The following is a 57,671-nucleotide window of genomic DNA, read 5'->3' as shown; positions in this document are numbered from 1 at the left end:
ATTTTTACATTCAAGATAATATAACAAAATATTTTTCTTCATTATAAAAAATACCCTCTTTATTATTAGAGGGCATTTGGTAAAGACTATTTTAATTTCGTGTTAAAATCATTTCTGTAATAAATCGATCGTAGCGATGGACCGAAATCGAATATTCAAACGCAGCTCCGGTAGCCAAGTATCCGATTTGCTCCGCAACCCCCACCGGATCTCCTTTTTCTAAGAAAAGCTGTTCTGCTTCAAAATCTGTCGCTTTGCGAACGGTAATAGTTCTATGACCACTTTGAATTTTAAGATGCAATTCTTCTTCAATGTATTCATAAATTGAGGCTTCCAGTGTTTCTTTCTTTAATCCGGGAATCACATCGATAGGCATGTGAGTTTCCTCGATTACTGCTGGACTGCCATCCAAGTACCGTACTCGATAAATGTGATAAACAAAATCTCCCTCTGAAATGTTCAATTTACTTTGAATCAACGGTGAAGCTTTAATGACTGAAAAATCGAGGACTTTACTAGTTACTTTTTTGTCCGGATTTTCTGCGGTCTTTCCGCGAAATTGATTGACGATTGCAATTCGATCGATTTCATTCTTCGATAAATCTTTGACAAACGTTCCCGAGCCTCGACGTTTAATGATTAAGCCCTCTGATACCAAAATATCCAACGCCTGCTTGACCGTCATCTTGCTTGCTTCATAAAAAAGCCCCAGTTCTTTTTCTGAAGGTAATTTATCATTGGATTGGTATTCTCCAGCCAAAATTTTATTTCGTAAATCTCCTGAAATATGGATATATTTTTTCACAACTACTCACCTCTTTTGTGAACACACAGTTTCTCCTCTAAATAATAACTTATTTCAGGTGAAAAAGTCTATCTTATTCCTTGTAAAAGAAAAGAACTCAGAACCGTCGCTCTGAGTTCACTTTGCTTATTTCGTTGCCATTTTTTTATAGAGAGCAATGATTTCCTTCGCCAAGTCGGTAAAAGCAATGGCAGTCATCAAATGGTCTTGACTATGGACTGTCAGCAGTGTGACTTCCATGTGATTGCCTTGCGCTTCTTGCGTCAACATATTGGTTTGGGAATGGTGTGCTTCGACCAAAGATTTTTCTGCGTCTTTGATTTTTTCTTCCGCTTCCTCAAAATCGCCGGCTTTGGCAGCTTGGATTGCTTCCATCGCATCGCTTTTTGCATTACCGCCGTACATAATCAAGCCCATGATGGCTTCTAGATTTTTTTCATCCATGTGTCTTACTTCCCTTCAATTAATTTTTCTGCTTGTGCCAAGACCTTTTTACCGTCCATCATGCCATAATCTGCCATATTGATGACATCAAAGGGAATACCTTTTGGCGCTAATTTTTCAGCAAATTGGGTTTTCATGAAGCGTACTTGTGGACCCAACAGTAAAACATCCACCGGTTTTGTTGCCAAATGATTGTCTGCATCTGAGGCAGCAACGGCGAAAATGTCTGCTTCCATCCCTTTTTCTTCTGCGGCTTTTTGCATTTTTGTCACTAATAAACTGGTACTCATGCCTGCCGAACAAACCAGCATAATTGTTTTCTTTGCCATGTTTTCCACCTCAACTAATTTTCAATGATTGTATCTTCCAAAAAGACCTGATTTGTCTCTGCGACATTTTTGATCCAATACCCGGATTTTTTGATGGTTTTTACTTGGGTGTGGATCTCATTTGAAATAAAGCCATATCGATTACGGTACGCATTTTTCCACGACCAGCAATCGATGGGGGTCCATAAGTGATAGCCGAAACAATTCGAGCCTTCCGCCATTGCTTGATTCAACCAATACAGATGTTCTTGGATAAATTGAATACGATAATCGTCTTCAATCAATCCATCTGCATTCAAGTAACGTTCTTCTCGGGAAACACCCATACCGTTTTCCGAAACGAACCAATCGATATTTCCATAATTATCGCGAATATTGATGCCGATATCATACAAGGCTTTGGGGTAGATTTCCCAGCCTTTATCAACATTCATCCGTCGTCCTGGCATTTCATATTCATCAAAATATTTTTCCGGCAGCCAATCCACAGTCAAGCTATTTGGTGAAACTGCCGGTGCTTGTACCCGGTGAGGATGATAGTAGTTGACACCTAAATAATCGATGGTATTTTCTTTGATGATCGCCAATTCTTCGGCAGAAGCTTCCCATAAAACCTTGTCTTTTGCCAACACAGCCACTAATTTTTCGGGAAATTCTCCCAGTGTAGAAGCATTCATAAAGAGTTGATTCAACCATAAATCAGCAAATTCTGAAGCGGCTTGATCCGCAGGTCCGTCGGTTGCTGGATATGGAGGAGTCAGATTCAAAATAATCCCGATCCGTCCATTTGGATTTTGATTCAGCTTTCGAAAACGAGCAATCGTCTTGCTGGATGCTAATTGAATATTGTAGGCTACTTGCACAGCTTTTTTACCGTCTACTATATTTGGATAATGGAATTGATGCAGGTATTCTCCTTCAACAATCACCATCGGTTCATTAAACGTGAACCAATCCACCACACGATCGCTGAATAATTCAAAACATTTTTCCGCAAATTTTACAAAAAGATCCACGACATGTTTTGATTCCCAGCCACCATATTGGTGATACAATTCAACGGGTAAATCAAAGTGATGCAGATTGATCACTGGACGAATACCGTTTTTAATGAATTCATTGATAACATCATTATAAAAACGTACTCCGTCTTCATTAACACTTCCAGTTTCCAGATCATCAATCAATCGACTCCATTGAATAGAGGTGCGGATTGAATTTAAGCCGATTTCTTTCATTAAACGAATATCTTCACGAAAACTATTGTAGAAATTCGATGCAGTGTCTGGTCCTACTTGCTGATAAAATTCTTCTGGGGCAATTTCATACCAGTAATCAAACATGTTGGCATGTTGTTTGTTAAAACGTCCTTCTGACTGAGGACCGGAAGTTGCGGCACCCCACCAGAAATTTTTAGGAAATTCTAGATTCATTTTTCTACTCCTCCAATTTCATTCGCAGAATCAAGTTGTTTCTTTGGTCATGTGATACCGTTGTCATTGAAACGCTTACGAAATTTTTTCTTACTTTTCTTTATCATACAGCGAAAAGGTTAAAATGTCTATACTTTAAAAGGATATAAAATATACTTTTAGTCAAAAATAAAAAAGCCGGATTTCTCCAGCTTTTAACTCCATTATTTACCTCTTAATCATCGATTTCGGTTTCTATGACTTCTCCTGATTGAGCGTTTAATTTTACATTGGTCTCTTGATTTCCATCCACCACGGTCACTTCCCAGTAGGTGATATTCAATTCTTTGTCCAGATCCCAATCCGTCGCTTCTCCAGCGCCCACCGTTGTTTCTGCGATTTCAGCCGCTTTTTCAATACTCAATAAATTGGCAAAATTTAATTTTTCTTCCCGTTTTACCCCGTTTCGATCGTCTGCATCCAACATTTCTTCTCGTTCTTTTTCTACTTTTTTCGTTGCACCATCAATGCGAATTTCAACTTCCTTTTCGTCATTGACTCCTTCGACTTTATAAAAGTAGTTGCCAAAAGAAGTATCTAGTTCTAGTGAAGTAATATCTGCATCAGAATAAGTCTCTTGAAAAATTTTGATTGCTTCATCAACCGATACCTTCAGACCGCTAATTCCTTGCCCACTGCTAGACTGAGTCGTTTCAGTCATGTTGGTGCTGGTAGTTTTTGATTGCGCTGTTGATTGCGCTGTTGTTTGTGCTTGTTCTGTACTTGATTGACTAGACTGATTCGGCGTATCTCCTGTTGAGCAGCCCGCAAGCAAGCCCAAGGTAAGCAGGCTCATTCCTAAAACAAATCCTTTTGTTCTCATGATATCCCCTCCACTCTCCATCTTAGCAGTTTTCTCAGAGAAATCACAAGGCGAATCCGCCAAATAAATCGTATTTTATTCAATTTTACAACGAATTTTAATTTATTTTGACAAAATTCAAAAAATTAGTTGTTTCACAGAAAAGCTCTGTTTTCATGACTTCATCCCCGAATTTATTTTTTGCAGGTAACACTCTTTTAAAAATTCACCCAGATAAGGAAAATCAAAATCGTATTCATTGCTCAGCATCACAAAAATTCGAGCATTTTTTTGTAATGGGTAGTCTTTGACCTGACTTGTCAAAATAACATCGTATTGCTGATTCTTTTGATAGTTAACCAAATCTAATTTGACTGCTTGCGGCATTCGTTCCCGAATCATTTCGATGACAATATCTGCCATCACCCGTTCATAAGGAAAATCACATGCAACTTGTAAACGCAGTTCAACCTCTTTAAAAATTAACTGCAAAATGGAGGCATAGCGCCCAAAAAGTTCAAACTGAGAATTTTTTTTGTCACTTTCAGAGATATCTAAAATACCTAACGACTGCTGCGTCAAACTTTGACAAAGTGCCAGCAATTGTTTTTCCTCAATTTCTGAAAGGCGCTGCTGCAATCCTTGATGTCCAAAGACACTGATCCATCCTCGGAAATAAACCAAACGAAAATGATTTTGCATCACTGTTAGAGCAATTTTTTCCGAAAAATCTTCTGAAAAAGAGTAGAAAGAAAAATGCTCTTGCAGGGTTTCTTTGAATGTTTCATTGAGTTTGTCGACTAATTTGTCCTTATGTTTTTCCTGTATCAAAAATTTTCGCACATAATCATTATGGGTATCTAGGGTAAAGTTGCAGATCATAAACAAATAGAAGATCAAGGTTTCATTTTGATTCCAACCAAAAGCAGATTGAAAGAAATAACGAGACAGAAATTTCTGCAACGAGAGCAGGAAACCGCTTGTCTGCAATAGCTCACTCGGCAATTCAGAATAATCCGGCATACTTTTTTTGCTAGCCCGCAGCCTTTTTTTCATAATATATAACCAAATTTGAAATTTGATTTCTCCATCTTCCGTAAAAGGAAAACTAAATTCATTTTTCATCAATACTAAAAAGCCCTCTGCAGCAGCCTCAGAAAATTCTTTTAGATTTACTAAATAAGGTCGACCAAACCACAACAGTTGAAAATAAAAATAACGAATTTGGATTTCCGAACCATATAAATGACCATTTTTTATCTGTAAATGAAATTCAACCAGCAGCAGATTCAACTCTTTGATACGACGGGTCAAGGTGGCAGTACTAATATTCAACTGTGTTAAAAATTTCTGCCGTTCAAAACTGCCATTTTCTAATAGATACATCAAGATTTGATATTTGATGGATTCCTTTAAGTAGGAATAATACACATCAGAAGTGGATAGATTCCCCAAACGACGTAAGGCTATTTTTCCTTCCCGTTGAGTAAAGGACAATTCATCAAACGCTTTCAAATGTTGCTCTAACAGAACAATATCTTCTTTGAAAGTCGCCCGGTCCACCGATAGCTTCACGAGTATTTCATTGACCGACAGTTCGCTCCGTTCTAATAAAAGCTGAAAAATTTTGATTTGACGCTGCTCGTTTTTTTCAAGCAAACTGAACAGTTCCAAGTCCTTCTCCTCCTAACATCAGTGAATTCATACAGCTGATGCAAGCAGATTTAGAAAAGTACCTTCTCTATTTTTTCAGCTTTTTCAAAACTTTCTGAATTCGTCAAAATAGAAAAAGAACTTCAACTCAAAATAGGCTATTTGAGTTGAAGTAACTATCTAATGTCCCACATTTTTATTCGGTAGGACCTGTTGACAATTCCCAGGTAATGGTTCCTTGATAGGTTTTGTCTACTTGTGCATCTGTGCCGCTGTTCACCTCTAAGAGTAAACCATCGTTAGGAAGAAAGTCAACGGGAATATCTCCCTTTTTTGAACCATCATTTTGATAGATTGGTGTACTCTGATCTTTCGGGATAAGAATATTTTTTCCCTCATGATTAAAATACAAATTAACCTGACTTAATTCTCTTCCTTCTGTATTTTTGAAAGGAGTAGATAGTTTCCCAGTAATCTGCCACGAAGCATCTGAACTTGGTAAACGGGTGTCCCGTACGGCAAATGAAAAATCACCTTTTGCTTTGTAATATGCTGTTTGTGTTGGCAATGGAAGATCACTGCCAAAGGTAAAATCGGCGGGGGCATCTACCAAAGCTAATTCTTGCTTAGGAATCTGGATCAGATTGGTATCTGTCTTGACTTCAGTAAAGGGTAATTTTGTTCCGTCAGATAACGCAATATTTCCTGATAATACAGCCGGTTTGGTCGGCAGATCGATGGCATTTGTCGTTGCAGTAATCGGATTTATTTTATATTTATAGGTGATCGTCACTTTATCTCCAGCTTTTGCTAAATATTGTGCAGGTATACTGATTCCATTTTGGATACCATCATCAGGAATCACCGTCCCATTCAGCGACAAACTACCCTTTTCATAGATAACATTTTCCGGAAGCGCGACGCTTACTTTTTTATCTGCTAAAGAATCCCCCATTTTATCTAAGGTAAACGTACTATTTTCTTGAACAATGTCCCCAGCCAAAGCAATCAAAGGTTTTCCAGTCTCTGGCGTTCGACTAAGATTTTTCAAATAACTTTCTTTAGAAATCGCTGGAAAACCAGCCACCGTGATGGCTTTCAAATTAGAGATACCCGTTTGTTCTGACTGCCATTTATAGGCAAGATTTGGATAAGCTTTTGAAAGGGTATCGTCAATCAATTTGTAGTCAAAATAATATTGACCGGAAGCAAGCGCCGGCAGTGTTGTGTTTGCTGAATTATCACCACCATTATTTGTTGAAATCGTTTGAAATAATTTGTCTTCAAAAGTCCCCACTAATTTTTGTGTTGTTTTATTGTACAGCCGGTAATGAATGGACCCTGCTGTTAAATCGCTCGCTCGCCAGACCGCGTTCACTTGATAGGGGGCACTGGTAAGTAGTTTTCCCCATTGGCTATCTGGTTCCAAGTTTGTTGGTTTGACTGTGCCATCTACAGCATATTTTTCAAGTACCTTTAAGGTGACAGGTGACAACGCAGTTCCCCCGGCATCTTTTCCTGTATATAAAATACTTGTTTGCTGATTCAATCCGAGTGTTTGTGTCGGTGTATGGGTCAATGTTGCCCCAGTCGTTTCATTCTTTCCAGTAAAAAAATTCACCACTCGATTAAAACGATTTGTTGGTTGTTGGGCAAAACTTCCTTCTGAGAGTCCCATCGTCAAGGTTCGGTTGTTGGTTGTTCCAGGAAGATTCAGATTGTTACCATCAACATACTCAGTTGTATCAGCAAAACTATTGTACTTATTCGTCGTATCCCATGGAGAGATGTAGCTGTTCCAAGTTGGTAATTGGAAAGCGGAGGTTTTTGCGTATGCTGCAGGATTCAGTGCATCATTCGTTAGCTTAGGATAAAAACGTCCACCTGCTGGAGCAATACTTGAATCGAACATACGATCTTGCACAACGTTATTCGAATCATAGAAATCTACAGAAAAATCGGCTAGTTTTGTAGTAGAAGGTTGCAGTTTGCCTTTCGTTAATACCTTGCTAGGGCTGGTGTCATATTTGTCGCCGCTTGCAGTCATCTTTGCAACATCGACGGTAATATCAAAAGCAATCGGAATATTCCTAGCATTGAAGCCGGGCTGAGTGATGATATTGAAAATTGAACCTACAATATTTCCATTGTCCCATGAACCCATACCAAACCGTAGTGTATGATTGCCGGCGGACATTAATCCACCAGCATCTAATTTAATATTCGCTCCATTAATTTTTAAATACGCATTGTCCCAGTCGATTGCCTTTAAAACATCCGCACTTAAAACATATTTAGGTAAATTGATGATCGCCACAAAGGCAAACCCTTGCGCAGGAATATTTATGACATCTAAATAGTTCGTCAATTCCACATGACTCTCCCAATGAAACCCAATCTTGCCGCCCTTCCAAGGATCATTGGAGCCATCGTTTGTGTAGGTAACATTTAATTTGGGTAATTGATCGGCTCCAGTCAATTGAACGACCTTGCCGCCATCAATCTTTGGTTGCCCAAAAATATTGGAATTTGTACCATTTGTTGGCGTGATATTTTCATACGTATCTGGTTCATAAACAATAGTTGGTGGTGTTGCACCCACCGCTTCGGCTTGTCTGCCTAATCCAATAGTTCCCACAGTAAGAAGCGCCATCAGAAGAAGAAGTTTAAAAAGATTAATCTCTTGAAGTAATTTGTTCATCCTCTTCTTCCTCCTTTCGCCGTTTCCAGATAAGAATCCATACAAGAAGAATCAATTCGCTCCCGATAATCATGTAAAGAAAGCTAATTGGTTTTTCATTGGTTTTTGGTAATGTTTGATTTGCCGGTTTCTTGATGGGAGGATTTGTTGCTTGTCCTCCCCCATTAGTCGGTGGATTAGGTGTCGGTGTGCGGTCATAAAAAACAATGGACGCATTACTGGCAGCATCTTCGCTTGCATAGGCCGGCTGCCACCCGCTAAACAATAAACCAACGCTCAATCCCCCCAATAAAAGCCATTTTTTCACTACAATCACCTCATTCCTCTGATTCTTTTTCCTTCCGTTTTTTCCAAACAATAAATAGTAAAATAAACAAAAGCACTGCGAGAACGATCAACAGAATGTAAAGCCATGGGAAACTCTTTTCTTTCACTGCAAAGACAGAATTCTTGTTGACTTCTTCGGCTTCTGATTTTTTAATGGTAAAGTTTTGTGTGAAATGCCATTCATATTCCCCAGATTTTGCCACGATATCTGCGCGATATTTTCCTGGTTTTGCCCGATCACCCGCTAAATCCAGATTCAAATGAAAGTTTGAGCTTGGAGCCACTAAAAATTTATTGGAGGTATTTTCAATATACAGTTGATCTTCATAATAAATTTTGCTAGTAAAAATCAAGCTACTGATAATCGTCGGTTGGGGATTTTGGAAAAACAATTGGACGGTTGGGCTGGCATTGACAGCCACTAAATCGCCAGACAAGAGTTTCAAATCCGGTTCTATTTTTTCCTTACTCTCCTGCAATACGATAGCAAGATTATAAGCAATACGATTTTTTATTTGTACGCCATTTTCATCAGAGGATTTTTCTTCATTTTCCTCCTTAGGAATCACGTGGATTCCCGCAAGTACCCGTCCTTTAAATTCATCCGCAGGAATCTTTATTTTGATTGGTACAGTTATTGTGGCTTTTCCTGCCACTTCATATTCTTTTTTCTCAATGGTAACGACTTCCCGTACATCAAACGGAAGGCTCTCATCCAATCGAGGTTTTTCTTGCCCATAATCGATGGTACCACCATCACTTGTAACGGCTGGATTGATCGAAACTTCAAAAGTTCGTGCTTTCTCCGCAGAATTAGTCAGCTCAATTGCTACTGTCTGCTCTTGTTTAGGAGTCACCAACAAATCAAAATAACCGATTGCTTTGTCTAATTGATTCTCTGGAAAAACTGGTTTCACACCAAAATCCCCCGAAGCATCGGCGGCGTGACTGATTATCGGAAACCCGAAAAACATCCCTAAAACAGTAAAAAATACAAAGAGCAATCGTTTTCTTTGATTCACTATTGACCACTATCCTTTCAAAAGGGGAGCGGATTATGCTCCCCACATTTTCAAATTATTACTTTTACAGTGCTGGTCCTGCTGTCAAATCCCAAGTCAGATCAGCCGTAAATGTTCCTGTAGCAGCTTCTGGAACCGTTAGTGTGATATTTGCTGGGTCATAAACAGAAAGCCAGGTTCCAAGACCTTGGTCCTTAGAAGCTGTAAAAATCGCAGAGGCAGAATCAGTACTGTCTAATTTGGAAACAGCTTTATTTGTAGGACTTGTAGCTGCATTTGTAGGAACAGTTTTAATAACAGATGTACCAAAATTCAGTTCTGCACCCTCTAGTTTTTGCTCACCATTTTTAAAATCTGATACTGAAACAGTCACATTCCATCCTTGAGCTTGTCCATCAGTACCAACACCGCGACGATCCGAAACTTGAATGTAGGGGGTATCATTTTGTGTCGCATCAACAGAATAACTTTTTGTTCCACTTTCAATCTCATGTGAGCCAAATGGCAGATTAGGAACAACATCCAAGGTCAATGGTCCCGCTTGACCGGTTCCTGGATTTTCAGGATCAACCGGATCAACTGGCTTTGTCGGGTCGGTTGGATCAACTGGATCAACACTCCCTGTTGGTTCAGTAAATGTGATATCACCTTTTGTTGTCGCTGGTTCTGCAGCAAATGCTGGTGTAGCTGCCAAACCGCTAAGTACTACTGTTGAAAGTAACAATGTGCCAATAATTTTCTTTTTCATGATAATCTCTCCTTTGTTTTTTGTACCTTTAGTATAAATGGAAAGGTTCTCAAAAAATCATCATCTTTTCACAGAGCGACAGGAGTTTTTGAGCAAAAAAAGAAACGACCCACTAAAAAAGCGGGTCGTTTCCATCTTTATTTATTTCAAAAAAAGCTTAGCAAGTAGTATAGCCAAATTTATTCTGGCAAGTGTTTCCGCTTATCCGCAAACCGAGCCTCCACCCGATAGATTCGTTGCCCTCGTGAGGAAAATTTTTCTTCGTATTCGGTCATAATATTTCCTTCATAGGTACTGTGATGCAAATCAAGCCAGACTTGTTGCAGAGTCATACCATATTTTGAAAAGCTGGCTAAGGAGTATTCAAATAAGCCTTGGTTATCTGTTTTAAAATGGATTTCTCCTTTAGGACGGAGAATTTTTTCGTCCACTGCCAAAAAGCCGGCAGAAGTCAAACGGCGTTTTTCGTGGCGGGTTTTTGGCCAAGGATCAGAAAAATTCAAATAGATCTGATCGACTTCACTATCTGCAAAATAATCTGTCAAGGCCGAACCATCAACATGCAAGAGCTGTACATTCGCTAGTTCCTTTTCAAGGACCTTATCCAACGCAAAGGAAACCACGCTGACTTGCATTTCTACACCGATATAATTAATTTGAGGATTGGTTCGTGCCATTTCCGTGATGAACCGTCCTTTTCCCATACCAATCTCAATATGGATCGGGTGATCGTTGCCAAAGCGTTCCTGCCACTTGCCTTTCCATGCAGTCGGTTCAGCAACCACGATTTCTGGATGTGCTGCCAGCATTTCCTCTGCTCCGTTACGTTTTCTTACTCTCATAATTTCCTCGCTTTCTCCAATAGAAAAGCTGAAGGCTTCCCTTCAGCTATCCGCTAAATACTCGTTTTAATTGCAAAATTTCTTCATTCATCGTTTTGTATTCGCCACGATGATAATATTTTTTTATTTCCTGTAAAATCGACATCAACGCGTACCAATACACCCGCTCTAAATTATCTGAAGTCGCTTGTACCCCATAACTGATCAACCAATGGCTCCATGACGAAATCGGCAAATAATGTCCTAAAATCGTACCGATATCCACCGCAGGGTCCGCAAACATAATCGAATCCCAGTCTACAAGATACAAATAGTGCTGACACACCAACCAATTTCGATAATTGACATCTCCATGCACCACGGCTTTTCGTTCAGGATAAAAGGTTGGAATATTTTTTTGCAGATATTCGATGACCAATTTTAAAAAACGATTTTGTAAAATCGCCGACGGTAGATCCGCTTCATAATTTTCCAACATCATCTTTGGGGTAATTACCCGGCTATCGATTCGTTCTAGCATTTGCTTCAATGATTTTGAATGATGTAACTGATACAAGACATCCATTACATCGTTTCGCTGCCCGATTTCTTCCGGATCAAGGATATGCCCTTCCAACCACTCTTGAGCAGTCAGCGTGTCCCCGTTCCCTGTTCGTTTTGTCCAAACTAATTTGGGAGTAATGCCTTCTCTGGATAGAGCAGCCAGCATCGGGGTGGTATTTCGTTTGATAAAGACTTTTTCTTTTTTTCGCAAACCGACATATGCTTTGCCGGTATCCCCTTTGATTGGGCGCATACGCCATTCATGGTCCAACTGAATTTCCATCCGAGTCTTCCTTTCAACATTCTCCACAGTACCATTTATTCTAGCGGCTCAACAGGCACTCGTCAAGCGGATATACGTTCGTTTTTTCAAAGAAACGCTGGATAAATCAAGTTTCTTGCGAAGTTTTTCTACTTTTCATTCATTTTTTTCAAGCGTGACGGCAAATACAAATAAATAAAGCCCCCTACAACAAGTCCATAGCCTAAAATAACGATTCCGCGATCGCCCCATGTCGACAGACGAAAAGCAGCGACACCAGCAAAAACAACAGCGGCAAAAATCAAAAGTACCAGTAACAACCGCTGCAAAGCGATACTCTGCTGTTTGGCAGAAACTGGATACAGATGGGTCAAAACCATATAACGAAATTGCGTGTACAAAGGCATTAATTGAAAACCAATCAGATACAAAAAGAGGCCTCCAATTCCCAAACTAAACCATCGATCGTGAATGAAATATAGCAACAATCCACCGATCAAGACCAAACGCATGTATAAACCGCTGTATTCGGAGCCGCGAACCATTCGGCGGGCATACAGATAAAGATACGTATTTTCCTGTTTTGCAGTGATTTTTTTCAACAAACCGTCCAGATACTTCCGCCGTTTGACACTTGCAGTGATTTCCGGCACATCCGTAAATAAATTAATAAACTGATAGATACGGTGCAAACGATTGGTTTCTGATTGAATCATTTTTTCCCAATGTAAGGTCAAGGTCGGCTGCTGCCACAAGAAATAGTGATATCCCCCTGCCACAAGCAGACTGCCCAGCAGACCAATGATTGGTGAGAGATACAGACTCGTCGCCAACAAAGCACCACTAAGCAGCAACCACGGCCAATAATAGCGATGCGTTTTGCTTTCAAAAAATAAACTGTACCGTTGCCAGTACAAATGAGCAATTTTCAACAGCCAGAGTGTTGGTAGAATCAAAAAAAATTCTCCAAAGGATGCGCCCGTCGCTACCACAGCAAGGGGCATCGTAATTCCGGCAATCAATCCAATCACCACAAAGGGTAAAAAGCAGGAATAGCGCAAACCTTGTTGCAGGTATCCTCGCATCTGTTTTTCCTTTGGCAATAAAAACACCAGATCAGCGGCTTTCGTTAAACTGACAAACTTACCAAAATGCAAAACAATCAGCCAGACAAGTAAGACCAGTAAGCCAAAAATTTTTGACTGTTTTGGCAAAGTTTTCAATAAATCAGAATAATATAACCCTAATCCTCCCAATAAAAAGGTACAGACTAAGACAAAATGATCGTTAAAGACATACCGCAGATACTTCATCATTTGTTTTTGGTGCAACTGCAGCCGTTTTTGAAATAAATCAGACATCGGCAGCCACCTGCTCTTTGGTCAATGCAATATAGATTTCGTCCAGTGATGCATCATAAAGTTGAAATTCATTTCGCAATTCCTCAATCGTTCCTTGCGCACGAATTTTCCCATTGTGCAGTACAACAAACCGGTCACAATATTTTTCAGCGGTCGCCAAAATATGTGTAGACATCAAAATCGATGCGCCTGCTTTCTTCATTTGATCCATCAGTTCCAATAACGCATGGATTGCCAACGGGTCTAAACCTAGAAAAGGTTCATCAATGATATACAGACTTGGTTCAATCAAAAAAGCACATAAAACCATCACCTTTTGCTTCATTCCTTTAGAAAAATTAGCCGGAAACCAATCCAACTTATTTTCTAAACGAAACGTCTTCAACAAACTTTCCGCCCGACGAAAGGCTTCTTCTTGGGGAATATCATAAGCCATCGCCGTAATTTCAATGTGTTCCCGCAACGTCAATTCTTCATATAACGAAGGGGTTTCCGGAATATAACCAATTTGTTTCCGGTAAGCTTCCGGCTCTTTTTTTAACATCAGTCCATTTAAGGTGATTGTACCTTTTTGCGGTTGCAATAAGCCGATAATTTCTTTAATGGTCGTACTTTTCCCAGCACCATTCAAACCAATCAAGCCCACTAATTCCCCATCATTGATGGTAAAATCGATATCTTTTAAAACCGGCAGCTGACTGTAGCCTCCCGTTAAATTTCTCACTTCAAGTGTCATTCATTTTTTCCTCCGATTATTACTGTTCTCATTATACCAAAAATAGCCGGGAATTTTTGTGTTTTTCCTGCTTGTTTTCTTACAATCCTTAAAAGTTATGGTAAAGTAGGGCTAAGGAAAAATTTTGAAAGGATGACTTCCTATGACAGACTGTATTTTTTGTAAATTAATCAATCAAGAAATTCCTAGCTACAAAGTATATGAAGACGACAAAGTGTATGCCTTTTTGGACCTTTCCCAAGTAACGGAAGGCCATACGTTGGTCGTTCCAAAAAAACACGTGACAGATATTTTTGACTATGATGAACCCTTGGCAGCAGAGGTTTTTAGCCGTATTCCGAAAATCGCCAAAGCAATTGAAAAAGCCTTTCCGGAAATCAAAGGAATGAACATTGTCAACAACAACAAGGAACTGGCCTATCAGTCGGTTTTCCATTCCCACTTTCATTTGATTCCCCGTTACAGCAAAGAAGATGATTTCTCGATGCATTTTGGCAATCACATGGATCAATACACACCGGAAGAAATGACGGCTATTGCCGAAAAAATCAAAAAGCAGGTGAAATAAATGCTGAAAAATTTTATTAAAGGGCTTTTATTCGGCTCTTCTGTCGGCGCAGTAGGTGGTTTACTGTTGGCTCCCCGCAGCGGGAATGAAACCCGCAAAAAGCTGGCAAAAGAATTGGAAGAAGCCACCGATTCCACTCTTGAATTAAACGAAAGCCTGCAACATTTTCAACGAGCTGTAGTTGAAACCAAACGAACGGCAATGGAAACTTTACCCGTTTTACAAAATGCGCTGCAAAAGGATATCGAAGCATACAAATTCCAAGCTGAACCGCGAATCAAGCAGATTCAACAGCAGGTAGCCAAGCTGAATGGGCATGTCACCCAATTCACAGAAACCCTGTCGGAACCATCTGAATCAGGCGATAAAAAGTGATGAAAGTGTGAATTTTCTCGGAAACATCATTGGAATTCTACCACTTCAAATTAGAGTGTGTTATAGTTATACTTGTGAAAAATTTAAGTAGATTACAGGAGTGCTAAACGAATGAAGAAAAAAATACTATTGGCTGCTGTTGGCGCGATGAGCGTTTTTGCTTTAGCCGCATGTTCAAGTAAAGGCAACGAAGAAATTGCTTCAATGAAGGGCAGCAAAATCACGGTAGCAGATTTTTATGAGGAAGCGAAAAATGAATCTGCCAACCAAAACCTTGTACGTAATATGATCATTTACAAAGCCTTTGATGATAAATATGGCGACAAAGTAAGTGATAAAGCGGTTGACAAAGAATACAACAAACAAAAAGACAGTATGGGCGACGCTTTCGAACAACAATTAGAAGCTGCAGGCTATACCACAAAGACATTTAAAGAATACTTGCGTCAAAATCTTGTGTTGGAAGCTGGCTTAAAAGCGAATATCAAATTGACAGATGCTGACAAAAAAGCAGCTTGGGAATCTTTCCATCCAGAAGTTGAAGCACAAATCATCGCTTTAGCCAGTGAAGATGAAGCCAAAGACGTTTTAGAAAAAGCGAAAGAAAAAGATGCCGACTTTGCGAAATTGGCAAAAGAAAATTCTACGGACACTGCAACCAGTGAAGACGGTGGCACCATCAAATTCGATTCACAATCAACAACACCACCAGCTGAAGTCAAAACAGCAGCTTTTGAATTAAAGGATGGCGAAGTTTCTGACGTGATCACTGCTACAGATGCTACTACTTACCAAACCAGCTATTATGTAGTGAAAATGGTGAAAAACAAAGACAAAGGCAACGACATGGAACCTTATAAAGATGAAATCAAAGAAATCGCAGAACAAACAAAACTAAGCGATTCTGCCTTTACTTCAAAAATCATCGGTCAAACCTTGAAAGATGCAAATGTGAAAATCAAAGATGATTCCTTCAAAGATATCTTGTCTTCTTATATTGACGCAGCAGATACAAGCAGCTCAACTGCTGAAAGCACAGAAGAAAGCAGCGCAGCCTCTTCTACAGCAGATAGCTCAGCAGCAGAATCCACAACTGAAAGTTCAACTGCTGATTCTGAATAAGCCAATTTAAAAGCTCCCATCGATTTGAATTCTATCAAATCAATGGGAGCTTTTTTGTAGTTTGAATTTTGAGGGACCTACTTATTTCTTACCAAAATTATCTTTTAGCTTGGTGCATTGGATAAGCTCCAAGTTAAGGTAGCTTGGTAGGTGCCGGCTTCTAGGGAAGAGCCGCCGATGTAGAGGGCGGAGTTGTCAGTAACCGTTGCCTCAATTTCTTTGTTGCTTAGTTCTATTGGATTTTTGATTGCAAATTTCCGAGAGGTCTCAGTTAGGTTTTCTCCAAAAAAATTGAATCCTTCATTCGTACCTAGCTGATAATTATTCCCTAAAACTCTAATCGTATTTGTATAAGGTGAAACACCACCATTATTTATGATAGTCAACTCTAGAACGACCGGTACATCGGAGGTAATTATCTTTTTATCATCCATGTTTTTAAAGCTGCCAAGAGATACTTTCAAAGAATAATCTCCATCCGGACGCGTATCTGTCACTCGAATCAACCCTTTGGAATTTCCATCATAGGCTTCCTTTTCATAATTCGAAATGACTGAATCCGTAAGAGAAAGTTTTAAGTAGCTATCTGGTTCTGTTCGTTGACCAAAAGCCTTCTTTGTTAATTCACCAGAATTCAATATTTTAACTTTGTCTTTACTGGAGATTTCCTCATATTTTTCTCCAAAAACTAAATTTGGGACAGCATCCAAGGTCAGAAACCCACTGTCTTGTACCACGATTTCCATAGAATCAGCGATTATCTGTGGACTAGAAGTAATTTCTTTTCCAGTCGTTTTGTCAATCCAACTATTGATCGTTGCAGTAAGCTGATACTTTCCCTTTGTTAAAGAAAGATTTTCTGGAAATCCAACGTTCTTAGGTAATGCCCCACCAAGAATAGATTCAAAAGTTTGTGACCACTCCTTTATCATCGTCTCATCACTTAAGTTTTCAAGTTTAAAATCAATGGTATAAGCCTTCCCTGGACCAGTTACTTTCAGAGTTGCTTTGGGTGTCTCTCCAATATTTGCATAAACTGTTTTTTCCGTAAATTTCAACCCATTAAGAAGTTCCGTCGTATCAGGCAGATTTTCAGAGTCAAAAAAACTCCCAAAAGCCTTTGCTTTTGTAATCGTCGTATCAAGCCTTATATCTCCACCCGAAATCAAGCCTCCCCAGAAACTTGTACCGGAATTCGAGCTTGGAAAATTAATATTACCGTAAGGAACAAGAATCGTGCCGGCAAAAGGATTGGAAGAGCCCGACCTACCAGAAATAGAAGCTGTTGTGCCACTAGGAATATCAGGATAATTGTGCAGAATATGACTACCCATAGTTTGATAAAAAGGACCATCATTTTCACTCACAGCATCAGCCGATTCGCCATTTATTGTAAATGTCAATTCTGCACCGTAGCTGTCAGACCATTCAAAGGTTTTCCAATTTTCCCAGTTAAATATAACGAAGGGTAAATTTTTATTGGCAACACTGGAATCTTCTCCAGAATCAGTCACATAATTTTGGGGATCCTCTCCTTCTGGTAATTCAATATTGATAGTAAGATGATGATAATAATTTTTGTACTCGTTATAATCAAGATTAACTACCACCGTTCCTGTAGTATCTAACGCATCTTTGCTTAACGGAATATCCAACCTTAATGAATTAGCCCCCGTCCAGCCACCATCTTTTTTGACTAGCTTAGCCTCATCTGTTACTGCTTCATTTTTGACAAGGACTGTTTTGCTTGTCAAGTTACTATAATAATTACTTACTGTAGCTAACTGTAATTTCGCTTGATCAAAGTAACTTTCTGTGGCGGATAACGTACCAAAATTATCTTTAAAATCAGCTATGTTTGATAATTTTACCGGTGTGGCTTGCTCTGCGGTATCGGTTGCGTTGACTTGATCAAACAGACGATTTACCCCATCCAATTTGTTTTCTATCAAATAATAATAACGATGCTTGTCACCACTGGCATGAAAATTATTGCTGTCGTCCAAAACCCCTATTGTATTGGCGGCATTGCTTGCCAATACACTTTCTCCCAGCAAGGTTACTTTTTTATTAACTATTTTTTCTTCATTGTTTTCACTCAACGTGTCTGCATAAGTAATCGGATAATCATCATTATCAGGAACAGCATCTTGAAAATAAGTACCGCCCCATTTTGTCTCCATGTTGATTGTTTTTCCACCAAATGTTCCATCGTAGTTTTTTCCAGAAGTTCCAAATGTTAACCCTCCAGCAGCAAAAACGGTAAAATCGGTCGCAATTCCTAGAGGATATTTTTCCAATAATTTTTCCTGAAAAAGCGTTAAATCGGTTGGATCATTGACGACGGCCGGAGTATCTGCAAGTATCCGCGCGCTTTTTTGTGGGGTACTATCTTGTTCTTTTGGGGAAGCAGTGGTTGATTCGACAGTTGGTGTGGCTGATTTCGACTCAGAAGTGCTTGTTTGCATTACTTGTTCCGTGGAAGAAGTCTCACCAGTTGTTCCCTCTGAAGTCTCCTCTTTTGTGCTACTCGTTGCTTCTGTTGTGCTTGTCGCAGTCGTCGTTTCTTCACCAAACGCGGCTATTCCATTGACACTCGATGAAATCAGCAGAAAGAGTGCCATAAAGGCAACAATTTTTTTATTTTTCACAAAAATTCACTTTCCTTCCTTGTAGCTGATTCGCGTCTCCGGTTTCTTTCAAAGTATAAGATAATTCCTGCTAAAAGCAAACATTCGCTACCAATAACTACCTCTAAAAAAGTTTTCGCTTCTGCCGTTTTTGGTAATTTTTTCGCTTTTGTTTTCTGGGTACTTACATAGGTTTGTGACGGACTTTCTGGTAAAGAAAGCCCGTCACCGTTTCTTGTAGGAACAACAGTAAATTCTGCTGTTGAGGTTTTTGACGTTGCTTTGGCAATGTCCGGTACAAGAAACAAACCTTGTCCCAATGCTAAAAGAGCAACCAGTAAAAAATAAAATCCGCTTTTTTTCATTCTCAATCACCTTGATTAGTTTGCGAATTCTCTTTTTCTTCCTCTTTCCGTTTTCTTCTTCCCAATAAAAAGGCCAACAATAATAGTAAAATCAACAGCAGCACAGCAATCAAAATATACAACCATAAATAATTTGGCTCTGGCAAAGCACTTGCTTCTTTATTGATTTCGTTGGCATCCGAGGAAACAATTGAAAAATCCTTTTCAAATTTCCAAGTTTTCTTTCCTGATTTTGCCACCAGCGAAAGATGATAGTCACCGGCTTCCAAATTATTTTTTCCCCAACTGATAGGAAAATCATAATTGGAATTTGGTGCCATTTCCTGCTTATCGGCTTTTGCTTCCATGAAGACTTCTTTGCTGCCAGACTTGTAAATCTTCGCATCCACGCTCATGTTCCCGAACGCCTGCCCTTTGATATTTTGCAAATTGGCAAAAACAGCGGGTAAGCTTTGATAAACAGCAGGTTTTACTTGGTTCAATTTTAATTCAGGAGTTATATAATCTAAGCTCTCCCGCAAAGCAATGCCGAAAGAAAGCTGATAGCGATTGGTAATGCCCGTTTGTTTTTCTTCCTCTTTGTCAGCCTCCTGCTCGGCAAAAAAGGCACCTAAAATCATTCCCTCAAATTTTTCTTTTGGTACCTTCAGTTGGAAAGTTACCGGCTTGGTTTCTCCCGCCTTTAAGGTGATTGTCTGAGGTTTGCTGATTAATTCAGGAATTGTATATTTCGCTGAACTATCTTTAGGAAAATCTGCCTGACTGTAATCGATCACCCCTAATTGATTGGTGAAAGACGGATTTGGCGAGATTTTTACTTTAATATCTTTGTCACTTTCAGAAATAATATTCATTGTTACGTCTTGTTGGGTGTCTGGTTTCACCAGTAAATCAAAAAATGTCGAATCTGCTTGTTGATTTTCTGGGAAAACACCTTCTATCGTAAAGCCCGCCCCAGTGGCAGCGGATGCTTTCATAGGAAAAAAGGAGAAAATAAGAAGAGCCATCCCCAACAGGATGAATTTCAGTCGTTTATGCATCAGGAACCTCCATTTCATTTGTTGTCAGGGATAGCCCTGTCCTATTAAATTCGTGGTGCGATTTTTTGATTAGATTTTATTATTCGATGCCAGCACCATCAGGAGTAGCGATTGAGTTAACTAATTGCCAGTTTAGTTCAGCATGGTATGTGCCTTTTTCTAATTTTGACCCCGTCCCTAAAGTTAAACTTGTTCCATTTTCTCCAGAAGCTACTGAGTATTCTTTAGCACCATCGCTTTCAACGTTGTCAGCAGTCACTGTAGTATAATCTCCACCAGCAGCAATTGAAGCACTAGTAGTTGGCAAAACTAAGTTTAAAGTTGCAGATGTGATAGAAGAATCTTTTGAACCAGTGAATTCTCCTAGTTTAGCAGTTAATGTCCATTCATCATGCGTTGTTCGATAATCGCTCACAACAATTTTACCCTTTTCTGAGCTAGTTGTCCCATCATAAGTGTTTGCTTCAGAAACAACAAAAGGATTTTCAGTATCTAGATGCAAAACCTTATCTGTTTTCAAAACTTCACGTTCCGTTTTCTCAAAATTCAAATCTGGAACAGCATCTAAAGTAAGAAAACCATCTTCAACCGTAAATTCAGCAGTTGAGTTAGCTTTTGCAGAAGAAGTATCGTCAGACACATACCCTTCCCCATCAGTTCCTGCTGAGATATTGTTTTCCGATGTTCCAGCACCATTTCCTGTTGCCGCCAATGCTGTTCCCCCACTAGCGAATGTCAACAAAGCTAATCCTGATACGGTAATTGCTGCAAAAATTTTTTTCATTTTAATTTCCCCCTAAAGTTCTTTTTTTATTTTTGGTTGTTTGTTTCTTGAGCGAGTAAAGAACGAGTCCAATCAACAAAAGCAGCACGGCGACTGCGAGTAATAGCCAACCAACATAATCCCGCTGGACATTACCAGCTTGCTGATTGATTTTTTCAGCAGTTTTTTTGTCGAGTGTTAGGCTTTGGTCAATCGTTTGAACCTTACCATCAACTGTCATTGTTCCAGTCACACGATAGCTTCCCGCTAAAAGCGGTTTTCCCTGCAAACTGATTATTGGCGTCATTACTTGATTCGGTGCAAAACTGATTGCTTGTTGCCGCAAAAGATACGTTGTTTTTCTCAAACCGAAAAATTGCTTATGAATCAGCGTCAAATCCATTGAAACAGGACTCAACAAAGCAGTGTTGGGATTGCCGATTTCAACGCTGATTGCCGGCATATCCGACACAACGCTGCCCGTCACACCTGACAATTCGATGGGCTGTTTTTCCGTCATCACGCTTCCTTGAAAAATCAGCGGAACAAAAGTTGTCTCCTCCTTCACAGAAATGGCGACGGCGCCCATTACCTGTCCAGAAAAATCGGTTGTAGGCATTGTCAAATCCAGATCAATTGTTTGGCTTCCACTTGCCGGCAAATTTAGAGAGTGCGTAGGAATGAGTTCCTCTGTCAAAAAAGGTGCTGTCCCAAAGGCTGTATGACCGCCCATTTGGTAAAACAGTTTACCTTCCTCATTCGTAGCAGCCGATGCACCGCTAATCTGCACCTGCATTGGCTGTGTTGAAAAGTTGGTGACAGAAAAACTCAACTTGTGCTTTTTACTGTTTGCACGAAGTTGAATTTTTCCGCTGATATTCTGCTGATCCAAAGTCAATGGTGTAACAGTTAAATTTGGCACATCTGCCCAAACTAGTTTCGGTTGTAAAACAAGAACAAAGAATAAGAGAGATAACAGTAAAAAAAGTTTTCGATCTTTTCTGATTCGAATCCCTCCTTATCCCTTTTCGTAGGTGATTATAGCCGCTTTCATATTAAATATCAACGCATATTTTATCAAAAATGAAGGAAATTTATTTTTTTTGGTGACGTGTCAATGCACATTCAATTTTCAAAAATTTTTTTAGATTATTTGATTAAAATAACTAAATGATTTTTTATAGGTTAATTTTTTCTTAAGAGCTTTCATAAAAGTTTTTTTGCTGTCCCTTTTCTCTTTTAATTAAAGTTGATTATAAAATAACGAGAAATAGATTATTTTTTTACATTAATCCCACCGAATAAAAGAAAGACCGCATTCATTCCTAGATTTTCTGGTCATTCCTCCGTATAATAACTAAGTGACACGGGAAAGGAAGTGCTTGTCATTATAAAAAGAATTGTCCCATTTTTATTTTTATTGTTTCTTTTTCCCCAGACAGCTTTTGCGGAAGGTGCTGATTTTGGTGTCTCGGCAGTTTTGCCAGAAAATCAAGTGAGTACAGCGTCCTATTTTGACCTCGCCGTAGATCAAGGTTCTACTCAGGAACTGACAATAAAGCTGAAAAATCAATCTTCACAAGCAAAAAAAATCCTGCTGACCCCAGTAGACGGCGAAACCGATAATCAAGGTGCAATCATCTATCAAAAAACCTTGTCTGACAGTAAATCTGCTTTGTCTTCATGGGTGAGTTCAAAACAATCCATTGACCTTGCAGCGAAAGAAACCAATTTTGCAGTTTTCACTTTAACGATTCCCAAAAATGCCACAAATGGAACCTATCTTGCTGCCTTTCAAATCAAGGAGCAATCTTCCTCAGATTCTTCTGCCGGAATCAGCAATAAATTTGCATATATTTTAGGCTTAAAGGTTACGGTGGGCAAAGCACCAGAACCCAGCTGGCAGTTGACCAAGGTACAGCAAGAAAGTAATCAATTATTGCTTTCCTTGAAAAATGCCAGTCAATCTCTTGCAAGTCAGAATCAATTGCAGGTATCTTTAAAAAAAATCGGAACAAATCAAAAAATCTCCCACACACAAGCGATTTCTGGTGCTCCTTTTGGCCCGTTTCAAATCGCTGTTGAAAATCCTGAGTTGACCGATGGAACGTATCAGCTGACGCTAAATATAACTGGTACAACGACGACAAAAGTCAACAAAACCTATTCCGTCAGAAAAATCCACGGAACTTTTGTCTTTCGTGAAATTGATTTGCATCAACAACGGCGAGTAGGACTGATTGCTTTGAGTGTTTTCTTCCTGCTGATCGGGTTGTACTTTTTCATTTGGCACAAAAAAAATCAACTGCTGGACTCCTAAGAGCCCCCAGTTGATTTTCTTATTTCTTAAATATCCTTTGGTACATAAAAACTGCGGTTATCCATTCCAAAGATTCGATCGGTATATTCTCCGGGTGTCGTTTGCCGAACAGACGTCAGCATCATCTGCATCGATGCATCCAACAAGTCGATTTGATGCAGAATCTCCGCTTCCATAATCCGTGGACGAACGGGAGAACCATATTCTAACAAGCCGTGGTGTGCCAATACCATGTGACGTAAAATCACGATGTCTTCTTCCTGTTCATCAAATTTCAACGCGATGCATGCCTTAGTGATTTCTTCATCCACCAAAACTAAATGTCCCACAAGGTTTCCCACCAACGTGTATTCTGTGGACATCGGCCCCGATAGTTCGATGACCTTTCCTAAATCATGCAAAATAATTCCGGCATACAATAACGATGCGTTCAATTCCGGGTATTCTTTCACAATTGCTTTACCTAGTCGCAGCATCGAAACCGTATGATAAGCCAAACCGCTGGCAAAGGCATGGTGATTGCGTTTTGCCGCTGGAAATTCAAAAAATTCTTTTTGATATTTGTTCAATAAAAAGCGCACGATTCGGTTCCAATGGGGATTGGTGATCTCAAACAGGGTTTGATTGATTTCTTCTTCCATTGCTTCTTTTTTTAATGGCGCCCGCTCCATGAATTGTGAAGGCTCATTGGGTTCTTCTGGTTTTGCCAAACGCAGATGCATGATTTTCACCTGTGGATTGCCATTATATAATTCTCGTTTGCCTTGGAGAGCGACAACTTTCCCCGGTTCAAAACGAGTAATTTCCTCTTCAGATGCATCCCAAAATTTGCCATCAATCGTCCCAGAAGTATCCTGAAAGGTAAAGGCAATAAATTTTTTCCCATTTTTTGCGAGACGAACGTCGGCATTTTTGATCAAAACAAAGGCCTGAAATTCTTCATCGACTGTTAATTCTTTGATTTTCTTCATTTTCTTTCCCTCATTTCCATCACTGGTTGCTGGTATTCCTGATACAAGCTTACCATTTCTGCATCAGAAGACAAACAAATCACTTGATATTTTTTTGAAAATTCCTTTAAAAGCTGTGCAAATTGTCGTTTTCGTTGACTGTCATAGTGCAGCCAGCCATCATCGATCATTACCGGACAAAGGGGATGATTTTGTTGCAGTGCTAAATAGCCGAAACGAACCGCCATGATTACTTGATCCTTGGTTCCTGTCGATAATTCATAGATAGACAAAGGTTGCCCGCTAGTAGTATTTTTCACTGCCAAGTTTCCAGATGAGATGGTTATTTGTTGGTACCGATTATTGGTCAATAGAGAAAAATAATGACTAGCTTTTGCTAATAACTGGGGTAGCTGCTGCTCTGAAAGCTCTGTTGTTAAATCACTCAAAAAAGCTGCAACTTGTTTTTTAATCCCCCATGAAAGAGCCAAGGATTGGATTTCAGCAGTCAACTTACTGCTTTCTTGATACAATTCATCCAACGTCCCATCCACTTGTAATTGTTGAATAATCAGTTGCAATCGCTGACTTTCCTGAGAAGCACTGCGCAAGTGATGGCGCCCTTCATTTAGCTGCTGACTTAGCTGAGTGAAACGCCCGTCCAATTCTTCAGCCGAAAGTTCTTCTGGATATACTTTATGCAAAAGTTCTTCCAATTCTTTTTTTCTTTGCCAAGCTTTTGCCTGTTCCCGCATGCGTTCCAACCACCATGGAATCTCGGAGGGCTGATTGATTCCTGCATGAGTAAGCAAGGGCTGATTTTTAGCAATCAACTGACTTTGCTGTTCCTTCTTCTCCTCTAGCTGTCGAGTCAATAAAACGCTGGATTGATGCGTCTGCTGTAACTTCAGTTCATTCATCTCATCAGCAAATTGTTGAAGCTGTGCCATTCGCTGAAGAATATCTCCCTTTGCCAAGGGCAGCCAATCTTCAAGAAAGTGAAAACGCCCCAGCATTCCTTGATAATTTTGATCAAGGGAAGCCAGTTGTTGATCAATTTCTTCCAAGGCTTTAGTGGTTTCTAAATACCCCGTCACGTCTTGTTGGTACCAAACTAAGCCTCTCTTTTGCTCCTCTGACCACTGACGATAGTCGGGTACACTTTCTTCGATTGCTTGAAGAAGTGTCCCCTGTTGCGTTTTAAGTGCTGTGATTTTTTCTTGAATCAAAAAAAGCTGCTCTGACTTCTCCTTTTTGACTGTTTGCTCATCCGCAGAGGGTTGCTTTCTGAAAAAGAACAAGCCCACTCCAGCGAACAAAACAGCCAGCAGAATCAAAAGGAGTTGATTGCCGATAAAAAAGCTGCTGATAAAAAGTAATCCTGCGACCGCTGCACAACTCCACCCCCAAACAGACTGCGCCATAGCAGGTTTGGTTTGAACAGTTGGTTTTTCTTCTGCCAACCATTCTTTTTTCAGTATCAGCTCTTGAATTTGTCGCTCCAGCTGTTCGCTTTCTTTTACCTTTTCAAAAAAAGACGCGGTCAATGGTACCGGCAAATGACTTGGGTCCCACGGATATGTCCGCTCCCATTCATCCAATCGCTCAATGGCTTGGCTTTGCTGTTGCAGTTTTTGTTGAAACTCATCTGTCAGACGTGCGGCCGCGACTTTTTCTTGAAGCAGAGCCGTGATCTTTCCTTCATTGGTGAGATAAAAGGTGTACCGGTCAGAATTTTGCGTTTGTGAAAGTGCCTTGTCTAGGGCCGCTTGTGTCTCGATTATTTGCTGATTTAATTGCTGATAAGTTTGGTAAAAAGTTGCCAATGCTTTTTCATCAACCGGAGCTCCGGGGCGCAATTTCTTTTTCAAACGTTGCAGCTCTTCATACTGAGACCAATACAATTGCTGCTGCTTTAATGCAGTTAATTGTTCTTCGGTCTTCTCGATTTTTTCTTCAAGAGCTGTTTGCTGTTTAGCCGCGGTTGCTAATGCGCCGTAATAATTTTGTATGTCTGATTCCTGTTGCTCTTTTTCGTGAATCTTTTGCCGCAATTCCTGCCATTCCGCCAATTTTTGATTCAACGGTAGTTTTTGCCCTTTGTGTTTAAATAATTTTTGGGCATCATTCAGGTATTCCTGCCGTTTTTCTAAAAGCTGTTTGCTTCCGGAAATGCCTAAAGAAATCAAGGCATCATGCAGTTCTCTTTCTTGAAGTTTTTCCAGTTGAGACAACTGCTCCTGTTGAAAGGTAAATACTTCTTGGAATAATTGCTGATTCAAAGGAGCAATCAAGGAAGCTAACAGACGGTCATCTCCGGTCTGTTCTCCTAGTGTCACCTTTGCTCGTCCACGATTGATCTGCTTGTAGCGTTCAACACAGATCTCACCTTCAGGAAAGGAGAGCCATAATTTCCCACCAAAACTTGCACCGTCTTTTGGAGTATAATCTTTCTTATTGCCGCGTTTTGTTGGGAAACCGAAAAGCATGGCTTGAATAAATTGATATAAAGTAGATTTTCCCGCTTCATTGGCCCCAAAAAATAATTGATTACCGGAAACAAAATCAAACGTTGCCTGCCGGTATTTGCCAAAGCCGGTGATTTCTGCCCGCAACAGTTTCATTTACTTTCCTCCCAATAAAAATCGTCTTTCAGTTCTTTTGCAACAGCAGTCAAAATCTCTTCCTGATACTGAGCAGGATTCAATACCGTTGCCGCCAGTTGATGGGTCAATAATTCTTCGTGAATCATTTCAAAGGTGGTTGTTTCTTGATAATTCGTAAGTAAAGCAGTTACCAGCTCCGTACTTGCCGGCAACGTCAGCCGATTTTTTTCTTCCTGCTGCTGAATCTCATAGACCCAAGTCAACTGGTTACGTCTGGCAAAAAGCTCATTCATGTAATCCATCAGTTCGAGAAGCTGATTTTCTGTTAGAAAATTCCCCTTGGCTGACTTAGTCGTCAGTCTGAGGGAAAGAAGGGCTTGATAATCAATGGGTTGCAACTGCGCAATAAGCTGTTGCAACACCGCTTGCGGATGATTCGTCTCAATCGGAATAGCCACTTGCTGCCAGCTTATTTCAGCGACCTGCACCATTTGTCGACGGCTTTTTCCTGCGGTAATCTCTACCAATTGACTACCGGTTGTCGTTTCCTTTTTTGTATGCCCCTGTGTGGTTCCCGGATATACAATCGGTGGTTGTTCATTCAATACAGTGGGAACATGGATGTGACCCAATGCCCAGTAATCATAATTTTTCGCCTTCATTTGGCTTAACAGAAACGGGGCATAACGTTCCCCTTGGCTGTCCCCGTGATACAGACCGATATGAACATCTACCTCACTACGATTGGGAAACTCGGTAGCTTTTGCCGCTTTGATCCATGGTTGAGTATAGCTAAAACCGCTGATGGCGTATGTTTCTCCGGCTTTCGTTTTTCCTTTGAAGGTGGTGACTGTTTCGCTGGTGAATAACGTGACATTTTTGGGAAACTCAAACCAATACCTTTGTGGATCATAATAATCGTGGTTGCCAAAAATCATGTACACCGGAATTTGCGCTTCTGCCAAACGCTGCATCTCCTCAAAAAAGAAATGCTGGGTTTTAAGTGAAGGCTTATTCTGATGGAAGGTATCCCCTGCCAGCAGCAGAAAATCCACTTCATTGGCTAACGCTGCCGACACTAAATTCGTCAGCACTTGCTGATTAAGTTTTGTAAAAGCTTTGACCGCCTGTTTTGAAAGATTTGCCAAGCCTTCAAATGCTCGGTCCATATGTAAATCTGCCGCATGAATAAAGCGTACCACGCACGTTTCCTCCCGTATTTCTTTTTCAATATCATACCATTTTTACGGCTATTCGTCAGCAAAATACGAAAACTTGTTCGCATTTTAAAAAAAGAAAAGGTACATTCCCAAAATAGGAAATGTACCTCGGATATTTTTCTTCTAAATTGCTTAGTTGCCGTATAATTCCCGAACAGGACCCATGATAATCCGATTCAAATCATTGACTACGGTACTGAAGGCTTGTTCTTTTTGCATCAATTGATTGATCAATTCTTCTTTTTGTACACGTTCTGCCATTGCTTGCGCTCTTTGGGCGTCTTCTTCTGACACTTCTTCTCCTGCCATCATTTTCGTTTGTAATTCTTGTTGCAGGGTTTGAAATTCTTTAAATAGTGCAAAGGCTTCTTCATTTTCTTTCAAACGGTCAAAAGAAGCTCTTAGTTCGCCAAAATGTTCAGATTCACGAATTTCTTTTTCTAATTGGTTTGCTGTGTCATAAATATTTGCCATGCTTGTCCCTCGCTTTATCTTATTTTCTCTATTGTAACATAAAGCGTCTAGTTACCAGAAATTTTTCCCCAGATTCCCTTGAAAAGATCTTTGGCTCCTTCTTTGACCCGGCCACCAAATTCTACCAGACCATTTTTGGCTTTTTCAGTGAAATCATCCACTGATTTATCCCAATCACTTTCTTCGTCAGAATCCACTTCGTCAGCCGCTACAACTTTGCCGCCAGTTTGATAAGCATCGGCGACCGTAAAGCTGCTTTCTGCTGTGTAAGGTAAAATATTTTGTGCCATGGAACGAAAAACCTGTCCTACAACATCTCCACTAGTTCCACTTAAATAATGATCTTTACTGGTTTTTTCATACCCTAACCAAGTGGAAATGACTACATCCGGCGTGTATCCCACGATCCATTGATCGTTTGCTTTGGAGGAATCAAAATTGGTTTCTGTGGTTCCTGTTTTTCCCGCCACAGTATATCCATAAGGCTGTGCCTGCATTGCGGTCCCGTTTGAAAAAGTCCCCAACAACATACTGGTCATTTCTTTTGCAGTTTCTTTTGAAACAACTTGTTCGGCTTTCGGATCGCTATTATCTACAATCACTGTACCTTGGGAATCCACAATTTTCGTGATCAGATGCGGATCGTACCGTTTCCCGTCATTGGCAAATGCACCGTATGCACTAGCCATTGTTAGCGGAGATTCTCCTTTTTCCAATCCACCCAAAGCCACTCCGCCCCAGTATTTATCTTTTTCAGAAAGAGTCAAGCCAAATTCCGCTGCCTTGTTGTAGCCTTTTTCCATTCCAATTTCGTGCAGCAGCCAAACCGCCGGTGCATTCAAGCTCCAAGCAACGGCTTGGTACATTGGAACTTCCCCAGAATACGTACCATCATAATTGTTCACATCATAAAAAGACAACGCTTCATCTTTTAAAATGCTGTCGGGTTTGTAGCCCGCTTCTAAAGCCGGTGCAAATACGCTCAAGGGTTTGATTGTCGAACCTGGTGAACGTTTCATTTGTGTTGCAAAATTAAAGCCCCGAAAAACATGTTCTCCTCGGCGTCCTACTAGTGCCCGAACACCGCCAGAGTTAGGATCTAAGGCTACCGAACCAGATTGAACCATCGCCCCATCTGCTGCATTTGCTGGAAAAACAGAATCATCCTTGTAAGTTGCTTCCATTTGCGCTTGATAATTTTGATCCAGCGCTGTGTAGATTTTATAGCCTTTATTCATAATATCTGTTTCATTAATATCATATTTTTCCACTGCTTCATCAATAATCGCATCGAAATAATAAGGATACTTGTAGCCGGATTCTGATTGTGAATAGGTATCATTGACAAATTCTGCAATATCCACTGCGGAAGCCTCTTGTTCTTGGGCTGCCGTAATTTTTTCGTTTTCCTTCATGACTGCCAGCACTGTATCCCGCCGTTTGTTGGCATTTTCCGGATATTCAATAGGATTGTAAATGGAAGGACCCTTTAGCATACCTACAAGGGTTGCTGCTTCTCCCAAAGTAACTTCATTGGCATTTACTCCGAAATATTTTCTTGCGGCATCCTGCACACCCCAAACCCCATTACCGAAATAAGAGTTGTTTAAGTACATCGCCAAAATATCTTCTTTACTGTATTTTTTTTCAATTTCAATGGCTAAAAATAATTCTTTGGCTTTTCGGCTGAAGGTTTGATCCAAAGTCAGATAAGCATTTTTTGCCAACTGCTGCGTGATGGTACTTCCCCCACCACCTGACGTATTGCGGTTGATAACTGTCCGTACTGCTGCCCGAGCAATTCCCTTGATGTCAAAGCCATGATGCTGATAAAAATTACGGTCCTCGGTAGAGATAACGGCATCCTGAATAAAAGGTGAAATCTGCTCTAAATCAATGTAGGTTCCTTTTTGTGCATAGAGCTTTCCGGCTTCATCGCCGTCTTTGTCATACACAATCGTGGATTCCTTCAAATCTGATTCTAAACGATCCACGTTGACCTGCTTGGCTAAATAAAACAAATACACACTTGTGACCAAAACCACGACAAGTCCCAACAAAATAATGACTTTATTGACATGGTATTTTTTCCATATGCGCTTGCGCCAATGATGGAACTGAACCAGATAAGGTTTGAGCCAGCGCCAGAACGCTGCCAGCCCTGCTTTGAATTTTGCTAGTATTTTCTGAAAATCCATTAAGTTAGACTCCTTGTTTCGTTTGTCTTGAGTGTATCACAGCGACTTCTTCCTGAAATGCGACCTAAGTCGGAGTGTCTGCCGATTTTCACCCATATGCTAGTAATCATATCATTTAATTCTCGGGAAAAAGTTGTTTTTTTCTTAAATATCTTTAAAAAATGCTATACTAATCTGGAAAACAACAAGGAGATAGACATGAGATACGAGATAATTTTACCAAAAGATCAGGAAGAACAAACTTTGCGCCAACTACTGGAAACCGAATGGCTGGTTCCCCGCAAGGTCCGCCATTTCTTACGAGTACGTAAAACCGTTTGGGTTAATGGAGACGTTGCAACTTTTCAACAGATGTTACAAGCAGGAGATCGGATAACCGTAGAATTAGCTGAAGAAGATTACAGCTACCAAGAGGTTGTATTAGGGGACAAAAAAGCAATCCATGTTTTGTACGAAGACGAACATCTGATTGTCGTCAACAAAGGGGCCGGTCTCAAGACCCATCCGAATCAGCCGCAAGAAACCGGAACATTGCTCAATGATTTGGCTGCCTATTTGGCTGATAAAGAACAGCGACCTTATGTGGTTCATCGTTTAGACAAAGAGACCAGCGGTGCCATTCTTTTTGCAAAAAATCCGCTAGTTTTGCCAATTCTCGGTCGGCTGTTGGAGCAAAAAAAAATCTACCGCCGCTATCAAGCCGTTGTTTCAGGAAAAATCGACCATGATTTGACGATTACCAAAAAAATCGGGCGGGACCGTCATGATCGCCGCAAGCGAGTCATCGACGAACGTAATGGTCAAACAGCTATCACCCATGTTTCAAGCCAGCAGGCAACAGCAAAACAAAGTCGAATTTTTTGTGTGCTAGAAACTGGGCGCACTCATCAAATCCGCATCCATTTAAAAAGTATCGGTCATCCGATTCTCGGTGATCCTCTCTATGGAAAAGCTGATGAGCGGCTGCAGCTGCATGCGTATGAGCTGTTTTTGACTCATCCTTTTACTAAGGAACACTTGCAGATCACCGCTGAACCGGGATTGTGGTGAAGGAAGATTTCGAAAAAAAAGCGTTGTTCAGGAAAATTCCTAAACAACGCTTTTTGACTAGTTTCTTCTGTATTCCATCAAAGTCCTAAAAAGGAAGAAGGATCAACAAAACCGCTCCAGACAGATGTGCTTAAACCAAAATGCAAATGAACACCGGTTGAATTTCCGGTAGAGCCCATTTGACCTACGGATTGCCCAACTTTGATACTTTGACCAACTGTCGCATTGATTTTACTTAAATGCATGTAATAAGAATAGTAGCCGTTATCATGTTTGATGATCACATAATTGCCGGCGCTAGGATCAGTGCCTGCCATTTCCACCACACCATCTCGTGCTGCCATCACATTTTGACCGTAAGAGCCGGTAAAGTCGATTCCATCATGTTGAGTGCCGGAAGCGCCTGTAGGATCTTCTCTACCGCCAAAACCACTGCTGACAGATAGTTTCGTTGCTAACGGCGAAGCAAAGCCGGTAGCAGCAGTCTTAGCTTTTTCTTCTTCTGCTTTTTGAGCTTTTTGCAATTTCGTTACCGCCGTTTGCTGTTTCTTGATCGTTTCGTTGGTTGTTTGAATCTGGGCGTTTATTTCTGCCTCTTGATTCTCCAACTCTGTGGTTTGATCAGTGAAAGCGGCGATTTTTCCTTGTAGTGTAGCGAAGGAAATATGTACATCGGATTGTTCTGCAGTGACCGTTTTTTTCTTTTCAGTCAGTTCATTCAATTCACGGTAGACATCCATCACTCGTGAGGAATAGTTGACGGTCGACGATTGGACAGCGGGATGATACACCATAGATTCCATAAGCGCTTGTTTTTCTTTTTCAGCCGTCGTGACTTCTTGAAGTTCTGCCTGCAGGTCATTCAATTCTGCAGCAGTTTTTTCTGCCGTAGTTTCTGCCGTTGCTTTTTCTGCAGCAATCTCTGTTTTTTCTGAAGCTAATTCTTTTAATTGTTGTTGTAAAGCAGCAACTGTTTTTTGACTAGCAGTCAATGTTTTTTGGGTTGCTGCGAGTTGATCAGTGGTTTCTGAAGCAAAAGCGGTGGAAGAAATTCCCATGCTCATTACTAATGCGGCTAAAGCAATTGTCTTTCTGATTTTCAATAAAAGACCCCTTTTCATATTTTTTTTACCTTGCATAATTTAGCATGGATTTTTATGAAATGGGTAACAATGCCGTTACGTTTTCTTGTCGCTCCCTTCATCAGATTGCAACAAAACCACTTTTTATTACGAAAAAGTTTCAAAATCTAGGATATGTTACAAAAGAACAAACTATTTTTTAAGTTGTTTGATTATTTCTTAAGCTTTTTTCTTCATTGGTTACTTGTAGCTGAGCAATTTCATCTGCCGTCAATGGTCGATATGTCCCTAGTTTCAAACTATCCTCCAAGACCAGACTACCCATTCGAAGACGTTTCAAATAGGTCACTTTCTTTCCAACCGCTTTGACCATCCGTTTAACTTGATGGAATTTGCCTTCATGTAGAATCAAGCGAATCTCGGAGGTTTGCGTGGTTTCATCCTGCGTTAAAAGCGTTAACTCTGCCGGCATCGTTTCTTCTCCACCATCGATGGTTACTCCCTGCGCAAAAGCAGCCACATCCTCTTTTGTCATGATGCCGTCGATTTTTGCGAAATATTCTTTTTCTACATGTTTTTTTGGCGAAAGAAGCCGATGGGCAAGCTCGCCATCATTGGTAATCAACAGTAAGCCTTCCGTGTCCTTATCCAAACGTCCCACCGGGAACAAATCTTCCCGGGCATCCTCCTTCAACAAAGACAATACAGTCGGGTCTCGTCGATCTGTCGTAGCTGAAACCACTCCCTGAGGCTTATGGAGTAAGTAATAAAAATATTTCTGGTAGATCACCGGTTGTCCATCAAACAAAATTTGATCTTCTTCAGTCACTTGGGTTTTATCTGAGGTGACTACTTGTCCATTAACCCGAACCAATCGACCTTTGATATATTTTTTGACTTCTTTGCGGCTGCCAATCTGCATGTCCGCTAAAAATTTATCCAAACGCATGGTCGTTCCCTCCATTAAAAATGCGGCATCAACCAAAGTCAATACCGCCATTGTGCTATTTTATGTGCAATTTCCCTCGCATTTTCTTCGCTGTTGCTCCCAGCAATTTATCTGCCAAACGAATTTTCAGCGCCATATATACGTAACTGCCGCCGCCGACACCAGCCACCAGCAAGACCATGATAAAGGATTGAAATTTGCTCTCAGTATTTAAGAATAAATCACTGATTTGTCGAGTGATAACAGCCAAAACCAACATTATCAGTGTCATCAGAAAAATGAGAACGGTTCGCCGAAAGGTCAGTGTAAAATTAAAGCGGGAAATCTTGTGCATTTTCCGCATATTCAAGTAACAGGTCAAACCAAAACCAAACATGGTCGCGATCATCGGTCCGTATACTTCAAATAAACGAATCATTGGGTATTGCAAAATTAGTTTAACCAATAAACCCAAGGCAAAATATTTGATAGCTGCGCCATTTTCGTACATTCCCTGCAACATGCTGGCAGTCATCATGAACAAGCCCAAGAATAAACCTGCGATACAGGCTTGGATCAACACTTTGGCGCCCAGAGCATCTGGTTCATAAAACAACGTATTTAAAGGATAGGCCAACAGCATCATCCCAAAACTAGCCGGCAACATCACGAAAGAGAACAGTTGCAGATTGTTGCTGATTAGTTTTGCCAGGCCCCGGTGATCTCCCACGGTTCGTGCTTCGGTGATCAAGGGCAACCCAGTAGAAGAAATTGACGTTGCCAAACCGATTACCACCATCGTCAGTTTATCTGGATTGGCACTAAAAATTGAAAAAAGATCCTTCAACTGGTCACTGGAATATTCGGTAAATCGTTGCATGCTGCGAATAAAAGTAAATTGATCGACTAATTTAAACAATGTGATTCCGGAACCAATGATAATAAACGGAATGGCTTCTTTTACAGTTTCGATCAGCAATTCTTTTGTATGGATCGTTGCTTCCTGTCCGCTATACTCCACCAACGTATCCATACGAACTTTTTCTTTTTTGAGAAAATAACCCAATACGGCAAAACTTGCCAGTACTCCGATAAACGCAGCAAAAGTTGATTGCGTCACCGCTTCAGTATATTCCCCATTCAATGTTTTCATGATGATGAAAGTCGCCAACAACATATACGCCACACGGGCAATTTGTTCAACGATTTGTGAAATCGCAAAGGGCCGCATGTCTTTAAAACCTTGGAAATACCCTCGAATGACACTCATACAAGGAAAGACCAAAATTGCGACACTCAAGGAACGCATCGTTGGCACCAACTCTGCGCCACCACCAGATGCCTCCGCTAAAAAAGGAGCCAGCAAATACATGATACCGGCAGAAATAATGCCGAAAATTCCCATCACCTGTAACGCACGAATGAATAATTTACGGCTGGTACTGTACTCATTCAATGAATTATAATGTGCGGTCTGTTTAGCAATCGCAGCCGGGATGCCGGCCGTCGAGATCATTAAAAACAAAGCATAGATATTGTAGCCCATATTAAACAGGGCGTTGGCAGCTTTGGCATTTTCTCCCATCCAAGCATACCAAGGTAAAATATAAATCGCTCCCAATAAACGCGAGCCGATGTTGCCGATGGTCATCCATGCAGAACCACGGGCCATCCGTTCTTCATTTGTCAATTCTGCTGGTCGTGTTTTGTTTTCCATTTGTCCACAATCTCCAACTTTCTATGTATCAAGGCATATTCTCTATTTTAAAGGGAAACTATCAATGTAGCAATTACTTTTGGTAAATTTAACGAAATTCATTGGAATTCCTTTTTTCAGCTGTGAATTAGAAAAAAATTCTTTTCTACTTTCAAAATGTCCGTCTTTTTTTCGTTTTTCATGAAAATTCTAGAGAATTTTCTCAAAAGTATTGGCTAAATCCGAATTCATGGTATACTTGTAACAATTTATTTTACGCCCTTGATTTTCTCTATTTTTTAAAGCGAGCTGAAAATAAAACAAGTTATTACCCATCTAAACCTATAAAGGAGGAGCAAAAGTGGAAACATTATTAAAAAAACATATTTTAGCTGCTGGTAAAAAACAACCTGCCGATCTGGTCATCAAGCAGGTTCAAATTGTCAATGTATTTACCAAAGAAATCACAGTTGGTGATGTCGCAGTTTGCGATGGAAAGATCGTTGGAATCGGTCATTATGAAGGACTCACCACTATTGACGGTAAAAATCAGTATTTGGTTCCCGGCTTTATTGATGGTCACGTACATATTGAAAGTTCGCTTTTATCTCCCCAAGAATTTGCCAAAATCTCCTTGCTTCATGGTGTGACCACGGTGGTAACTGATCCCCATGAAATCGGAAATGTTGCCGGTAGCAAAGGACTTCAGTTTATGCTGGAAGATGGCAAGCAATCGCCCATGACTATTTTTGTCATGCTGCCTTCGTGCGTACCGGTAACCCCATTTGAAACCAGCGGCGCCGTCTTAGATGGAAAAGCCTTGGCACCTTTTCTTGAAGATCCTAATGTTCTAGGACTGGCGGAAGTGATGAATTACCAAGCCGTTGCTACTGCGGAAACGGATATTTTAGATAAAATCAGTCGCATGCACCAACAAAAAAAGAAAATCGACGGCCACGCTGCCGGCATCACTGGTGAAGCTCTGAATGTGTATCCCGCTGCAGGAATTCGAACTGACCACGAGGCAACCACTGCCGCCGAAGCCAAAGAACGCTTGGCACTGGGCATGTATCTGATGGTTCGAGAAGGAACCGTCGCAAAAAATCTTGACGCCCTTTTACCGGCAATCACACCAGAAAATTCCCGCCGTTGCTTATTTGTGACGGATGATAAATTGATTGATGATTTGGTAGCAGAAGGGTCCATCGATCACATCGTTCGGCAAGCGATCCAAGCAGGCATGGAACCGTTGCAAGCCATTCAAATGGCTTCATTAAATGCCGCCGAATGTTTTGGTTTAACAACTCTAGGAGCAATTGCTCCAGGGTATCAAGCTGACTTCTTTTTGACAGATGATTTAAAAACTTTACCTATCCATACCGTCTTTGCCAAAGGGGTCCCGGTCGTTCAATCTGGTCACTTAAACGAATCCTGCTTTTCAGCTCCATTGGCTTTTGAAAAAGAATTACCAAAAATCAGTGTACAGCCGTTAGATACTCACTCGTTTGATTTACCGCTGACTGCTTCTAAAGCCCATGTGATTGAGATCATCCCCAACAGCTTGTTGACGAATGATTTAATAGAAGATGTTCAAACAGTAAAGGGCTTGTTCCAGCCTTCGATTAAAAAAGATCAGCTGAAAATCGCTGTTATCGAACGCCATCATGCCACTGGAAATATCGGATTAGGCATCGTGAAAGGTTTTCAGTTGAAGGCAGGTGCCTTAGCTACTACGGTGGCCCATGATTCCCACAACATCGTGGTAGTGGGAACTTCTGACGAAGAAATGCGCTTTGCTGCTAATCAATTGATCAAAAAAGGCGGCGGTATGGTCGTTGTTCATCAAGATAAAGAATTGGCGTGTCTGCCGTTGCCTATCGGTGGGTTGATGTCTCAAGAACCCTTCATGGCAGTCAATCAGCAGTTGATCCAACTGACGGAACAGGCACGAAAACTAGGTGCCAGCCGTGCCTTCAATCCTTTCTTGACCCTTTCCTTTTTGACACTATCGGTGATTCCCGAATTGAAGATCACCGATAAAGGATTATTTTCTTTTTCCAAGTTTCAACTGATTCCTGTCAACGACTAAATTTTTATCCTTCTTCAAAAATAAACCGCCAAAAAAATTGGCGGTTTATTTTTTTGGAATAAGAAAAGTCTGCTCTCCTGGCTCCTGATTTTTTTCAGTCCACTTTCAAAATTGTGCTATAATAAACTAAAAATTGAAAAAGGAGCTTCACAATGACCTTTTCCCTTGAAACGATTCGCACTTTGTTACTCAAAGAAAATCTGCTTAAAGAGTTTGTTTCAGCGGAGGGCTGGCATCTGACAATTGACAGCAAAAAGGAATTTTCTGCACTTTCCTATGATTCCCGTTCCGTTGATTCCCAAACACTTTTTTTCTGTAAAGGATTGAATTTTAAAGCGGACTACCTGATTTCCGCTATTGAAAATGGGTTGGAAGTCTACGTGGCAGAAGAACCCTATGCTGTTTCAGCGCTTGGTATCATCATAACAGATGTCCGCAAAGCAATGGCGATTTTGGCGATGGCCTTTTACGATTATCCTCAAGACAAATTGACGTTGATTGCTTTTACTGGAACCAAAGGAAAAACTACTGCTGCTTATTTTACCAAGGCGGCTTTAGATGTCACCACCGACAAAAAAACAGCCCTGCTTTCCACTATGAATACTACATTAGATGGAACGACTTATTTTAAATCTCATTTATCCACTCCTGAATCTTTGGATTTGTATCGTATGATGGCACAAGCAGTCACCAATGGTATGACTCATCTCGTGATGGAGGTCTCTTCACAAGCTTACAAAACACATCGCGTGTTTGGATTGTTTTTCGATGTTGGGATTTTTCTAAATATCTCTCCAGATCATATCAGCCCCATCGAGCACCCGACTTTTGACGACTATTTTTATTGCAAACGACAATTACTGCTTCATGCCAAACACATGATTATCAATCGAGACAGCGATTATTTTGATTTATTAAAAGAAACCTGTGAGCTGAACAAAATTCCATTGACCACCTACGGACGAAAAGATGCCGATTATCTGGTGGTTTCCGAAGAAGGATTGGCTTTTTCATTACAATCTGACCAAGATCCGTTTGCCTTGAACGGTCACTATTCGCTATTACTGGCTGGTGGATTCAATCAAGAAAATGCCGCCAGTGCGTTGTTGGCAGCCGCACTGGCAGGCGCCTCCGCAAAAGACGGACAGCTCGGTCTGGCACAAGCGCGAGTTCCCGGACGTATGGAACAATTACAAGCAAAGAATGGCGCAACCATCTACGTCGATTACGCCCATAATTATCTTAGTTTAAAAACGTTGCTGCATTTTGCGAAAACGCAGCATCCTGACGGTCGAGTCATCGTTGTTCTTGGCAGTCCTGGTGGAAAAGCTATTTCCCGGCGACAAGATTTCGGGAAAATTTTATCCCAACAAGCCGACATCGCCATTTTGACTGCAGACGATCCTGCCTTTGAAGACCCACAAGCCATCGCAGAAGAAATCAATCAAGCGGTGACTAATCCAGAGTTGGTAATTTATTTTGAAATGGATCGTCCGCAAGCCATTGCCCAAGCCATCGCCTTGGCAGAGCCAAAGGATTCCATTATTCTTGCCGGCAAAGGACAAGATCAATACCAAAAAATCAATGGAGAAGATGTCCCCTATGACGGGGATTATCTGATTGCTGAACAGATAATTCAATGAGCTTAGATTAAAAACGTTCCTGATTCTGGCTCTATAATTTATGGGACTGATGAATCAGAATTGATTCTTCAGTCCCATAAATTATAGAGCCCTGATTCTCTGCATTATCCGCAGAAATCAGGAACGTTTTTTTTATGGATCAATGGTGTCAGTTCATCTTGATAAGTCACGACTACTTGTTGCATGCCACGGGAAATGGCGGTGTACAGACGTTTTTGATCCTGTTCTGAAAAATAATTTTTCGCTGAAACATCATACAAAATCACATGATCAAATTCTAAGCCCTTTGCCAAGCTGATAGACAGCACCTGGCTTTGATCGCCAGCCTTACGCAAGGTTTCTGTTAATTGAACAGCCTGCTGTTGCGTTTTAGTCAATATAGTCAGTTGTTGCTTAGTAGACATTTCTTTCACTAGTTGAACAAATTCCTCGACCACCGCAAAAGAACGAAAAGTCACCGGCAATCCGTCTGGTCGCACCGGCAAAATTTCCATTGGCGTGGTAACCAACTTTCGAAACAGCTTCGTGATTGCACCGCTTGAACGATAACTATTCAGTAAATCATAGCGTTTCACCGACTGTTGTTTTTCAGCAAATATAGCTTGTACCTCTGAAAAAGCAATTTGAGAATTAAAAATTGCCTGATTTTCGTCCCCCACCATCGTGAAATGGGTTTTCGGGAACAAAGCCGCTAGCAAGGTGATTTGAGCATACGTGTAATCTTGGATTTCATCAATCAAAATAAAACGCAGCATTGGTACGTCACTTTTTTCAATAAACGTGTGACGAACCAATAGCCGAATCACTGATTCATCGATCGTTCCACCAAATTTTGGCATTTCTTGTCCGGTAAAACGTTGATAGATTGCCGCAACCATGCCTTCTTCATTGATCCATTCATTTTGCCGCAACGCCTTTGCTACCTTCCGATATTTTCGTTGCAATAATTTCTTGCTGTAACGAAAAATACTGGCTTCTGATTCGTCACTGATTAATTCACCAAAATAGTGCTGCTGCAATTCTTCAGACAAGGAAAGCACTTGATTTTGAATCCGTTCACTGTGAGCTTGCTGAATGATTCGCTGATCCCAATAGCTAAGAAGCTGTTTTTTCATGGCCTGCAACTTATCGATCATTTTGGGATAATTAGGTGTTTTTCGATAAAATCCCTGCAATGTTTCTACTGAAATCAGAACTTTTCCTTTATAAACAATCGGTTGAAACAAATCAATCCTTGCTAAAAGCTCGTCCGCTTGTTTGAGATAATCTACAAATGCTTTGCTGCGAAGAATCGCAGTCATTTTTGAAACAGGTGCATTTAAGCGTTCAAAATATTCTGTTTCGTCCTCCAATTCTTGAGAACTGAATTCTTGCAAAAATAGCGGCAAAGTCAAATTAAGCGGATTGCGTTCACCCAAGGCGGGTAAAACATTAGAGATATAGTCGATAAATTGCGTATTGGGTGACAGGATCAAGAGATCATCTGCGGTGATTTGCTGCCGCAATGAATAGAGCAAATATGCAATACGTTGCATGATTGTCGAGGTTTTTCCGCTGCCGGCGATGCCATTCACCAATAAATGACGGCTAGTGTTATCGCGAATGATTTTGTTCTGCTCTTTTTGAATGGTTGCCGTGATGTCCTTCATAAATCCAGTGGTATCATTCTCCAAGGCTTCCAATAAAACATCATCTTGAATCGCCACAGAAGTATCAAAGGAATTCAGCAGACGATCTCTTTCGATAATCAGCTGCCGGCGACCGGCAATTTCCACCGCTATCTTTTGCCCATTGACTTGATAGCTGGAAGGTCCCAACTCATTGTTGTAAAACAATTCTGCAATCGGTGAGCGCCAGTCGTAGATTCGTGTATCTCCCGCCAAATTTCGAAAGCCATTGATGCCAATATAAAAATCTTCCGGTGCTTCCTCCATAAAATCGACCACTACTTTGCCAAAATACGGCACATTCAAGGAACGATTGACCTGCGCCAATTCAGCATCTGCAGTTTGCATTTTGAAATTCATTTGATCGATTTCTCGATTTTTCATTTCCAACTGTGAAAAAGTATCGAGATTGTCCAGCACACTATCAAAATTCAAACTGACATCTCCTTGCATCCCCTGCAACGCCGTCAATGCCTCATCCTTAGACTGTGCCAGATAGGTTTGCAATACCTCTTTTTTCTCCAGCAGCTCCCCATAAACGACCGTTAAATACTCTTGTTCTTTGTGGTTGACCATACACACATTCCCCTTTACTGTTTGAAGGATAGGGTACGGATTATACGCTCTTTTTAAGAAATTTTCAAATGGTTGGCGTAACTATTTACAACAGTCAACCAAAGAAATTTGCCAAAGACAAAAACACCTCCCAAAATACAGGAGGTGTCTCAAAACATACTTATTTTTTCTTAATTTGCAACGATATTTACCAATTTATTTGGGACAACGATAACTTTACGGATCGTTTTTCCTGCAATATGTTCTTGAACCAGCGAATCAGCTTTTGCCAATTCTTCCAATTCTTCTTTTGTCGCATCTGCCGGAACATTGACTTTCGCCCGTACTTTGCCGTTTACTTGGAAAACGACTTCGATTTCTGCTTCTACCAACGCCGATTCATCGTAGGTTGGCCAAGCAACATGAGAAATGCCGCCTTCGTTGCCCAAGACTGCCCAAAGTTCTTCACTGATATGGGGAGCAATCGGTGCCAGCAATTGCACGAAGCCTTCGATGTATTCATAAGGCAAGGCATCGACTTTATAGGCTTCATTAACAAAAACCATCAATTGAGAAATTGCTGTGTTAAAATGCAGATTTTCATAATCTTCGGTTACTTTTTTCACCGTTTGATTATAAACCTTCGTCAGCTTGCCATCATTAAAGGTAGTGATCCGATCCCGCATCTTGCCTTCTTCATCAACAACCAGGCGCCACACCCGATCCAAGAATTTCCGACTGCCTTCCAGTCCATTTTCGCTCCAAGCAATCGAAGCATCCAATGGTCCCATAAACATTTCATACAGGCGCAGGGTATCTGCCCCATATTTTTCAACAACATCGTCAGGATTGACCACATTGCCACGAGATTTCGACATTTTCTCGTTATTTCCGCCAAGGATCATCCCTTGATTGTATAATTTTTGATACGGTTCTTTGGTTGGAACTACACCGATATCATACAAGAACTTATGCCAGAAACGGGCATAAAGCAAATGAAGCACAGCATGTTCCGCACCGCCGATATAAATATCCACCGGTAGCCAGCGTTCCAATTTTTCAAAGTTTGCCAATTCTTTTTTATTATGAGGATCGATGTAACGCAAGTGATACCATGAGCTGCCTGCCCATTGCGGCATCGTATTGGTTTCTCGACGACCTTTTTTGCCAGTAACCGGATCGACGACATTGATCCATTCTTCAATATTTGCTAACGGTGATTCGCCCGTTCCGCTTGGTTTGATGTTTTTAGTAATCGGCAAACGCAATGGCAGCTCTTCTTCAGGCACCGTCGTTGTGGTGCCGTCTTCCCAATGGATGATTGGGATTGGTTCTCCCCAATACCGTTGACGTGAAAACAACCAGTCCCGCAACCGGTAACTGATTTCTTTTTTCCCAACGCCTTTTTCTTCCAACCAAGTCGTCATAGCCGCAATGGCTTCTTCTTTGTTCATGCCATCCAGGAAGCCGGAATTGATGTGCAGACCATCTTCAGTATAAGGCGCATGAGCCACATCACCACCAGCCAACACAGGCAAAATTTCCAAGCCAAATGTTTTCGCAAATTCATAATCCCGTTCATCGTGAGCAGGAACCGCCATGATTGCACCAGTTCCGTAAGAAGACAAAACGTAATCGGCAATCCAGATAGGAATTTCTTTGCCATTGACTGGATTAACTGCATACGCACCGGTAAAGACCCCAGTTTTTTCTTTCGCCAAATCTGTTCGATTCAATTCAGATTTTTTTGCAGCTTCTGCGATATATGCTTCTACCGCCGGCCGTTGTTCGGCTGTCGTGATTTTTTGCACCAATTCAAGTTCTGGTGCCAATACGGCATAAGTTGCACCAAACAATGTATCCGGACGGGTGGTAAATACAGTGAAATCTGTTTCACTGCCGGCAACTTTAAAGGTTACATTTGCTCCCACCGAACGACCAATCCAATTGCGCTGCATTTCTTTGATGCTTTCAGGCCAATCCACCAACTCAAGATCATCCAACAATCGATCTGCATAGGCGGTGATTTTCAGCATCCATTGACGCATCGGTTTTCGAACCACATCGTAGCCGCCACGTTCACTTTTGCCATCGATAACTTCTTCATTGGAAATAACGGTTCCCAATTCTGGCACCCAGTTGACTGCGACCTCTGCTTCATAAGCCAATCCTTTTTCGTACAATTTTGTAAAGATCCATTGGGTCCATTTATAGTATTCCGGATCGGTAGTATTGATTTCTCGATTCCAGTCATAGCTAAAGCCTAATGAATTGATTTGACGACGAAAGGTCTCGATATTTTTTTTCGTGAATTCAGCCGGATCATTGCCGGTATCCAGCGCATATTGTTCTGCTGGCAGACCAAAGGCATCCCACCCCATTGGATGCAGTACACTGAAGCCTTGGCTGCGTTTCATCCGTGATAAAATATCTGTTGCCGTATACCCTTCTGGATGCCCTACATGCAGCCCTTGTCCAGACGGATAGGGAAACATATCGAGTGCGTAGAACTTTGGCTTGCTGCTGTCATCGTGGGTATTGAAGACATTGTTTTTTGCCCAAAACTTTTGCCATTTTTTTTCGATTGCTTTGTGATCGTAATTCATTCCGATGCCTCCTAAAGAATAATAAAAAAAGTCCTATAAAAAGCCGTTGCTTTTTATAGGACGTAATCTACGTGGTACCACCTATTTTTACTTGCGAATGCAAGCCTCTTGCGGGATAACGACCGCCGCCGCAGCTGCCTACTTTTTTCAGCAGTTGTCACTAAAAGGCGAGTTCAAAAGGTTTCGTACACATTTCCACCAACCATGTGCTCTCTTTACCGAATGACTTTTTACTATTCCTTTTTAACGTGTTGCTATTGATAGCTATACTATCAAAGATTGCATGGAAATTCAAATATTATTTTACCTTTGTGTTTGTCGGAATTTTAGTTGAGGAAGGATTATTAATAACTAGTAGCATCAATATCTCTATCAAAACGATTAAAACTTTCGCAGCTTTGCTATACACAGATCGAATTTTCTTACAAGCGACTACTACAAACTTTTGATTTGTAAAAATCTTCTTTATCATGAATACTTTTCTCACCTAGCCTATAAATACTTACAGCTCTCTATTATATTCAGCCAAAGAGCTTTCTCAGGCTGGAGAAAGTATATCACTGCCAGCCAAAAAATGCTCCTATTATTACTTTTCTTCTGCTTAACTCACTGGTGGTTCTAAAACTGGTAATAAACGCTAACAAAAAAATTAAACCGAAAACAGAATAGTAGAAAATTTATCCTTGTACCGAGGGTAATAATAGAAATAATCCCGTTAACATTACACCAACAAAGTTAACGATTCAACTCAAGGGTTTTGAGGGAACATAGTTTGAAGTCATCATTAATACGATTTCTATCATAAATAGTCATCAGTTCATTGAATCTCCTTCTTTGCTAGATTACGCATACGCGTTTATTTCTTTTTTAGTGATATCCAGAACTTCGATTAAATAAAAAAGAACACCCGCTTTCTTGCGTATTTCCAAACGATCGAATTTGCCTTACTCATACAGGTGGTAATTACACCTGCAAAGCCAAGTTCCGCACCTGCTACCGTCGCTAAAACTTGAGCTACTTAATTTACCGCACTTTTGTTATATGCCATTAAATTCAAGCCGCTTATACACTTTTTCAATTTTTTCTTAAAAATAAAAAGCAGTAGTATAACAACAAGAATTGGCATGAATCATTCATATCGGATCATTATCTAGACTTTATTATCGCATATAAATTATCTTTTTTTTCTTTTTTTTATTATCAACAACTGTCCTACAACAAGAATCAAAGTCACCCAAAATCCTCCAGTTACAAAATTTCTATTTATCAGATATTCTACTGTAATTCCAATTAAACTAGCCACTATAGCAACTATAAGGACACTAAGGTAAGGATGATATTCAGTATATTTTTTCCACTTTGTATACATTCTAATCACTCTAACTTTCAATATTTACTTGGTTTTATATCGTGTAGCTACGTGCCTTCCAGCACCATCGTACCCTTTACTCATATAAAATCCAATCCAACCATTCCCACTTGTATCCCACTTTTTCGCAACTGCTCTACCTGGAGAAGAACCGAGATTAGTCCAACTAGCTCCTGTTAATAATCCCCCAATAGCCCATCCAGGTATTCCAAACATTGCAACTGAAGCCCCTAAACCTGCATAAAAAGCTGCGTTAATAGCGTTAGCAGCTACACCCGTAGTTACAGCAATGTTCGTGTATGTCCAGGCTCCCCATTTAGAAACATTTGCTCGCTCCATTCCTTCATGTTTCGTTACAATAATTCCGCTATCTTCATCTATTTCAACGGATACCCCTGATTCTAATTCTGCTATATTTCCGTTTTCAAAATTATTAACCTCTTGAACATCGGATATCTTTGAACTATCTTTCACTACTTCTGCTGCATAAACAGCTCCAGGAGAAACAAGGGCTAAAACGCTCATCAAACTCATACTAGCAATCATAATTTTTTTAGTCAAATCTTTCATAACTAATTCACTCTTTCTATTTTTTTATTTTCTCAAAACAAACTTTATTTTTAATGACCGTAATAAATATTTCTACTATTTTTGGGGAAACCAAGTGCATTCCGTTAAATATCATAAACACCATTAATCGTATCTAATCATGCCGTATTTAATATTTTCATAAACTATTCCTCCTACCATTTTTTACATAATCGGCCAATTAATGTATTTTTTTACTTTTTCAGTATAATTTTACCATAAAAGTGTTTTCTTTTAAATTGTAATTACTATTTTTACTTATCAATCTTTCAAGGCATCAACTTTCTATTTTCCTAATTTTAAGAGTGTACTTTCTATTCCCAACCTTTGTAAATTGACAATAATCGATATAAGGTGGCTTTTATCCGGGTTGAAATTATGTTAAAGAACATCAATTTAAAAAGAAATTAGAACTTGATCACTTATAGGAAGACTGAGCCTCTTTCATCTATATAGTCTTTTTTCCCCTGTTGATAGGAATGTATAAACAATTGACATCGACTGTACAAAGCACCATAAGCAAGTTTTGCATCAGTCGATAATTTTGTGTAATCGCTTGTGTATCTGATTTTCCGTAAGACCTTTCCTTCACTGTTTCTTTCTCTCTCAGTTCGTGTCATAAATATTTGGGGAATTTGATAAAAATTTTGAGTTGCAAGTTGGTTAATCGTAATATCTGCCATATTGATTTCCCTTTCACCTTAAGAAAACTCCCGCCAAGAAGTCTCGAAAAACATTTTATTTTTAAAGCAGATAATGGGAGTCGAACCCATATTCTCCAATGAAAGTCATTTGAATATCTGCGGTTTCAGCATAGTTAAATTGGCGGGAACTATACTGAGGGAAATTTATAGCAAAGAATCTGAGTTATTCATTTAACTCAATACAAAAGTGAGGAATCGAACCTCTACAACCAACCACTCTGGACATTCGCTGATTAATATCAATATAAATCTCTATTAAGATAAAAAGAGAGAGTAGAATTTTCTTCTACTCTCTCAAACCATTGATGTTATTGAATTTTCTGGCTCTAACTAAATTCTAGACACTTATTTTACCTTTAATGTCTGTCCAATCAGAATCGTATCGGAAGACAGTTGATTCAAACTTTTTAGCTGATTGATGGTCAATCGGTATTTTTGTGCAATCGTCCATAGACTGTCGCCGCTTTTGACTTTGTAGGTGCTACCGGACGTGCTGGCAGCAGAGGCAGTGGCCCCTTTTTTAACGGTTACTTTTTGCCCCGGATAAACGAAGTCATTTTTGATATTGTTCCATTGACGGAATTGATCCATCGAAATGCCGTGTTTATTGGCAATCGACCAGACGGAATCGCCAGATTTCACCGTATAAGTTCCGCCGGTTGAAGCACTGGAGCTGGCGGAGGAACTGGATGAACTTGAACTGCTAGAACCCGTAGTTGTACTGGAATTGTTGGTTCCACCGTTTTTCACTACTAGTCGTTGCCCTGGATAGATAAAGTTGTTCTTGATATTGTTCCATTGAATTAATTGATTCATAGTAATGCCGTGTTTATTGGCGATTAACCACACTGAATCACCGGATTTCACCGTATAAGACGTCGAACTGCTGGAATTGTTGCTATTTGACGCACCTGACGAACTGGAAGAACCGGAATTGCTAGAACCCGTGCCAGTATTTGAACTGCTGGAACCGCCATTTTTCACCACTAGCCGTTGCCCTGGATAGATAAAGTTGTTCTTGATATTGTTCCATTGAATCAATTGATTCATAGTAATACCGTATTTATTAGCAATCAACCACACTGAATCACCAGATTTTACCGTATAGGTCGTTGAACTGCTGGAATTGTTGCTGTTTGATGCACCTGACGAACTGGAAGAACCAGAATTGCTAGAACCTGTGCCGGTATTTGAACTGCTAGAACCACCGTTTTTCACCACTAACCGTTGTCCTGGATAGATAAAGTTGTTCTTGATATTGTTCCATTGAATCAATTGATTCATAGTAATACCGTATTTATTAGCAATTAACCACACTGAATCACCAGATTTTACCGTATAGGTCGTTGAACTGCTGGAATTGTTACTGCTTGACGAACCAGAAGAGCTGGAGGAACCTGAATTACCAGAATTGCTGGAACCGGCACTTGAACCACCCCCGGCACTGCCGCTAGCTGGTGTATCAAATCGAGTCAAATTATACGTTTCAATCACACTATTTAATGAGCTTGCATAGTGAGGAGCAGTTGCGTATCGTCCGGTCAGCCATGCCGTTGCATCCCGGTAAGATTTAGTATTGCTCTTCCACGCACCACGATAGTAATAGCCACCGCCTAGATAAACATTACGCAAAGTATAGGCATTATCAGCAAAAGATTCTTTAAAAGAAGGATATTTTCGGAAAGGTTCCTTCATAGTAACCCATTTTCCATTTAAATATTCCATTGTATTCATATAGACTGTGTTGCCGTTATAACTGCCTTTGATTCCAAACAGATTATAATTCGGTGCTTGTGATAACGTGCTGGTTCCCCAACCACTTTCAATGATAGCCTGCGCAATCATCACCGAAGCGTACAAATCATTCGCATTGGCAATTGGTTGTGCATGAGCAGCGATTTCTGTAATGAACGCACTTGGATTACTACGGGTTGCCATTTGTGCGTTTGTTGTCGTTCCTGTCGCCTCAGCTTGCAGCGGACTCATAAAAGGTGTCACAACAGAACAAGCTGTCAGGGTCGTACCTACGATTGCTGCACTTTTTTTCATGTGGCGATACATATCGCTTGTTTGTTCCGCTTTCCGCCGCTCTTTTCTTGAGATATTTTCCATTGTGTCACTCCTCCAAAAAAATTTCGTATTATTAGTTTAAGTATACCGTTTCTTAAGGTTTATTAAAAGATTTTTAAGGTCATTCTGGTAAATTGTAAAGTGCCTGTAACCTTCCGTTTTTTTCGTTATCTTTTGAAAAGAAAACGGGTGATTTTCAGCTTTTTATCTGAACCACTGAAAAAAACGGTTATTTAACAAAAGGAAGATTATTGCAATTTCATGACAAAAAAGCAGGAGATTTTAGTACCCCTTCTTTTTCCCTAGCAACAAGTTTCCTTTCCCCCGCTTTTATGTCGGGAAAAGCAATGCTATAATAAGCTCATTCTCATCAAAGGAGTCCTCTATGAAAAATAAAGTATATACGCAATTTATCGGCAGTTGTTTTCTCCTGCTCTTCGTTTTTTTAGGCTATGTCGTTAAATTTTATCCTCAATGGGTATCAGGATTCGATTCAGTCTTAACAGATCTGGTTCGCAGCCCCTATCCTCATTGGAATGATTTTTATCTCTGGATCACTAAATTTGGTAATCCCAGCACCGTAATCATTTTAACTTTGGCTTTTCTGATTGTTCTCGCCATCGGCAAACGCTACGCTGAAACTGCGTGGCTGGGAATCGGTGTCTTAGGAATCGCCGGAATTCTCAATCCTTTAATCAAATTGGTTTTCACTCGGGAACGTCCAACGTTGCTGCATTTGGTCACGGAACACAGCTACAGTTTTCCCAGCGGACACTCCACCGGCAGTATGGTCTTATTCGGTACATTGATTTTTCTCGTTCCTACTCTTTTCACTAGCACAACGGCCCGCTGGATCGCCCGCATCTTCTTAGGTTTCATAATCTTGGCTATCGGGATCAGCCGCATCTATTTAGGGGTTCATTTTCCTAGTGACATCATCGGTGGCTATTCACTTGGGCTGGGCTGGCTTTTTCTGACCTATCCCCTGTACCAAAAATTCCGCGTCATTTTAACCTTTAAGAAAAAACGCTGAGAAAGAAGGACAACCATGTCAGCATTTAGTTATACAGAAGATCCAAACAAACGTTACCATTCTTGGAATTACGCATTGCGTCAGGAATTTGGCGGGAAAATTTTCAAGGTGCCGATCGACGGCGGGTTTGATTGCCCCAACCGTGATGGAACGGTCGCTCATGGCGGCTGTACCTTTTGCAGTGTCTCCGGTTCTGGAGATATGATTGTTGCGCCGGAAGATCCCTTGCCCCTTCAATTTCAAAAAGAAATCGACATGATGCACTTAAAATGGCCGCACGTCGATCAATACATTGTCTATTTTCAAAATTTTACCAATACCCATGCTCCCATTGAAGTGATTCGTGAACGGTTTGAGCAAGTGGTCAATCTTCCGGGCGTTGTTGGCTTATCCGTCGGTACGCGTCCAGATTGTTTGCCGGAAGAAGTCGTGGAGTATTTAGCCGAATTAAATCAACGGCTGTATCTGTGGGTGGAGCTCGGTTTGCAGACAACTTTCGAAAGTACCAGCCGTTCAATCAATCGCGCCCACGACTATGATACTTATGTAAATGGCGTGGCAAAATTACGTGCCCACAATATTCGTGTCTGTACCCATCTAATCAATGGCTTGCCCGGGGAAACTTCGGAAATGATGCTGGAAAATGTTCGCCGAACGATTTTAGATTCTGACATTCAAGGAATTAAACTGCACCTACTTCACCTGATGCGCAACACTCGAATGCTGCGGGATTACCACGAAGGTCGCTTACAATTAATGACACGAGAAAACTATGTGCAGGTCATTTGTGATCAATTGGAAATGATTCCTCCAGAAATTATCATCCATCGACTGACTGGAGATGCACCGTGGGATTCGTTGATTGGTCCGATGTGGAGCTTGAAAAAATGGGAAGTTCTCAATGCCATCGATCAAGAAATGCTGCGGCGGGATTCCTTCCAAGGTAAGTTTGATGTCAGAAAGGGTGTCCTTTCATGTTAAGCGCCTTGCGTTTTAGTCACCAATTAGTAAAAGAAATTCTACAGCCCGGGGATTACGCAGTAGACGCCACCATGGGCAACGGCAATGACACCCTTTTTCTAGCCCAACTGGTGGGGGAAACTGGAAAAGTTTATGCTTTTGATATTCAAGAAGCAGCTGTGATTGCAACGAAAAAAAAGCTGGCTGACAACCAGTTGACTTCCCAAACAGAATTGATTTTAGACGGCCATCAGCATGTAGAAAAATACCTTACCGCCCCCATCAAGGCCGCTATTTTTAATCTTGGCTATTTGCCAAACAGCGACAAGTCAGTCATCACCCTACCAGATACCACCAAATCAGCCTTTGACCAACTGCTGCGGTTCTTACTGCCTCATGGTCGACTGATTATCGTTGCTTATTACGGACATGCTGGAGGACAAGAGGAACTGACAGCGGTTGACGAGTATTGTCAGCAGTTGCCTCAAGAAGACTACTCTGTTTTACGTTATCAATTTATCAATCAAAAAAATCAACCACCGATTCTTTTTTGTATCGAAAAAAAATAAAGAGCTGACAAATCTAGCAGATTTGTCGGCTCTTCTTTAGTAACAAACAGAATTAATTTTCTAACGGCAGCCAAGTCAAGACCCGTTGGATCCATTGGTCCCAAAAAATCCAGTTGTGTTCACCGGGACCTTCTTCATAGGTAACATCCAAACCTTTGCCTCGTGCTTGCTTGACAAAATATTGATTGGAAGTATACAAAAAGTCCTCTGTTCCACAAGCTAAAAAGAATTTTGGCGCCTCTTCAGCGGGACAATCCACCAACATTTGTATCGGATCATTTTCTGAACCCTTTAATTGATCCAACGGGCCAAAAACCCCTTCCCAATACGCTTTGTTGCGAGTGCTTAATAAACTTTCCGGTTCCTCTGCCAAAGCAACTGCTCCAGAAAGAGAGGCAATGGCGGCAAATTGGTGTGGTCTTTTCAACCCTAATTTGACTGCACCATATCCCCCCATCGACAATCCCGCCGCAAAAGTTTTGGCTCTTTTCCATGTAAGCTGAGGAAATAGCTCATGGCAAATCGCCGGTAGTTCATCAGCAATAAACGTCCAATAATCCATTCCATATTGCGTGTTCGTGTACCAAGCCAAATCTGTTGAAGGCATGATGACCGCCAATCCAAGATTTTCAACATAGCGCTCGATAGACGTCCGCCGCCCCCACACACTCTGATTGCCCCCCATACCGTGCAGCAAATACAATACCGGCAGATCTTCAAGGTTGCCCTCCGTACTGGTGCCAATCATTTTCTCTGTTCGTTGAGGTAAAATTACGTTTAATCCAACTTCCATTTCCAAAACATTTGAATAAATACTAACTTGTAAAAAGGCCATTTCCCATCACCTTATCCTTTTTGTTCTATTGTAACAGATTTTTCCTTCACAAGAATAGTCAAAACAAAGGCAAGAACTACCAGCAGCAGTCCCGTACCGAAAACCCCATGCAAACCATCGTATAAAATCTTTCGTAACGGTTGCAGCAAATCTTCCGACAATAATTTTGCCGTTTGTGGATTGACCAATTTATTCATAATATCCGGATCAGTGGAAAGCTGGGTTTGCTGTAATTCATTAGTAGAAATCGTATTCAGTAAAATACCAAAAACGGAAACCATGATTGTCTGACCAATCGTTCGTACCAACGTGTTGAAGGAGGTAGCAACACCCAGCATTTCATGAGAAACACTACTTTGAGCACTAACCGTACAAGTAACTGTTGTTGCTCCAAGACCAATCCCTATTATAGAAGAAATTCCAAAGAACCAAAGCCAGCTGCTATCTATTGGAATCAAAAATTGCCAAATCGCACCGATTAAAGTGATGGTCAGCCCAAACAATAGCGTTTTTTTGATGGAGTAACGTGTCATCCAGCGACTAGCTAAAAAGGAGCCCACCAACCACAGCAATGATAAAGGAGCCAGTACAAGTCCACCAATGCCGGCGTTCAATCCCAGGACGCCTTGCATCCACATGGGAATGTAGACATCAATTCCCATCAAAAATCCGCTGACCAACGCTGCCACACTATTGACCACTATAAATAAATGACTCTTAAACAATGACAAAGAAATTACCGGATCTTCGGCTTTTTTTTCGACAACTAAAAATAAGCCCAAACTTACAATAGAAAGCAAGAATAAACCCGCCACCAACCACGTTTCCCCGTGATCACTCAATAGTTGGAAAGCTAGAAGTAAGGTCAACAACACGACCATCAAACAAAAACTGCCAGCGACATCCATTTTTTTTGCCTGAACCTTGTGCTTTGGCTCCACCAAATAAAACCAGATCATTCCAATCAGTACTAACCCGATCGGTACATTGATGAAAAAAATCCAATGCCAGCCAATCGTATCAACAATCAATCCACCAGCCAAAGGACCCACCACGCTGGCAATTCCCCAAGCTGTACTATTTAACCCTAATATTTTTGCCCGTCTCTCCATCGTATACATATCGGCAATGATCGTTAAGGCCACCGGCATCATTGCCCCGGCTCCCATTCCCTGAATCCCACGAGAAATGATCAAGGTCAACATATCATTGGAAAATCCGCATAAAGCAGAACCAATGATAAACAGCAGGGTGCCAAAAATAAAAATCGGACGACGACCTATTTTATCTGCCAGCTTCCCATAGATGGGTGTCAACATGGCATTCGTTAATAAATAAATTGAAAAAACCCAGTTCATAATTTCAATCCCATGCAAGGAACCAACAATCGTCGGCATTGCAGTCGTTACAATCGTTCCCTCAATAGCTGTCATAAAAGTCGCAACAAAAACCGCCACCGTTACCAATGTCACATTTGTTTTTTTCTCCATTCTTTGTCTCCTTTCAAAAAATCCAGTTGCCTTCTTTCCCACGCTCCGCTGAATACCTTGAATGAATCAACTGTTTTTGATCCATAAAAAAAGGACCTCTATCGACGTTTGTCAATAGAGGTCGCCTCGTTAGTCCTTCACACTTGCCAGTAAGGCGTCCACTTTATCCGTGTGTTCCCATGGCAAATCGATATCTGTACGACCAAAATGTCCGTATGCTGCCGTTTGTCGGTAAATTGGACGACGCAAATCCAGCATTTCAATGATTCCAGCAGGACGTAAATCAAAATTCTTCCGCACTGCTTCAATCAATTTTTCTTCTGCTACCTGACTCGTGCCAAACGTATTAATGGAAATCGACACTGGTTGAGCCACTCCAATTGCATAGGCTAATTGAACTTCAACTTTTTTCGCCAGTTTGGCCGCAACAATATTTTTGGCAATATAGCGAGCAGCGTAGCTTGCTGAACGATCGACTTTCGTGGCATCTTTTCCAGAAAAAGCACCGCCTCCATGACGTGCATAACCGCCATACGTATCAACGATGATCTTACGACCAGTCAAACCAGCATCTCCTTGTGGTCCGCCAATTACAAAACGTCCAGTAGGATTGATATAATATTTCGTTTTATCATCTAATAATTCAGCAGGTATCACTTCTTTGATTACTTTTTCAATGACATCCCGATGAATCGTTTCATTAGCCACTGCTGCATCATGCTGTGTACTGATAACCACGGTATCAATGCGCTCAGGCTCTTCTTGATCGTTGTATTCAACGGTGACTTGTGATTTTGCATCAGGCCGCAAATAAGGCAATTCCTTTGATTTACGCAACTCTGCCAAACGACGAACTAAACGGTGACTCAATGCAATCGGTAATGGCATTAATTCCGGTGTTTCGTCCACCGCAAACCCAAACATCAATCCTTGGTCACCTGCTCCGATTTCATCTAACAGATCCTTTTTTTCTTCCCGGGCTTCCATTGCTGTATCTACCCCTTGTGCAATATCCGGTGATTGTTCATCAATTGCCACCAGAACGGCTACTGTATCTCCATCAAAGCCGAATTTTGCTCGGGTATAGCCAATATCTTTGATTGTTTTTCGCACGATTTTTTGAATATCCACATACGCAGACGTTGAAATTTCGCCAAAAACCAAAACTAAACCAGTCGTAACAGACGTTTCACAGGCAACACGGGCCATTGGATCTTTTTCCAATAATGCATCCAAAATTGCATCACTGATTTGATCCGCAACTTTATCCGGATGTCCTTCTGAAACTGATTCCGAAGTAAATAAATGTCTTTCTCTTTCTAACATGGTGATTCCCCCTAATAAATTATCGGTTACAAGGCATCTTCGTACAGACGAATCCTTTCGGGAACTTGCAACGTAAGCAAGTATAGCAGATTTTTCCCCGATTTGCTCGTTTTAATAGAAAGTTTCCCAAGAAATTTGGGTAAATAAAAAAAGATACCAATCAGTATCTTTAAGTGCATGATCCGTACGGGAATCGAACCCGTGTTACCGCCGTGAAAGGGCGGTGTCTTAACCGCTTGACCAACGGACCAATAAAAAATATTTTATTACTAATAATGGGCCTAAATGGACTCGAACCATCGACCTCACGCTTATCAGGCGTGCGCTCTAACCAGCTGAGCTATAGGCCCATAATAAAAACAAAAGCGGGTGACGAGAATCGAACTCGCGACAACAGCTTGGAAGGCTGTGGTTTTACCACTAAACTACACCCGCAAACAAGCTATTAATGGCGCGGGACAGAATCGAACTGCCGACACATGGAGCTTCAATCCATTGCTCTACCAACTGAGCTACCGAGCCAAAAACGGTCTGGACGGGACTCGAACCCGCGACCTCCTGCGTGACAGGCAGGCATTCTAACCAGCTGAACTACCAAACCAAATACGTTTTTATTACGCTAGCAAAAATATCTTGCTAGAATTGCGGGAGCAGGATTTGAACCTACGACCTTCGGGTTATGAGCCCGACGAGCTACCAGACTGCTCCATCCCGCGATAATAGTATTATTTCGCTCACATACGTTTGCGAATGACCGATACTTTCATAGTAACACAAGAAAGATCAGAAAAGGAGGATAAGGGATTCGAACCCTTGCACGGTTTTACCCGCCTGACGGTTTTCAAGACCGTTCCCTTCAGCCGAACTTGGGTAATCCTCCAAAAAATAGTAATGATCCGTACGGGAATCGAACCCGTGTTACCGCCGTGAAAGGGCGGTGTCTTAACCGCTTGACCAACGGACCATGCTAAAACGGAGAAGGAGGGATTTGAACCCTCGCGCCGGTTTCCCGACCTACACCCTTAGCAGGGGCGCCTCTTCAGCCACTTGAGTACTTCCCCAAAAACCAAAAATGAGTTATTCTGATTTTAAATGGGCCTAAATGGACTCGAACCATCGACCTCACGCTTATCAGGCGTGCGCTCTAACCAGCTGAGCTATAGGCCCTTAATAAAAACAAGCGGGTGACGAGAATCGAACTCGCGACAACAGCTTGGAAGGCTGTGGTTTTACCACTAAACTACACCCGCATGGCGGTCTGGACGGGACTCGAACCCGCGACCTCCTGCGTGACAGGCAGGCATTCTAACCAACTGAACTACCAAACCAGAATATGTTTTTATTAAGCTAACAAGAAAATCTTGTTAGAATTGCGGGAGCAGGATTTGAACCTACGACCTTCGGGTTATGAGCCCGACGAGCTACCAGACTGCTCCATCCCGCGATAATAATATTATTTCGTTTGCTTTCGCTTACGAATTGCCGATACTTTCATAGTAACACAAGAAAGATCAGAAAAGGAGGATAAGGGATTCGAACCCTTGCACGGTTTTACCCGCCTGACGGTTTTCAAGACCGTTCCCTTCAGCCGGACTTGGGTAATCCTCCACAAGACTACAATGCCATTAATGGACCTTGTAGGACTCGAACCTACGACCGGACGGTTATGAGCCGTCTGCTCTAACCAACTGAGCTAAAGGTCCAGGCTCTTAAAAAAACAATCGCGGCAGAGGGGATCGAACCCCCGACCTCCCGGGTATGAACCGGACGCTCTAGCCAGCTGAGCTACGCCGCGAAAATAAGTTTATCGCTATTAATACAAACGATATGGAGCCTAGCGGGATCGAACCGCTGACCTCCTGCGTGCAAAGCAGGCGCTCTCCCAGCTGAGCTAAGGCCCCGTGTTTCTTTTTTATCGGGAAGACAGGATTCGAACCTGCGACCCCTTGGTCCCAAACCAAGTGCTCTACCAAGCTGAGCTACTTCCCGTTATTAACTCATTAACGCGCCCAAGAGGAGTCGAACCCCTAACCTTTTGATCCGTAGTCAAACACTCTATCCAGTTGAGCTATGGGCGCAATGTATGCAATGCCGAGGACCGGAATCGAACCGGTACGGTGATCACTCACCGCAGGATTTTAAGTCCTGTGCGTCTGCCAGTTCCGCCACCCCGGCGTGTATTGTGGCACGAAAGCGGAAAACGGGGTTCGAACCCGCGACCCCCACCTTGGCAAGGTGGTGCTCTACCACTGAGCTATTTCCGCAGCTCTCGATGCCGGCTAAAGGATTTGAACCCTCGACCCTCTGATTACAAATCAGATGCTCTACCAACTGAGCTAAGCCGGCTTAATGCGGGTGAAGGGACTTGAACCCCCACGCCGTTAGGCGCTAGATCCTAAATCTAGTGCGTCTGCCAATTCCGCCACACCCGCATATTCGAAAATGAGCCGTACAGGGCTCGAACCTGTGACCCTCTGATTAAAAGTCAGATGCTCTACCAACTGAGCTAACGGCTCATATGGAGGTTAACGGGATCGAACCGCTGACCCTCTGCTTGTAAGGCAGATGCTCTCCCAGCTGAGCTAAACCTCCATGTTACTATTTAAAATCGCGTGGCGACGTCCTACTCTCACAAGGGGCAACCCCTCACTACAATCGGCGCTAAGAAGCTTAACTTCTGTGTTCGGCATGGTTACAGGTGTATCCTTCCTGCTATCGCCACCACACTATTTT

The 57,671-nt window shown here is 41.1% G+C and carries 44 protein-coding genes, 25 tRNA genes, 1 rRNA gene, 1 pseudogene, 1 riboswitch and 1 other annotated feature; of the genes and pseudogenes, 10 read left to right on the top strand and 61 right to left on the bottom strand.

Annotation, left to right across the window (positions count from 1 at the left end):
* Nucleotides 1–91 precede the first annotated feature (91 nt).
* From BN1875_RS05035 to BN1875_RS04970, 14 genes are all read right to left on the bottom strand, one after another.
* Nucleotides 92–805 carry a GntR family transcriptional regulator gene (locus BN1875_RS05035; RefSeq protein ID WP_048603762.1) on the bottom strand — a complete coding sequence of 238 codons (714 nt, stop codon included), beginning with the start codon at nucleotides 803–805 and terminating at the stop codon, nucleotides 92–94.
* 126 nt (nucleotides 806–931) lie between these two features.
* The gene (locus BN1875_RS05030) at nucleotides 932–1,249 is read right to left on the bottom strand and encodes a PTS lactose/cellobiose transporter subunit IIA (RefSeq protein ID WP_048603761.1); all 318 of its coding nucleotides are present in this window, start codon (nucleotides 1,247–1,249) and stop codon (nucleotides 932–934) included.
* A gap of 5 nt (nucleotides 1,250–1,254) precedes the next feature.
* A complete protein-coding gene (locus tag BN1875_RS05025) occupies nucleotides 1,255–1,578 on the bottom strand; it encodes a PTS sugar transporter subunit IIB (RefSeq protein WP_048603760.1) in 324 nt (107 codons plus the stop codon).
* 14 nt (nucleotides 1,579–1,592) lie between these two features.
* Nucleotides 1,593–3,011, bottom strand: a complete 1,419-nt coding sequence (locus tag BN1875_RS05020) for a glycoside hydrolase family 1 protein (protein WP_048603759.1) — start codon at nucleotides 3,009–3,011, stop codon at nucleotides 1,593–1,595.
* Between the two features lie 214 nt (nucleotides 3,012–3,225).
* Nucleotides 3,226–3,873 (bottom strand): PepSY domain-containing protein, encoded by a 648-nt coding sequence (locus tag BN1875_RS05015; RefSeq protein ID WP_048603758.1) that lies wholly within the window; start codon nucleotides 3,871–3,873, stop codon nucleotides 3,226–3,228.
* A gap of 153 nt (nucleotides 3,874–4,026) precedes the next feature.
* Nucleotides 4,027–5,526 (bottom strand): helix-turn-helix domain-containing protein, encoded by a 1,500-nt coding sequence (locus tag BN1875_RS05010; RefSeq protein ID WP_048603757.1) that lies wholly within the window; start codon nucleotides 5,524–5,526, stop codon nucleotides 4,027–4,029.
* 175 nt (nucleotides 5,527–5,701) lie between these two features.
* The gene (locus BN1875_RS13370; protein WP_069959630.1) at nucleotides 5,702–8,206 is read right to left on the bottom strand and encodes a hypothetical protein; all 2,505 of its coding nucleotides are present in this window, start codon (nucleotides 8,204–8,206) and stop codon (nucleotides 5,702–5,704) included.
* A complete protein-coding gene (locus tag BN1875_RS05000) occupies nucleotides 8,181–8,513 on the bottom strand; it encodes an LPXTG cell wall anchor domain-containing protein (protein WP_069959633.1) in 333 nt (110 codons plus the stop codon). The genes BN1875_RS13370 and BN1875_RS05000 overlap by 26 nt, the downstream gene beginning before the upstream one ends.
* A 10-nt stretch (nucleotides 8,514–8,523) precedes the next feature.
* Nucleotides 8,524–9,555 carry a WxLIP family cell surface protein gene (locus tag BN1875_RS04995; protein WP_048603755.1) on the bottom strand — a complete coding sequence of 344 codons (1,032 nt, stop codon included), beginning with the start codon at nucleotides 9,553–9,555 and terminating at the stop codon, nucleotides 8,524–8,526.
* Between the two features lie 64 nt (nucleotides 9,556–9,619).
* Nucleotides 9,620–10,303 carry a WxL domain-containing protein gene (locus tag BN1875_RS04990; protein WP_048603754.1) on the bottom strand — a complete coding sequence of 228 codons (684 nt, stop codon included), beginning with the start codon at nucleotides 10,301–10,303 and terminating at the stop codon, nucleotides 9,620–9,622.
* Nucleotides 10,304–10,482: 179 nt separating this feature from the next.
* On the bottom strand, nucleotides 10,483–11,145 hold the full coding sequence (gene trmB / locus BN1875_RS04985; protein ID WP_048603753.1) for a tRNA (guanosine(46)-N7)-methyltransferase TrmB: 663 nt from the start codon (nucleotides 11,143–11,145) through the stop codon (nucleotides 10,483–10,485).
* A gap of 46 nt (nucleotides 11,146–11,191) precedes the next feature.
* The gene (locus BN1875_RS04980; protein ID WP_048603752.1) at nucleotides 11,192–11,971 is read right to left on the bottom strand and encodes a phosphotransferase family protein; all 780 of its coding nucleotides are present in this window, start codon (nucleotides 11,969–11,971) and stop codon (nucleotides 11,192–11,194) included.
* A gap of 128 nt (nucleotides 11,972–12,099) precedes the next feature.
* Nucleotides 12,100–13,311 (bottom strand): ABC transporter permease, encoded by a 1,212-nt coding sequence (locus BN1875_RS04975; RefSeq protein WP_048603751.1) that lies wholly within the window; start codon nucleotides 13,309–13,311, stop codon nucleotides 12,100–12,102.
* Nucleotides 13,304–14,047 carry an ABC transporter ATP-binding protein gene (locus tag BN1875_RS04970; RefSeq protein ID WP_048603750.1) on the bottom strand — a complete coding sequence of 248 codons (744 nt, stop codon included), beginning with the start codon at nucleotides 14,045–14,047 and terminating at the stop codon, nucleotides 13,304–13,306. The genes BN1875_RS04975 and BN1875_RS04970 overlap by 8 nt, the downstream gene beginning before the upstream one ends.
* 142 nt (nucleotides 14,048–14,189) lie before the next feature.
* Between BN1875_RS04970 and BN1875_RS04965 the strand changes: the two genes are divergently transcribed.
* From BN1875_RS04965 to BN1875_RS04955, 3 genes are all read left to right on the top strand, one after another.
* Nucleotides 14,190–14,615 carry an HIT family protein gene (locus tag BN1875_RS04965; protein ID WP_048603749.1) on the top strand — a complete coding sequence of 142 codons (426 nt, stop codon included), beginning with the start codon at nucleotides 14,190–14,192 and terminating at the stop codon, nucleotides 14,613–14,615.
* Complete coding sequence (locus BN1875_RS04960; protein ID WP_048603748.1) at nucleotides 14,616–14,990, top strand: YtxH domain-containing protein; 375 nt, start codon at nucleotides 14,616–14,618, stop codon at nucleotides 14,988–14,990.
* 111 nt (nucleotides 14,991–15,101) lie between these two features.
* A complete protein-coding gene (locus tag BN1875_RS04955; protein ID WP_048603747.1) occupies nucleotides 15,102–16,112 on the top strand; it encodes a peptidylprolyl isomerase in 1,011 nt (336 codons plus the stop codon).
* 104 nt (nucleotides 16,113–16,216) lie between these two features.
* Here BN1875_RS04955 and BN1875_RS04950 read toward each other — a convergent pair whose 3' ends face one another.
* From BN1875_RS04950 to BN1875_RS04930, 5 genes are all read right to left on the bottom strand, one after another.
* Nucleotides 16,217–18,763: a WxL domain-containing protein gene (locus BN1875_RS04950; protein WP_048603746.1), complete on the bottom strand. Its 2,547-nt coding sequence runs from the start codon at nucleotides 18,761–18,763 to the stop codon at nucleotides 16,217–16,219.
* Nucleotides 18,760–19,107: an LPXTG cell wall anchor domain-containing protein gene (locus tag BN1875_RS04945; RefSeq protein WP_048603745.1), complete on the bottom strand. Its 348-nt coding sequence runs from the start codon at nucleotides 19,105–19,107 to the stop codon at nucleotides 18,760–18,762. The genes BN1875_RS04950 and BN1875_RS04945 overlap by 4 nt, the downstream gene beginning before the upstream one ends.
* Nucleotides 19,108–19,109: 2 nt before the next feature.
* A complete protein-coding gene (locus tag BN1875_RS04940; protein WP_048603744.1) occupies nucleotides 19,110–20,147 on the bottom strand; it encodes a WxLIP family cell surface protein in 1,038 nt (345 codons plus the stop codon).
* 79 nt (nucleotides 20,148–20,226) lie between these two features.
* Nucleotides 20,227–20,931 (bottom strand): WxL domain-containing protein, encoded by a 705-nt coding sequence (locus tag BN1875_RS04935; RefSeq protein WP_048603743.1) that lies wholly within the window; start codon nucleotides 20,929–20,931, stop codon nucleotides 20,227–20,229.
* 1 nt (nucleotide 20,932) lies between these two features.
* Complete coding sequence (locus tag BN1875_RS04930) at nucleotides 20,933–21,832, bottom strand: WxL protein host-binding domain-containing protein (protein ID WP_048603742.1); 900 nt, start codon at nucleotides 21,830–21,832, stop codon at nucleotides 20,933–20,935.
* A 456-nt stretch (nucleotides 21,833–22,288) separates the two neighbouring features.
* Between BN1875_RS04930 and BN1875_RS04925 the strand changes: the two genes are divergently transcribed.
* Entirely contained in the window at nucleotides 22,289–23,230 is a 942-nt protein-coding gene (locus tag BN1875_RS04925; RefSeq protein ID WP_048603741.1) for a WxL protein peptidoglycan domain-containing protein, read from the top strand.
* Nucleotides 23,231–23,256: 26 nt separating this feature from the next.
* Here the strand turns inward: BN1875_RS04925 and BN1875_RS04920 are convergent, their stop codons facing one another.
* From BN1875_RS04920 to BN1875_RS04900, 5 genes are all read right to left on the bottom strand, one after another.
* Nucleotides 23,257–24,201 carry a 3'-5' exoribonuclease YhaM family protein gene (locus BN1875_RS04920; RefSeq protein ID WP_048603740.1) on the bottom strand — a complete coding sequence of 315 codons (945 nt, stop codon included), beginning with the start codon at nucleotides 24,199–24,201 and terminating at the stop codon, nucleotides 23,257–23,259.
* Nucleotides 24,198–26,804: an ATP-binding protein gene (locus BN1875_RS04915; RefSeq protein ID WP_048603739.1), complete on the bottom strand. Its 2,607-nt coding sequence runs from the start codon at nucleotides 26,802–26,804 to the stop codon at nucleotides 24,198–24,200. The genes BN1875_RS04920 and BN1875_RS04915 overlap by 4 nt, the downstream gene beginning before the upstream one ends.
* Nucleotides 26,801–27,988, bottom strand: coding sequence for a metallophosphoesterase family protein (locus BN1875_RS04910; RefSeq protein WP_069959629.1), 1,188 nt, complete (start codon nucleotides 27,986–27,988; stop codon nucleotides 26,801–26,803). Before BN1875_RS04910 ends, BN1875_RS04915 begins: the two co-directional genes overlap by 4 nt.
* Nucleotides 27,989–28,138: 150 nt before the next feature.
* Nucleotides 28,139–28,480 (bottom strand): YlbF/YmcA family competence regulator, encoded by a 342-nt coding sequence (locus BN1875_RS04905; protein ID WP_048603738.1) that lies wholly within the window; start codon nucleotides 28,478–28,480, stop codon nucleotides 28,139–28,141.
* A 47-nt stretch (nucleotides 28,481–28,527) separates the two neighbouring features.
* On the bottom strand, nucleotides 28,528–30,678 hold the full coding sequence (locus BN1875_RS04900; RefSeq protein WP_048603737.1) for a PBP1A family penicillin-binding protein: 2,151 nt from the start codon (nucleotides 30,676–30,678) through the stop codon (nucleotides 28,528–28,530).
* A 198-nt stretch (nucleotides 30,679–30,876) separates the two neighbouring features.
* Between BN1875_RS04900 and BN1875_RS04895 the strand changes: the two genes are divergently transcribed.
* Nucleotides 30,877–31,728: an RluA family pseudouridine synthase gene (locus tag BN1875_RS04895; RefSeq protein ID WP_048603736.1), complete on the top strand. Its 852-nt coding sequence runs from the start codon at nucleotides 30,877–30,879 to the stop codon at nucleotides 31,726–31,728.
* Between the two features lie 77 nt (nucleotides 31,729–31,805).
* On the opposite strand, the gene BN1875_RS13320 is transcribed toward BN1875_RS04895, so the two are convergent.
* From BN1875_RS13320 to BN1875_RS04880, 3 genes are all read right to left on the bottom strand, one after another.
* Nucleotides 31,806–32,831, bottom strand: coding sequence for a M23 family metallopeptidase (locus BN1875_RS13320; RefSeq protein ID WP_053082150.1), 1,026 nt, complete (start codon nucleotides 32,829–32,831; stop codon nucleotides 31,806–31,808).
* A 178-nt stretch (nucleotides 32,832–33,009) separates the two neighbouring features.
* Nucleotides 33,010–33,759, bottom strand: a complete 750-nt coding sequence (locus BN1875_RS04885; RefSeq protein WP_048603735.1) for a pseudouridine synthase — start codon at nucleotides 33,757–33,759, stop codon at nucleotides 33,010–33,012.
* A gap of 55 nt (nucleotides 33,760–33,814) precedes the next feature.
* Complete coding sequence (locus BN1875_RS04880; RefSeq protein ID WP_048603734.1) at nucleotides 33,815–35,455, bottom strand: putative polysaccharide biosynthesis protein; 1,641 nt, start codon at nucleotides 35,453–35,455, stop codon at nucleotides 33,815–33,817.
* Between the two features lie 340 nt (nucleotides 35,456–35,795).
* Between BN1875_RS04880 and ade the strand changes: the two genes are divergently transcribed.
* Both ade and BN1875_RS04870 read left to right on the top strand, forming a co-directional pair.
* Complete coding sequence (gene ade, locus BN1875_RS04875; protein WP_048603733.1) at nucleotides 35,796–37,523, top strand: adenine deaminase; 1,728 nt, start codon at nucleotides 35,796–35,798, stop codon at nucleotides 37,521–37,523.
* Between the two features lie 152 nt (nucleotides 37,524–37,675).
* Entirely contained in the window at nucleotides 37,676–39,166 is a 1,491-nt protein-coding gene (locus BN1875_RS04870) for a UDP-N-acetylmuramoyl-L-alanyl-D-glutamate--L-lysine ligase (protein ID WP_048603732.1), read from the top strand.
* A 104-nt stretch (nucleotides 39,167–39,270) separates the two neighbouring features.
* Here the strand turns inward: BN1875_RS04870 and BN1875_RS04865 are convergent, their stop codons facing one another.
* The 5 genes and pseudogenes from BN1875_RS04865 to BN1875_RS04840 form a co-directional block, all read right to left on the bottom strand.
* The gene (locus BN1875_RS04865) at nucleotides 39,271–41,409 is read right to left on the bottom strand and encodes a HelD family protein (RefSeq protein WP_048603731.1); all 2,139 of its coding nucleotides are present in this window, start codon (nucleotides 41,407–41,409) and stop codon (nucleotides 39,271–39,273) included.
* A gap of 170 nt (nucleotides 41,410–41,579) precedes the next feature.
* Nucleotides 41,580–43,994 (bottom strand): leucine--tRNA ligase, encoded by a 2,415-nt coding sequence (gene leuS, locus BN1875_RS04860; protein ID WP_048603730.1) that lies wholly within the window; start codon nucleotides 43,992–43,994, stop codon nucleotides 41,580–41,582.
* 53 nt (nucleotides 43,995–44,047) lie between these two features.
* Nucleotides 44,048–44,250 (bottom strand) — a binding site (T-box leader).
* Between the two features lie 1,137 nt (nucleotides 44,251–45,387).
* On the bottom strand, nucleotides 45,388–45,933 hold the full coding sequence (locus tag BN1875_RS04850; protein ID WP_048603728.1) for a hypothetical protein: 546 nt from the start codon (nucleotides 45,931–45,933) through the stop codon (nucleotides 45,388–45,390).
* Nucleotides 45,934–46,376: 443 nt separating this feature from the next.
* Nucleotides 46,377–46,634, bottom strand: a pseudogene (locus BN1875_RS04845) (replication initiator protein A); the annotation flags it as partial.
* Between the two features lie 366 nt (nucleotides 46,635–47,000).
* Nucleotides 47,001–48,767 (bottom strand): muramidase family protein, encoded by a 1,767-nt coding sequence (locus BN1875_RS04840; protein ID WP_048603726.1) that lies wholly within the window; start codon nucleotides 48,765–48,767, stop codon nucleotides 47,001–47,003.
* Nucleotides 48,768–49,110: 343 nt separating this feature from the next.
* Between BN1875_RS04840 and BN1875_RS04835 the strand changes: the two genes are divergently transcribed.
* From BN1875_RS04835 to BN1875_RS04825, 3 genes are read left to right on the top strand one after another with little or no spacing between them, the layout of a single operon-like run.
* Complete coding sequence (locus BN1875_RS04835) at nucleotides 49,111–49,758, top strand: phosphatase PAP2 family protein (RefSeq protein ID WP_048603725.1); 648 nt, start codon at nucleotides 49,111–49,113, stop codon at nucleotides 49,756–49,758.
* 15 nt (nucleotides 49,759–49,773) lie between these two features.
* Complete coding sequence (locus BN1875_RS04830; protein ID WP_048603724.1) at nucleotides 49,774–50,739, top strand: tRNA modification radical SAM protein MnmL/YtqA; 966 nt, start codon at nucleotides 49,774–49,776, stop codon at nucleotides 50,737–50,739.
* Nucleotides 50,733–51,287, top strand: a complete 555-nt coding sequence (locus BN1875_RS04825; RefSeq protein WP_048603723.1) for a tRNA 5-(aminomethyl)-2-thiouridylate-methyltransferase MnmM — start codon at nucleotides 50,733–50,735, stop codon at nucleotides 51,285–51,287. The genes BN1875_RS04830 and BN1875_RS04825 overlap by 7 nt, the downstream gene beginning before the upstream one ends.
* 52 nt (nucleotides 51,288–51,339) lie before the next feature.
* Here BN1875_RS04825 and BN1875_RS04820 read toward each other — a convergent pair whose 3' ends face one another.
* The 29 genes from BN1875_RS04820 to rrf form a co-directional block, all read right to left on the bottom strand.
* Nucleotides 51,340–52,122 carry an alpha/beta hydrolase gene (locus tag BN1875_RS04820; protein ID WP_048603722.1) on the bottom strand — a complete coding sequence of 261 codons (783 nt, stop codon included), beginning with the start codon at nucleotides 52,120–52,122 and terminating at the stop codon, nucleotides 51,340–51,342.
* An 11-nt stretch (nucleotides 52,123–52,133) separates the two neighbouring features.
* Entirely contained in the window at nucleotides 52,134–53,612 is a 1,479-nt protein-coding gene (locus BN1875_RS04815) for an MDR family MFS transporter (protein ID WP_048603721.1), read from the bottom strand.
* Nucleotides 53,613–53,741: 129 nt separating this feature from the next.
* Complete coding sequence (gene metK, locus BN1875_RS04810) at nucleotides 53,742–54,938, bottom strand: methionine adenosyltransferase (RefSeq protein WP_048603720.1); 1,197 nt, start codon at nucleotides 54,936–54,938, stop codon at nucleotides 53,742–53,744.
* A riboswitch (SMK box riboswitch) is annotated at nucleotides 54,936–55,014 on the bottom strand. Its footprint overlaps the gene before it by 3 nt.
* Before the next feature lie 102 nt (nucleotides 55,015–55,116).
* Nucleotides 55,117–55,188, bottom strand: a tRNA-Glu gene (locus tag BN1875_RS04805).
* Between the two features lie 26 nt (nucleotides 55,189–55,214).
* Nucleotides 55,215–55,288: transfer RNA gene (locus BN1875_RS04800), tRNA-Ile, on the bottom strand.
* A 14-nt stretch (nucleotides 55,289–55,302) separates the two neighbouring features.
* Nucleotides 55,303–55,373 (bottom strand) — tRNA-Gly (locus BN1875_RS04795).
* Nucleotides 55,374–55,387: 14 nt separating this feature from the next.
* Nucleotides 55,388–55,460: transfer RNA gene (locus BN1875_RS04790), tRNA-Phe, on the bottom strand.
* Nucleotides 55,461–55,465: 5 nt separating this feature from the next.
* A tRNA-Asp gene (locus BN1875_RS04785) sits at nucleotides 55,466–55,539 on the bottom strand.
* A 41-nt stretch (nucleotides 55,540–55,580) separates the two neighbouring features.
* A tRNA-Met gene (locus BN1875_RS04780) sits at nucleotides 55,581–55,654 on the bottom strand.
* A gap of 74 nt (nucleotides 55,655–55,728) precedes the next feature.
* Nucleotides 55,729–55,818: transfer RNA gene (locus BN1875_RS04775), tRNA-Ser, on the bottom strand.
* A gap of 12 nt (nucleotides 55,819–55,830) precedes the next feature.
* Nucleotides 55,831–55,902, bottom strand: a tRNA-Glu gene (locus BN1875_RS04770).
* 9 nt (nucleotides 55,903–55,911) lie between these two features.
* Nucleotides 55,912–55,999 (bottom strand) — tRNA-Ser (locus BN1875_RS04765).
* A 32-nt stretch (nucleotides 56,000–56,031) separates the two neighbouring features.
* Nucleotides 56,032–56,105 (bottom strand) — tRNA-Ile (locus BN1875_RS04760).
* Between the two features lie 12 nt (nucleotides 56,106–56,117).
* A tRNA-Gly gene (locus tag BN1875_RS04755) sits at nucleotides 56,118–56,188 on the bottom strand.
* 1 nt (nucleotide 56,189) lies between these two features.
* Nucleotides 56,190–56,266: transfer RNA gene (locus BN1875_RS04750), tRNA-Asp, on the bottom strand.
* Between the two features lie 42 nt (nucleotides 56,267–56,308).
* A tRNA-Met gene (locus BN1875_RS04745) sits at nucleotides 56,309–56,382 on the bottom strand.
* Nucleotides 56,383–56,456: 74 nt separating this feature from the next.
* Nucleotides 56,457–56,546 (bottom strand) — tRNA-Ser (locus BN1875_RS04740).
* A gap of 21 nt (nucleotides 56,547–56,567) precedes the next feature.
* Nucleotides 56,568–56,641, bottom strand: a tRNA-Ile gene (locus BN1875_RS04735).
* A gap of 18 nt (nucleotides 56,642–56,659) precedes the next feature.
* A tRNA-Met gene (locus BN1875_RS04730) sits at nucleotides 56,660–56,733 on the bottom strand.
* Between the two features lie 33 nt (nucleotides 56,734–56,766).
* Nucleotides 56,767–56,839 (bottom strand) — tRNA-Ala (locus BN1875_RS04725).
* 14 nt (nucleotides 56,840–56,853) lie between these two features.
* Nucleotides 56,854–56,927: transfer RNA gene (locus tag BN1875_RS04720), tRNA-Pro, on the bottom strand.
* A gap of 15 nt (nucleotides 56,928–56,942) precedes the next feature.
* A tRNA-Arg gene (locus BN1875_RS04715) sits at nucleotides 56,943–57,016 on the bottom strand.
* 11 nt (nucleotides 57,017–57,027) lie between these two features.
* Nucleotides 57,028–57,113: transfer RNA gene (locus tag BN1875_RS04710), tRNA-Leu, on the bottom strand.
* Nucleotides 57,114–57,130: 17 nt separating this feature from the next.
* A tRNA-Gly gene (locus BN1875_RS04705) sits at nucleotides 57,131–57,202 on the bottom strand.
* Nucleotides 57,203–57,211: 9 nt separating this feature from the next.
* Nucleotides 57,212–57,284 (bottom strand) — tRNA-Thr (locus BN1875_RS04700).
* 4 nt (nucleotides 57,285–57,288) lie between these two features.
* Nucleotides 57,289–57,370, bottom strand: a tRNA-Leu gene (locus BN1875_RS04695).
* Between the two features lie 11 nt (nucleotides 57,371–57,381).
* A tRNA-Lys gene (locus tag BN1875_RS04690) sits at nucleotides 57,382–57,454 on the bottom strand.
* 3 nt (nucleotides 57,455–57,457) lie between these two features.
* A tRNA-Val gene (locus BN1875_RS04685) sits at nucleotides 57,458–57,530 on the bottom strand.
* A gap of 18 nt (nucleotides 57,531–57,548) precedes the next feature.
* A 5S ribosomal RNA gene (gene rrf / locus BN1875_RS04680) occupies nucleotides 57,549–57,664 on the bottom strand.
* Nucleotides 57,665–57,671 lie beyond the last annotated feature (7 nt).

Origin of the sequence: Enterococcus massiliensis, from assembly GCF_001050095.1 — a bacterium.
In the GTDB taxonomy this organism is placed as follows: Bacteria; Bacillota; Bacilli; order Lactobacillales; family Enterococcaceae; genus Enterococcus_C; species Enterococcus_C songbeiensis.
This window is presented reverse-complemented; position numbering and strand designations above follow the sequence as displayed.

Coding starts and splice junctions, on each gene's coding strand:
- BN1875_RS05030 (WP_048603761.1), bottom strand. CDS start 1,249: ATGGATGAAAAAAATCTAGAAGCCATCATGGGCTTGATTATGTACGGC.
- BN1875_RS05025 (WP_048603760.1), bottom strand. CDS start 1,578: ATGGCAAAGAAAACAATTATGCTGGTTTGTTCGGCAGGCATGAGTACC.
- BN1875_RS05020 (WP_048603759.1), bottom strand. CDS start 3,011: ATGAATCTAGAATTTCCTAAAAATTTCTGGTGGGGTGCCGCAACTTCC.
- BN1875_RS05015 (WP_048603758.1), bottom strand. CDS start 3,873: ATGAGAACAAAAGGATTTGTTTTAGGAATGAGCCTGCTTACCTTGGGC.
- BN1875_RS13370 (WP_069959630.1), bottom strand. CDS start 8,206: ATGAACAAATTACTTCAAGAGATTAATCTTTTTAAACTTCTTCTTCTG.
- BN1875_RS04990 (WP_048603754.1), bottom strand. CDS start 10,303: ATGAAAAAGAAAATTATTGGCACATTGTTACTTTCAACAGTAGTACTT.
- trmB (WP_048603753.1), bottom strand. CDS start 11,145: ATGAGAGTAAGAAAACGTAACGGAGCAGAGGAAATGCTGGCAGCACAT.
- BN1875_RS04980 (WP_048603752.1), bottom strand. CDS start 11,971: ATGGAAATTCAGTTGGACCATGAATGGCGTATGCGCCCAATCAAAGGG.
- BN1875_RS04975 (WP_048603751.1), bottom strand. CDS start 13,311: ATGTCTGATTTATTTCAAAAACGGCTGCAGTTGCACCAAAAACAAATG.
- BN1875_RS04970 (WP_048603750.1), bottom strand. CDS start 14,047: ATGACACTTGAAGTGAGAAATTTAACGGGAGGCTACAGTCAGCTGCCG.
- BN1875_RS04965 (WP_048603749.1), top strand. CDS start 14,190: ATGACAGACTGTATTTTTTGTAAATTAATCAATCAAGAAATTCCTAGC.
- BN1875_RS04960 (WP_048603748.1), top strand. CDS start 14,616: ATGCTGAAAAATTTTATTAAAGGGCTTTTATTCGGCTCTTCTGTCGGC.
- BN1875_RS04955 (WP_048603747.1), top strand. CDS start 15,102: ATGAAGAAAAAAATACTATTGGCTGCTGTTGGCGCGATGAGCGTTTTT.
- BN1875_RS04945 (WP_048603745.1), bottom strand. CDS start 19,107: ATGAAAAAAAGCGGATTTTATTTTTTACTGGTTGCTCTTTTAGCATTG.
- BN1875_RS04940 (WP_048603744.1), bottom strand. CDS start 20,147: ATGCATAAACGACTGAAATTCATCCTGTTGGGGATGGCTCTTCTTATT.
- BN1875_RS04935 (WP_048603743.1), bottom strand. CDS start 20,931: ATGAAAAAAATTTTTGCAGCAATTACCGTATCAGGATTAGCTTTGTTG.
- BN1875_RS04920 (WP_048603740.1), bottom strand. CDS start 24,201: ATGAAGAAAATCAAAGAATTAACAGTCGATGAAGAATTTCAGGCCTTT.
- BN1875_RS04915 (WP_048603739.1), bottom strand. CDS start 26,804: ATGAAACTGTTGCGGGCAGAAATCACCGGCTTTGGCAAATACCGGCAG.
- BN1875_RS04905 (WP_048603738.1), bottom strand. CDS start 28,480: ATGGCAAATATTTATGACACAGCAAACCAATTAGAAAAAGAAATTCGT.
- BN1875_RS04900 (WP_048603737.1), bottom strand. CDS start 30,678: ATGGATTTTCAGAAAATACTAGCAAAATTCAAAGCAGGGCTGGCAGCG.
- BN1875_RS04895 (WP_048603736.1), top strand. CDS start 30,877: ATGAGATACGAGATAATTTTACCAAAAGATCAGGAAGAACAAACTTTG.
- BN1875_RS04885 (WP_048603735.1), bottom strand. CDS start 33,759: ATGCGTTTGGATAAATTTTTAGCGGACATGCAGATTGGCAGCCGCAAA.
- BN1875_RS04880 (WP_048603734.1), bottom strand. CDS start 35,455: ATGGAAAACAAAACACGACCAGCAGAATTGACAAATGAAGAACGGATG.
- BN1875_RS04870 (WP_048603732.1), top strand. CDS start 37,676: ATGACCTTTTCCCTTGAAACGATTCGCACTTTGTTACTCAAAGAAAAT.
- BN1875_RS04865 (WP_048603731.1), bottom strand. CDS start 41,409: ATGGTCAACCACAAAGAACAAGAGTATTTAACGGTCGTTTATGGGGAG.
- leuS (WP_048603730.1), bottom strand. CDS start 43,994: ATGAATTACGATCACAAAGCAATCGAAAAAAAATGGCAAAAGTTTTGG.
- BN1875_RS04850 (WP_048603728.1), bottom strand. CDS start 45,933: ATGAAAGATTTGACTAAAAAAATTATGATTGCTAGTATGAGTTTGATG.
- BN1875_RS04840 (WP_048603726.1), bottom strand. CDS start 48,767: ATGGAAAATATCTCAAGAAAAGAGCGGCGGAAAGCGGAACAAACAAGC.
- BN1875_RS04835 (WP_048603725.1), top strand. CDS start 49,111: ATGAAAAATAAAGTATATACGCAATTTATCGGCAGTTGTTTTCTCCTG.
- BN1875_RS04830 (WP_048603724.1), top strand. CDS start 49,774: ATGTCAGCATTTAGTTATACAGAAGATCCAAACAAACGTTACCATTCT.
- BN1875_RS04825 (WP_048603723.1), top strand. CDS start 50,733: ATGTTAAGCGCCTTGCGTTTTAGTCACCAATTAGTAAAAGAAATTCTA.
- BN1875_RS04820 (WP_048603722.1), bottom strand. CDS start 52,122: ATGGCCTTTTTACAAGTTAGTATTTATTCAAATGTTTTGGAAATGGAA.
- BN1875_RS04815 (WP_048603721.1), bottom strand. CDS start 53,612: ATGGAGAAAAAAACAAATGTGACATTGGTAACGGTGGCGGTTTTTGTT.
- metK (WP_048603720.1), bottom strand. CDS start 54,938: ATGTTAGAAAGAGAAAGACATTTATTTACTTCGGAATCAGTTTCAGAA.